Annotated in this window: 49 protein-coding genes; 41 read left to right on the top strand and 8 right to left on the bottom strand. The window is 44.1% G+C overall.

Going from position 1 to position 53,026, the window contains the following annotated elements:
* The 20 genes from BP97_RS0127480 to BP97_RS37610 form a co-directional block, all read left to right on the top strand.
* On the top strand, nucleotides 1-266 hold a 266-nt coding region (locus tag BP97_RS0127480; protein ID WP_028551991.1), incomplete at its 5' end, for an integrase core domain-containing protein.
* Nucleotides 267-522: 256 nt separating this feature from the next.
* Complete coding sequence (locus BP97_RS0127475) at nucleotides 523-1,140, top strand: hypothetical protein (RefSeq protein ID WP_028551990.1); 618 nt, start codon at nucleotides 523-525, stop codon at nucleotides 1,138-1,140.
* 89 nt (nucleotides 1,141-1,229) lie between these two features.
* Nucleotides 1,230-3,089, top strand: a complete 1,860-nt coding sequence (locus BP97_RS0127470) for a cyclic nucleotide-binding domain-containing protein (protein WP_028551989.1) — start codon at nucleotides 1,230-1,232, stop codon at nucleotides 3,087-3,089.
* A gap of 382 nt (nucleotides 3,090-3,471) precedes the next feature.
* A complete protein-coding gene (locus BP97_RS0127465; RefSeq protein ID WP_028551988.1) occupies nucleotides 3,472-3,921 on the top strand; it encodes an RrF2 family transcriptional regulator in 450 nt (149 codons plus the stop codon).
* A 323-nt stretch (nucleotides 3,922-4,244) separates the two neighbouring features.
* The gene (locus BP97_RS0127460; RefSeq protein WP_028551987.1) at nucleotides 4,245-4,904 is read left to right on the top strand and encodes a nitroreductase family protein; all 660 of its coding nucleotides are present in this window, start codon (nucleotides 4,245-4,247) and stop codon (nucleotides 4,902-4,904) included.
* A gap of 373 nt (nucleotides 4,905-5,277) precedes the next feature.
* Nucleotides 5,278-5,484: a hypothetical protein gene (locus tag BP97_RS0127455; RefSeq protein ID WP_036746630.1), complete on the top strand. Its 207-nt coding sequence runs from the start codon at nucleotides 5,278-5,280 to the stop codon at nucleotides 5,482-5,484.
* A gap of 266 nt (nucleotides 5,485-5,750) precedes the next feature.
* Entirely contained in the window at nucleotides 5,751-6,176 is a 426-nt protein-coding gene (locus BP97_RS0127450) for a GNAT family N-acetyltransferase (RefSeq protein ID WP_028551985.1), read from the top strand.
* 90 nt (nucleotides 6,177-6,266) lie between these two features.
* A complete protein-coding gene (locus BP97_RS0127445; RefSeq protein ID WP_028551984.1) occupies nucleotides 6,267-7,877 on the top strand; it encodes a hypothetical protein in 1,611 nt (536 codons plus the stop codon).
* Nucleotides 7,878-8,182: 305 nt separating this feature from the next.
* Nucleotides 8,183-8,836 (top strand): MBL fold metallo-hydrolase, encoded by a 654-nt coding sequence (locus BP97_RS0127440; RefSeq protein ID WP_028551983.1) that lies wholly within the window; start codon nucleotides 8,183-8,185, stop codon nucleotides 8,834-8,836.
* A 299-nt stretch (nucleotides 8,837-9,135) separates the two neighbouring features.
* Entirely contained in the window at nucleotides 9,136-10,338 is a 1,203-nt protein-coding gene (locus BP97_RS0127435; RefSeq protein ID WP_028551982.1) for a macrolide family glycosyltransferase, read from the top strand.
* A gap of 388 nt (nucleotides 10,339-10,726) precedes the next feature.
* The gene (locus BP97_RS0127425; protein WP_028551980.1) at nucleotides 10,727-12,301 is read left to right on the top strand and encodes a copper amine oxidase N-terminal domain-containing protein; all 1,575 of its coding nucleotides are present in this window, start codon (nucleotides 10,727-10,729) and stop codon (nucleotides 12,299-12,301) included.
* A gap of 265 nt (nucleotides 12,302-12,566) precedes the next feature.
* A complete protein-coding gene (locus tag BP97_RS0127420) occupies nucleotides 12,567-13,031 on the top strand; it encodes a hypothetical protein (RefSeq protein ID WP_028551979.1) in 465 nt (154 codons plus the stop codon).
* A 471-nt stretch (nucleotides 13,032-13,502) separates the two neighbouring features.
* Entirely contained in the window at nucleotides 13,503-14,102 is a 600-nt protein-coding gene (locus tag BP97_RS0127415; RefSeq protein WP_028551978.1) for a TetR/AcrR family transcriptional regulator, read from the top strand.
* A gap of 482 nt (nucleotides 14,103-14,584) precedes the next feature.
* The gene (locus BP97_RS0127410) at nucleotides 14,585-15,040 is read left to right on the top strand and encodes a carboxymuconolactone decarboxylase family protein (RefSeq protein WP_036746637.1); all 456 of its coding nucleotides are present in this window, start codon (nucleotides 14,585-14,587) and stop codon (nucleotides 15,038-15,040) included.
* A 489-nt stretch (nucleotides 15,041-15,529) separates the two neighbouring features.
* A complete protein-coding gene (locus tag BP97_RS0127405) occupies nucleotides 15,530-16,570 on the top strand; it encodes an NADH:flavin oxidoreductase (protein WP_028551976.1) in 1,041 nt (346 codons plus the stop codon).
* Between the two features lie 490 nt (nucleotides 16,571-17,060).
* Nucleotides 17,061-17,300 (top strand): hypothetical protein, encoded by a 240-nt coding sequence (locus BP97_RS0127400; RefSeq protein ID WP_028551975.1) that lies wholly within the window; start codon nucleotides 17,061-17,063, stop codon nucleotides 17,298-17,300.
* A gap of 316 nt (nucleotides 17,301-17,616) precedes the next feature.
* Nucleotides 17,617-18,942: an ABC transporter substrate-binding protein gene (locus tag BP97_RS0127390; RefSeq protein ID WP_028551973.1), complete on the top strand. Its 1,326-nt coding sequence runs from the start codon at nucleotides 17,617-17,619 to the stop codon at nucleotides 18,940-18,942.
* A gap of 136 nt (nucleotides 18,943-19,078) precedes the next feature.
* Nucleotides 19,079-19,912, top strand: coding sequence for an AraC family transcriptional regulator (locus BP97_RS0127385; protein ID WP_028551972.1), 834 nt, complete (start codon nucleotides 19,079-19,081; stop codon nucleotides 19,910-19,912).
* Nucleotides 19,913-19,950: 38 nt separating this feature from the next.
* Entirely contained in the window at nucleotides 19,951-20,775 is an 825-nt protein-coding gene (locus BP97_RS0127380) for an FAD-dependent oxidoreductase (RefSeq protein WP_028551971.1), read from the top strand.
* Nucleotides 20,772-22,658 carry an FAD-dependent oxidoreductase gene (locus BP97_RS37610; RefSeq protein WP_051621008.1) on the top strand — a complete coding sequence of 629 codons (1,887 nt, stop codon included), beginning with the start codon at nucleotides 20,772-20,774 and terminating at the stop codon, nucleotides 22,656-22,658. Before BP97_RS0127380 ends, BP97_RS37610 begins: the two co-directional genes overlap by 4 nt.
* A 362-nt stretch (nucleotides 22,659-23,020) precedes the next feature.
* Here the strand turns inward: BP97_RS37610 and BP97_RS37605 are convergent, their stop codons facing one another.
* Nucleotides 23,021-23,884: a LysR family transcriptional regulator gene (locus tag BP97_RS37605; protein ID WP_036746628.1), complete on the bottom strand. Its 864-nt coding sequence runs from the start codon at nucleotides 23,882-23,884 to the stop codon at nucleotides 23,021-23,023.
* Between the two features lie 127 nt (nucleotides 23,885-24,011).
* Here BP97_RS37605 and BP97_RS0127360 point away from each other — a divergent pair, with 127 nt between their 5' ends.
* Nucleotides 24,012-24,434 (top strand): GNAT family N-acetyltransferase, encoded by a 423-nt coding sequence (locus BP97_RS0127360; RefSeq protein ID WP_028551970.1) that lies wholly within the window; start codon nucleotides 24,012-24,014, stop codon nucleotides 24,432-24,434.
* Nucleotides 24,435-25,124: 690 nt separating this feature from the next.
* Here the strand turns inward: BP97_RS0127360 and BP97_RS0127345 are convergent.
* Nucleotides 25,125-25,721, bottom strand: coding sequence for a TetR/AcrR family transcriptional regulator (locus BP97_RS0127345; RefSeq protein ID WP_028551968.1), 597 nt, complete (start codon nucleotides 25,719-25,721; stop codon nucleotides 25,125-25,127).
* A 149-nt stretch (nucleotides 25,722-25,870) separates the two neighbouring features.
* Here BP97_RS0127345 and BP97_RS0127340 point away from each other — a divergent pair, with 149 nt between their 5' ends.
* Nucleotides 25,871-27,097 carry an MFS transporter gene (locus BP97_RS0127340; protein ID WP_028551967.1) on the top strand — a complete coding sequence of 409 codons (1,227 nt, stop codon included), beginning with the start codon at nucleotides 25,871-25,873 and terminating at the stop codon, nucleotides 27,095-27,097.
* A 237-nt stretch (nucleotides 27,098-27,334) separates the two neighbouring features.
* Nucleotides 27,335-28,006 carry a CatB-related O-acetyltransferase gene (locus BP97_RS0127335; RefSeq protein WP_028551966.1) on the top strand — a complete coding sequence of 224 codons (672 nt, stop codon included), beginning with the start codon at nucleotides 27,335-27,337 and terminating at the stop codon, nucleotides 28,004-28,006.
* Between the two features lie 197 nt (nucleotides 28,007-28,203).
* Here the strand turns inward: BP97_RS0127335 and BP97_RS41190 are convergent, their stop codons facing one another.
* The gene (locus tag BP97_RS41190; RefSeq protein WP_231506448.1) at nucleotides 28,204-28,317 is read right to left on the bottom strand and encodes a YjcZ family sporulation protein; all 114 of its coding nucleotides are present in this window, start codon (nucleotides 28,315-28,317) and stop codon (nucleotides 28,204-28,206) included.
* Between the two features lie 325 nt (nucleotides 28,318-28,642).
* A complete protein-coding gene (locus BP97_RS0127330) occupies nucleotides 28,643-29,959 on the bottom strand; it encodes an ABC transporter substrate-binding protein (RefSeq protein WP_028551965.1) in 1,317 nt (438 codons plus the stop codon).
* A gap of 182 nt (nucleotides 29,960-30,141) precedes the next feature.
* Here BP97_RS0127330 and BP97_RS0127325 point away from each other — a divergent pair, with 182 nt between their 5' ends.
* The 3 genes from BP97_RS0127325 (at nucleotide 30,142) to BP97_RS0127310 (ending at nucleotide 33,015) form a co-directional block, all read left to right on the top strand.
* Nucleotides 30,142-31,005: a helix-turn-helix domain-containing protein gene (locus BP97_RS0127325; RefSeq protein ID WP_036746627.1), complete on the top strand. Its 864-nt coding sequence runs from the start codon at nucleotides 30,142-30,144 to the stop codon at nucleotides 31,003-31,005.
* A 636-nt stretch (nucleotides 31,006-31,641) separates the two neighbouring features.
* Nucleotides 31,642-32,064 (top strand): DoxX family protein, encoded by a 423-nt coding sequence (locus BP97_RS0127315; RefSeq protein WP_028551963.1) that lies wholly within the window; start codon nucleotides 31,642-31,644, stop codon nucleotides 32,062-32,064.
* 369 nt (nucleotides 32,065-32,433) lie between these two features.
* On the top strand, nucleotides 32,434-33,015 hold the full coding sequence (locus BP97_RS0127310; protein ID WP_081824381.1) for a hypothetical protein: 582 nt from the start codon (nucleotides 32,434-32,436) through the stop codon (nucleotides 33,013-33,015).
* 165 nt (nucleotides 33,016-33,180) lie between these two features.
* Here BP97_RS0127310 and BP97_RS0127305 read toward each other — a convergent pair whose 3' ends face one another.
* A complete protein-coding gene (locus BP97_RS0127305; protein ID WP_028551961.1) occupies nucleotides 33,181-33,486 on the bottom strand; it encodes a hypothetical protein in 306 nt (101 codons plus the stop codon).
* Between the two features lie 223 nt (nucleotides 33,487-33,709).
* Between BP97_RS0127305 and BP97_RS0127300 the strand changes: the two genes are divergently transcribed.
* Both BP97_RS0127300 and BP97_RS0127295 read left to right on the top strand, forming a co-directional pair.
* Entirely contained in the window at nucleotides 33,710-34,417 is a 708-nt protein-coding gene (locus BP97_RS0127300) for a DNA alkylation repair protein (protein WP_028551960.1), read from the top strand.
* A 242-nt stretch (nucleotides 34,418-34,659) separates the two neighbouring features.
* Nucleotides 34,660-35,547 (top strand): alpha/beta fold hydrolase, encoded by an 888-nt coding sequence (locus BP97_RS0127295; RefSeq protein WP_028551959.1) that lies wholly within the window; start codon nucleotides 34,660-34,662, stop codon nucleotides 35,545-35,547.
* A 346-nt stretch (nucleotides 35,548-35,893) separates the two neighbouring features.
* Here the strand turns inward: BP97_RS0127295 and BP97_RS0127290 are convergent, their stop codons facing one another.
* Nucleotides 35,894-36,349, bottom strand: a complete 456-nt coding sequence (locus BP97_RS0127290; RefSeq protein ID WP_028551958.1) for an AraC family transcriptional regulator — start codon at nucleotides 36,347-36,349, stop codon at nucleotides 35,894-35,896.
* Nucleotides 36,350-36,560: 211 nt separating this feature from the next.
* On the opposite strand from BP97_RS0127290, the gene BP97_RS0127285 reads away from it, so the two are divergent.
* Nucleotides 36,561-37,172, top strand: a complete 612-nt coding sequence (locus BP97_RS0127285; protein ID WP_028551957.1) for a DUF4304 domain-containing protein — start codon at nucleotides 36,561-36,563, stop codon at nucleotides 37,170-37,172.
* 139 nt (nucleotides 37,173-37,311) lie between these two features.
* On the opposite strand, the gene BP97_RS0127275 is transcribed toward BP97_RS0127285, so the two are convergent.
* Nucleotides 37,312-37,611, bottom strand: a complete 300-nt coding sequence (locus BP97_RS0127275; RefSeq protein WP_028551956.1) for a hypothetical protein — start codon at nucleotides 37,609-37,611, stop codon at nucleotides 37,312-37,314.
* Between the two features lie 244 nt (nucleotides 37,612-37,855).
* Between BP97_RS0127275 and BP97_RS0127270 the strand changes: the two genes are divergently transcribed.
* From BP97_RS0127270 to BP97_RS0127255, 4 genes are all read left to right on the top strand, one after another.
* Nucleotides 37,856-38,548 (top strand): PspA/IM30 family protein, encoded by a 693-nt coding sequence (locus tag BP97_RS0127270; protein WP_028551955.1) that lies wholly within the window; start codon nucleotides 37,856-37,858, stop codon nucleotides 38,546-38,548.
* Between the two features lie 170 nt (nucleotides 38,549-38,718).
* Nucleotides 38,719-39,750, top strand: a complete 1,032-nt coding sequence (locus BP97_RS0127265; protein ID WP_028551954.1) for a TFIIB-type zinc ribbon-containing protein — start codon at nucleotides 38,719-38,721, stop codon at nucleotides 39,748-39,750.
* Nucleotides 39,747-40,535 carry a TPM domain-containing protein gene (locus BP97_RS0127260; RefSeq protein ID WP_028551953.1) on the top strand — a complete coding sequence of 263 codons (789 nt, stop codon included), beginning with the start codon at nucleotides 39,747-39,749 and terminating at the stop codon, nucleotides 40,533-40,535. Before BP97_RS0127265 ends, BP97_RS0127260 begins: the two co-directional genes overlap by 4 nt.
* Nucleotides 40,536-40,574: 39 nt before the next feature.
* The gene (locus BP97_RS0127255; RefSeq protein WP_028551952.1) at nucleotides 40,575-41,540 is read left to right on the top strand and encodes an SPFH domain-containing protein; all 966 of its coding nucleotides are present in this window, start codon (nucleotides 40,575-40,577) and stop codon (nucleotides 41,538-41,540) included.
* Between the two features lie 79 nt (nucleotides 41,541-41,619).
* On the opposite strand, the gene BP97_RS0127250 is transcribed toward BP97_RS0127255, so the two are convergent.
* Nucleotides 41,620-42,177: a hypothetical protein gene (locus BP97_RS0127250; RefSeq protein WP_028551951.1), complete on the bottom strand. Its 558-nt coding sequence runs from the start codon at nucleotides 42,175-42,177 to the stop codon at nucleotides 41,620-41,622.
* Nucleotides 42,178-42,396: 219 nt separating this feature from the next.
* Here BP97_RS0127250 and BP97_RS0127245 point away from each other — a divergent pair, with 219 nt between their 5' ends.
* From BP97_RS0127245 to BP97_RS0127210, 8 genes are all read left to right on the top strand, one after another.
* Nucleotides 42,397-44,568 (top strand): sensor histidine kinase, encoded by a 2,172-nt coding sequence (locus BP97_RS0127245; protein ID WP_028551950.1) that lies wholly within the window; start codon nucleotides 42,397-42,399, stop codon nucleotides 44,566-44,568.
* Nucleotides 44,569-44,587: 19 nt separating this feature from the next.
* Nucleotides 44,588-45,226 carry a response regulator gene (locus BP97_RS0127240; protein ID WP_231506446.1) on the top strand — a complete coding sequence of 213 codons (639 nt, stop codon included), beginning with the start codon at nucleotides 44,588-44,590 and terminating at the stop codon, nucleotides 45,224-45,226.
* A 239-nt stretch (nucleotides 45,227-45,465) separates the two neighbouring features.
* A complete protein-coding gene (locus BP97_RS40780; RefSeq protein ID WP_197035549.1) occupies nucleotides 45,466-45,627 on the top strand; it encodes a hypothetical protein in 162 nt (53 codons plus the stop codon).
* 35 nt (nucleotides 45,628-45,662) lie between these two features.
* The gene (locus BP97_RS39865) at nucleotides 45,663-47,447 is read left to right on the top strand and encodes a stalk domain-containing protein (protein WP_156043355.1); all 1,785 of its coding nucleotides are present in this window, start codon (nucleotides 45,663-45,665) and stop codon (nucleotides 47,445-47,447) included.
* Between the two features lie 660 nt (nucleotides 47,448-48,107).
* Nucleotides 48,108-49,637, top strand: coding sequence for a dockerin (locus BP97_RS0127225; RefSeq protein ID WP_028551948.1), 1,530 nt, complete (start codon nucleotides 48,108-48,110; stop codon nucleotides 49,635-49,637).
* A gap of 648 nt (nucleotides 49,638-50,285) precedes the next feature.
* Complete coding sequence (locus BP97_RS0127220; RefSeq protein WP_028551947.1) at nucleotides 50,286-51,137, top strand: nucleotidyltransferase domain-containing protein; 852 nt, start codon at nucleotides 50,286-50,288, stop codon at nucleotides 51,135-51,137.
* A gap of 175 nt (nucleotides 51,138-51,312) precedes the next feature.
* The gene (locus BP97_RS0127215) at nucleotides 51,313-52,347 is read left to right on the top strand and encodes a hypothetical protein (protein WP_028551946.1); all 1,035 of its coding nucleotides are present in this window, start codon (nucleotides 51,313-51,315) and stop codon (nucleotides 52,345-52,347) included.
* A gap of 142 nt (nucleotides 52,348-52,489) precedes the next feature.
* Nucleotides 52,490-52,978, top strand: a complete 489-nt coding sequence (locus BP97_RS0127210; RefSeq protein ID WP_028551945.1) for a DinB family protein — start codon at nucleotides 52,490-52,492, stop codon at nucleotides 52,976-52,978.
* Nucleotides 52,979-53,026: the final 48 nt, after the last annotated feature.

Genomic DNA, 53,026 nt, shown 5'->3' with positions numbered 1-53,026 from the left:
ACACGTCCTACGATTACCACGACATGCTGCCAAAGGTTGGCGCCCAAATCAGCATGTCTCGCCGAGGCAATTGTTATGACAACGCCTCCATGGAGAGCTTCTTTTCGCATTTAAAGACGGAAGCACTCTATCCATATCATATCCGATCCATTGAGGAAGCACAAAGCAGAATTGAAAATTATATCTATTTTTATAACCATCACAGACCACAAAGAAAATTAAACAAGCTGACTCCGGTAGAGTACCGGTGCCAGCTTGCAAAATAGGGTTTTTCTTAACTGTCCACTAAATTGGGTCTTGACCAATTGGACGGGGGGCTTCTTTCATTATGCAGGTGCTTGGCTTAATGCCACCATCAAGCGACCGAGCAACCGCTAGTCAAGCCTAAGCCGAGCTATCCCGCTTATTGCCCTGGGTCCGCACAGCCCTCGCCTAATTATCAGATATGTGGTGAACTTAACAGACTTAAGGGAAGCTTCAGTGATATAATCAAGCCATAGAAGCGAGTAGGGGGAAGCAAGAATGAATAAGAAAATGGCATTATCTATCGTAGGAACCTTAGTGATCGGGATAATGGGCGGCGTAGGGTTAATGATGAACGACTCGGCATACAGCTCGGTAAAGGTAGCGCTCGGTGGTCAAGCGACTCAAAATGCTGTCGGGTCCATTAATGCTCAAGGAATGATTACGACTCAATTTTCCAACGTGGATTTGGAAACCGCATTAATGTCGATTCAGTCCCAACGTACTGAGCTATTGGATAGCCAGCTCAAAACGCAAATGGAAACCATTCAAAATAGAAATAACGAGATTGCCAAATTGAATGAAATTTTAAGTAAACTCAAATCGAATCGACCGCAAAAATCGGGAGACAGCGTTACATTGGATGCGGATTTGCAGAAAAAATTAACCGAGAACGGCGTCCAGGTCCCTTCAGCAAATAAATGGACCCAAGCTGATATAGACCGCGCGTCGGAAACCCTTCGCGGTAAAATCGACAGTTTAAATAGCAGTCAGCAAATGGATATGCTTCGCATGCAAAGTTTGACGAACAAGAGAAACGAAGCTTTCGATACTATGACTAATTTTATTAAAAAAATGGCTGATCAACGCAGCAGCATTATCGGAAATATGAGATAATGAATCAGTACGGGAACCTGTCCTCGACAGGTTCCTTTTTTTATAGAAATCGAAAAAGAGCTACATAGTGAGAAAGGCTGGAAATCCGAATGTCCTTCGATATCGTGGGATTCTTAAGAAACCATACACTGCTGCACGGCGTTCCGGAGACGGAGCTTGAGAATGCGGCATCTACCATGGAAACCGTCTGCTTCCCGGAAGGGGAGTGGCTGATGCATGAAGGCGCGGAAGGGCATGACTGTTACTTTGTTCTGGATGGCAAAGTGCAGGTTCATACCCGCAGCCTGATTGGAAAACAGGTCGTGCTGGCCGAGCTCGGATATGGCGCCTTGATCGGAGAGATCGCATTAATCCGTAATGAGAAGCGGACGGCCGGCATTAGGGCTTTGGGCGAAGTTATGGCCCTCCGACTGGACCGTACGGCATTTGAGAAGCTGGCTGATGCGAGTCCCTACTTCCATGAGAGCTTGACGTATGCGGCAGAGCTTCGCATGAAGCACGGTTTGCTGCGTAAAGCGTCAATCTGGTCGGCCATCCCCGATTCCGAGCTGCGCGGATTAGCCGAAATTACGGTGCGAAGGAATGTGTTGCAAGGGGAAACCATTTTGCTGGAAGGTACTCCTAAGGAAAGCTTTTATATGATAAGCGGCGGGCGGTTCGAGAAAATCTCGACTGGCCAACGTCGTGCGGTCATGGAGACCGGGGACTTTTTTGGCGAAATTGCGCTACTGTCGGAGCAAGCTCAAACGGCGACTATCACCGCCATGGAAGAAGGTGAGTTATTGGTTATGGGCAGCGACGAATTTCAGGCGATCTGGCAGCATTATCCTCCAGTGAGAAGGCAATTTGCGGAGATTATGCGAATCCGGCGTCCAGACCTGGCAATTGCCCCCTCATTCACTGCACCAGATGGAGACGATATTGCGCCGGACGAAGAACACGACCTGTTGCCTGTGGAGAAAGCGTTGCCTACAACTAACCGATCGACTAGGTGGATCGATCTCCTGTTCCTGCTTGGCGGCCTCTTCGCAGGCTGCACTGTCATGGCCGTTTGGCTGCAAAACCAGCTATGGCAAATGGCGGCATTGCTGTCCGGCGGGCTGGTCGGCCCTGTAACTTTCGTAGCCTATATGCGGGGCTCACAGCAGCTTGGATTTTCACATATGCGCCTGGCGTGGGTATTCGTCTTATCGGCGGCTGTCGCGGTTCCGCTTGCCTGGGTGGTGGAACGGCAATGGCTCTTCGGTGTCGCCAGGAGCTCTGCCGGCTTTACGGAGCTAAGCGTGCCTCTTTCGGTAGCCTTGATTGAAGAAGGCGCGAAGCTGATCGTATGCGCGATACTTCTCAGAGGTGGACGGATGAGGTTTCTGATGGACGCCGTCGTGATTGGAGCAGCGGCCGGGATGGGCTTTGCTGCCGTAGAAAGCATCGTTTACGGCTGGTCGTATCTGAAACAGGGTTCGACAGGAGAGATGCTTGCGGTATTGTGGGTTAGAGCGCTACTCTCGCCGCTTGGTCACGGCACTTGGACGGCCATCGCCGCAACCGGGATCTGGTACGGACTGAACAAGCGCCATGCCGCACAGGGGACGCGGTTCGTGTTCCGGCGGCACGGACTGGCTGCAGCGCTCATGTTGGCGGCCGTGGCGCTTCATGCGCTATGGGACTTCCATTTAGCAGAAGGATTATGGAGAATGCTGTCGATGGTTACCGTCGGAGCGGGCGGCCTGCTTCTGCTGTATGGCCTCCTTCGCAAAGGAACGAAGGAGGAGAACCATGCTATTTCAGCCCTGAATCCGCTTCGGCAGGATGAAGCGCTGAATGAAGCTGCTGCAGCAGCAAATGCTCCCAAAGCAAGGCCCCTGACATGCGGGGCATGTAAGTCGCAGTCACCTCCGGATGCTCGCTATTGCGCCCGCTGCGGCCAAGCATTAAGGAGAAAACCATAATCGAACGAAAGCGTCATAGTTTGTAGTCTGGTAATTATAAACTCATCTAACTAACGAGATAGATAGCTGTATAACAACACGTAAAGGCTGCCGCGTGAATTACCGGCAGCCTTTCACTTCGCCGAATATCTAAGTTATGGTGTTTCAATTTTCAGGAGATGATTTTTTAGACAAAGGAATTTGCAAAAGTAGCTTCGAGAAGCAAATAGAAAGGTACAACATGAAGATCACGTGCAACGGCAACCTGCTCATTTATTGAACTTTTTTTTAGGTATTTGCCTAGATGGAGCAGTTATAATAGATTGACAATTGCAGGATGCGCGGGAATTCGGTACAATTACTCATAGCTGCAAATAGTATGTGATATAAGGGGGAACCTAAGGTGGAGCAGGAATATTGTACGTCGACGCAGCACCCGAAATGGTTCGGCCTTGCTGTTCAAGCACTTATTATTATGTCGCAGGAGAACGTAAACACAGCTTGTCCGAGCATTGAGCTCGCAAGATACCTTCAGTCAGAACCTTCTTTGCTCCGCCGTATACTTGCCGTTCTCGCCAAAGAAGGGTTTATCGGAACCAGAGAAGGCCGTGCCGGCGGCTATCACTTAAAGAAACCAGCTGAGTCCATTCGTTTGGTCGACGTATACGATGCATTTCGTGCAGGCAGCAAGCTATGTTTCGGTATTACCGAAACAGCGGGTACGCATCCTTTTGGTAACTGTATGAAAACCGTGCTCGGGGAAATAACTAAAGAAATGGACGACAGCATGCGTGGAGTATTAAGCAAATATACGATAGCAGATATCGCCAATCAATTGGAAACAAACATTTAAAATGAATCCAGGCAATAAGGCAGTTGACAACGGTTTGCTCAGAGTCTATACTGTGCAATATAATCAACAGTTTAATACTATCCACGAGCAGCATATTTTTTTGGAATATACTGTGTGATAATTAACACAGTTTCAGTTACTCCGGAAGCATTTATCATGATGAGACTAAGCACTCATTTCTAAAGGTTGTTTCAGCTCATTTAGAATTAATCCGATTTAACTGATCCATATTTTTATAAAAGTTGCCTGTGGCAAAAAAGTGCAATTTTTCGATTTTAACTGTGCTAGATCATAAACAGTATTTATCCAAAGGAGGATTTTAAATGTCAACTTCAACTCAAACTGGGGCAACTTCCCAACTATTTGCGGATGTTATACGCGAGCGCCGCTCTGTACGTCAGTATGACAAATCCGTTCGGCTCTCCCACGAGCAAATTAAGGAGCTGCTGAAGGAAGCGGCGATTGCACCTTCCTCCTCCAACGTTCAGCCTTGGCGTTTCCTCGTTATCGAGACGGAAGAGCTGAAAGCGAAGCTACTGCCGATCGCCTATAATCAGTCTCAGGTTACGGAAGCAGCAGCGGTGATTGTTGTGTTGGGCGATACAGAAGGCTATAAAAAAGCCGACGAAATATATGGTGAAGCAGCGAAACGCGGCTTCATGCCTGAAGATACGGCTAAATCGTTCGCAGAAAGAACGATTAGTATGTACGGTTCGCTTCCTAAAGAAGTTTTACACAAAATCATTCACATCGACGGCGGTCTTGTTTCGCAGCAGCTTATGCTAGTTGCACGCGCCCATGGCTACGACACGGTTCCGATGGGTGGCTATGATGCAGCCAAGCTTAAGGAAGCTTTCAACATTAGCGACCAATACATTCCGATCATGCTAATTGCACTTGGCAAAGCGGCAAAACCGGGCCATCCGACAACTCGGTTGCCAATAGACGACATTACATTCTTTAACGAAATGCCCGCTAACTAATGAGAAAAAGACCTTCGAACCGATACGATTGTGTACCGGTCTCGAAGGTCTTTTTTCGTTGTGTAAGATTTTCACAATGGAAAAATGAGAGGGGAAAATTGTAAAACTCCGCCAATGGAGATGTGCTTACTAAAGACCATAATCATGTAGCTGGTGGCGATCATACCCTGTAACCAGAATTAGCTAAGGAACGTTGGGTAAGCCACTCAAATGCTCAGCTTCGTGGAGAGCGCAGGCGAGAACTATATCGCCGGTTCATTTAGTGCGTTACTGCCTTAAATAGAAACTATGATTGGACAATGAAAAACTATAAAGTAATATAATAAACTAAAGGGACAGGTTCAAAACTATAATTTCTAGGGGACAAACTCAGATGGAAAAAACTTTAATTACCGACATAGAGTTATTTGCAGCCTCGCTTGCCCAAGTCAGAGTATCCGTAATTCAGCGAACTGCTGATGATATTCCAGTTTTTGTAGACTGCGGACTAATTGAAAAATATTCAACATATTCAGTGAAAATTAATGGCGTGTTCTATGTGCGAGATGAGTCGGAGTATAGAGTAGATCTTAATACATAAGAACTCCATTGAGCTGATGAGTCAATAATTAAACGAAACAAGGAGTAGTTTGCCGCGGCATCTGCTCCTTGTTTTCATTGAAGTAACGGGCAATTAGTAGTATGGTGGTAGCTTGCTGAAGCTTTGGCTAAAGTTGAGAAACGGGATAGTAATGATTAGGTATTAGTGTTATTTCCTACCCATAGATTGGAACAATATGTTACATTGGTTCTGTTATTGAACTCAATTAAAGTCAAATGATTGCAATTGGGATTGGAGTGGAAAGTATGCAGCTAAACATTACTAATGAATTAAATAGTGGTGACAAGTCTTTTGTGAGAGATAGGATGATTGAGTTTAATTTAAAGCATTTCCCTGATGACTTAAAAGGCAGATATCAAGAGGTGAATCTGTTTTTGAAAAATGCCGCTGGTCAAATCTTTGGTGGTATTACAGGGGAAATATGTTGGAACTGGTGCGAGATACATTACCTATTTGTCAATGAAGAACTTCGTAAACAAGGATATGGAAAAAAGCTTTTAGCTGAAGCCGAAAAAATTGCCAAAGAGAAAAAATGCGAATTCATAAAACTTGATACGTTGAGCTTTCAAGCAAAAGATTTTTACATAAAGCAGGGTTATGAGGTATTTGGAACTATTCAAAATGCGGGTAGACATAAGCACTATTACTTAAAAAAGGGCATTATCCATTGAGCTAAAGTGGACGATCAAGTTAGATTGCTAGTCGAACACACTAAATTTGACTCGACGGCAGAATATTAATTCGAAGGGAGCACGTATCGAATGAGGAGAATCCGATTGACAACCGCTGTTTTAGGGATTGCTGCGTTCCTAGCCTTAGGCGGCACCGGCACACCGTTCGTCTGGGCAACAGAGATTGGAGATGTGACCGGGCAGGTCCTATCAACTGATATTCGTGCGTATGTTAACGGTGCCGAGATTTCTTCGCTAAATGTGGATGGCTACACAGCGGTAGCGGCAGAGGATCTTCGGGAATATGGTTTTGATGTGGCTTGGGTGCCTCAGGAAAGGAAGATGGTAATTCGTTACAGCGGGAAGAAAGAGGTACATCCTCTGCCCATCCAGAAAACAACCCAGCCGTCAGGCACAAAGTTAGCCGACGTTCTGTATACGGATATAACAGCTTATTACAGTGATCATAAGATTCCTTCCATTAATATCGGCGGAAGAACAGTCATCAAGCTGAACGATTTGTCCGCTTTCGGGAGTGTCGTGTGGTCTGAGAAGGAACGGAAAATCAGTTTCACTCCCAACGCTGACGATGCCGGATGGTTCACCAACAATCCGCTAGTAGTGCGGGAAAATGGCACTGTTAAGGTAGATGATATTATGATCGGAGACCCGCAGATCACTTGGAACGGGGAGGAAGTCGGCCGGACGATCGATGACTTGCCTATGCTAAATGTAACATGGATTGCTAGCATGCTGGGATATACGGCAAAAGAAACGGAAGACGGCAGTCTGCTGGTTGAAAACGGGACTAACGGATTTATCCTAAGGGATGGCGACAACCATGTGGACTTGATTTGGTTTGGGACCACGGCAGTGAAGGTGGAGCTTTGGAAGCAACCGGTCAAGCAGGACGGTAAATGGCTGCTTCGAGAGCCGGAGCTTAAGGACTTGTTCGGGTATGAGTCAGTGTGGAGCCCGGAGACGCATTTGGAGAACATCACGTACCGGAAGATGATAGTCGAGGATCATGGACTCAAGCAACGTGTTGATAATTACAATTACATTGTCCGTGTGGATGAGTTTTTGCAGGGAACATCCGAACTACCCTTCCTTGGACTTGAAAAAGAAACTAACGGGGATATTGCTCACGCACCGGTTGTAGCAGGCGGTATGGCTGAAGCTATTGACGGCGGGCCTAAGTATAGGATGGATACGTCAATCAAACTTGATCTCGGAACAAACCGGATGCAGCTTCGATTGTCCCAAGGAAAGCGTATTTTATTCGACTCGGAGTATTCTGTGGAGCTTCCCCTGCGGGAGCTAACGGCAATTCTGGACCAAAACACGTCTTTCAGCTCCGGAGATTCCACCCGCCTTTTGAAGCTGACCCCGGAAAAGGCGTATCAGGAAATCTCCAGCTCGGACATGACCTTCTCGGGAACGGTGGACAGGATCAGTGGCACTGGATTGACCTTTAGAATGGATCGCCAGGAGGGAGACGAATACGTGCAGGAAGGCGACCCGGTATCGGTGCCGTTTGAGGGTGATCGCTTTACCTTAAAGGTGAAGTTGTCGGAGGAGTCGGGTATGTACCGGGTGACGGCATACAGCCGGGTCACCAATCCGAAAGGTTCCTTTCAGATGCCGGTAGCTTATTGGTATATTCAGAAAACGGATCCGGCAAAGTCTCGTCATTTATGACATCAAGACGGCTGCAAGTCTCGTTCGATAAGAAGATTACATTAAAAGCCGCTTAAAGTGCGGCTTTTTTTTGTAAAACCAAGTGAGATAAAGAGAGTGCGAACATACGTAAGGCTCATCTTGATGACATACCACAATAAATCAGCATGCGTCGGCAAAGTGGATGTTGATTTTCTTACTATTGATTTGGCCAGTTGTTTATTGACAAACCAATAAAAAACGTAATAAAATATTTTTACGTACAATAAAATATTTGTGTTGTATAAACCGTGGTGTATAAAGCTAAGTATAAAGGAGCTGAAAACGTGGAAATTTCATATGGAGTTCACATGCTTGAGCTGGACTTTCGCGGGAATACAATCAACCCAACCCTTTTGTGGGATCAAGAAATGGCCGTGTTAATAGACACCGGGTTCCCAGGACAAATAGAAGATTTAAGAATGTCTATGAGGAAGGCAGGAGTGTCACTCGACCAGGTGAAAATTGTGATTTTGACACATCAAGATATAGATCATATAGGAAGTCTCCCTGAGATTTTGCAGGAGTGTGGCAGTAAAGTTCAGGTATACGCACACGCACTGGATAAACCTTATATTCAAGGGGAACTACCTCTACTAAAAGATGGACAAATAAAAAATCCCCCCAAGGGTAGAGTGGACAATACATTATTCGATGGTCAGGAACTTGCGTTTTGTGGCGGAATTCGAGTCATCCATACTCCTGGGCACACTCCCGGTCATATCAGCCTTTATTTGAAAAGAAGTAAAACTCTCGTTGCTGGGGATTCGATGTATAGTGTAAACGGAATACTTGGAGGAATTCATGAGCCAACAACACTCGATATAGAGGAAGCTCGACTCTCGTTGAAAAGATATCAGGATCTTAACATTGAATCCGTAATATGCTATCACGGAGGACTAAGCAAGGGAAACATTAATGATCAGATTCGATTATTATAGATTAAACACATCAATTGTACCGACCGCATACTATCCTAAACACACACATGGGATCTGCCTCCCAGGAACACAAACGTCCTGCCCGGCTACCACACTAAAATGAGGTCGACCAGTAAGTACTGGTGACTTTATAATACGAAAAAGCAGAATCGCTAAAAAATATGGTGATTAAAGTTTTGAAATTTTCAAGTATTGTACTATGATAAACTTGATTACATTATTGGATTCGAACGATGATATGGGACAGCACCCTTACTCTTACATAATTTAGAGAACAGTATACCTAAGGAGTGGTAGATATGGCGCGTGTTTTATTTATTAATGGTGGATCAGAGGGTCATATCAATCCAACTATTGGAGTTGTGCAAGAGCTAATTTCACGTGGAGAAGAGGTAGTGTACTTTTCTATAGAAGCTTTTAGGGAGCGTATTGAGAAGACGGGAGCTACAGTACGAACATTTGACGATCAAAAATTTATTAAAGCCTTTATCTCAGGTGGAAGAGATTATTTACTCGAAAGAATCAACGGTCTTTTACTTACGGCAGATATAGTCATACCAAGCGTTCTTGAACAGATCAAAGGAGAGCATTTTGATTATATCATCCATGATTCCATGTTTGGTTGTGGACGTTTACTTGCTCAAATTCTTAAGCTTCCTGCAATCAACTCTTGTACTTCTTTTGCACAGACAAAAGGTTCATTCGATGAAATGTTGGAACAATTTTATAGACAAGTTCCTTCAGAAATAGTTAAACCTATAAACGATAGATTTCAAAGCCTGACGGCAATGCTGAAGGAAAAATATGATGTGGAGATCCATTCTCCTTACGAAGTGTTTTGTAATCCTGCACCACTTACAATTGTTTATACAACAAGGGAGTTTCAACCTTATGGAGAAGCCTTCGACCAAACTTATAAATTTGTAGGTCCATCCATCACTTCACGATCAACCCAAGAAAACTTCGACTTTACTGCAATCAAGGAGAAAAACCCCATTTACGTTTCACTGGGTACAGTCTTTAACCATGCGATTGATTTCTATAAGCTTTGTTTTGAGGTATTTGGGAACACTGATCATACTATCGTCATGTCTATTGGGAATAAAGTCCAATTTTCTGATTTAGGGGAAATTCCTAAAAACTTCATCGTAAAAAATTATGTTCCTCAAACGGATTTACTGCAACACACTAAATTATTTATTACACATGGTGGAATGAACAGTACCAATGAAGGTCTCTATTACGGGGTTCCGTTAATTGTAATCCCGCAAAGCGCGGATCAGCCGATAATTGCCGGGCAAGTCGCCAATATCGGAGCAGGCATTAAATTACAAATGCAAAGCTTGACTGCAAATCAACTACGTGAAGCCGTAGATCACGTGTTAAGCCTATCATCTTTCAAGAAAGCTGTTGCACATATTAGGGAATCCTTTCGAAAATCAGGTGGGTATCACAAAGCTGTTGATGAGATTTTCGAATTTAAAAATCAATATCCTATCTAGATAAAAGTATGTTTAGCTACTAAAATGTTGACTTTTCCCAGAGGTGGTAACTGCAATCAAGAGCTCAACAAGATTACTGTGCTAAATGGAAGGCAACAAGTCAGTATTTTTCCCTGTTGAGAGGATCCTGCTGATTGTCAGGATCGGCAGGATTTTGGCCATTACGCCGGATGAAACGAACGTTTGGATCGCTCTCTTCGGACAGCAGCGATGCTGGAAAATTGTAAAATACGAAAAGCTTCCCTGCTCGTCAAGTGGGGAGGCTTTTCGTATTTTAGATGGACCTAAATGGATCGGGAAACTCTATGAATCTCATAAATTACTTGCTAGAAGTAATATTTTCCATTTATAGTAAGAGAGATCATAGATGAAGAGGGGGATAACATTGATGTATGGTTGGAACAAGAGGGGAATCATAGCGCTGCTGGTCACGCTGCTCGTGCTGGCGGGCTGTCAGCCGGTCGACGGATTTGACCCGGTGAAGCTGTTTGAGCAGGAAGCGGAGCTTGCTTCCTATGAAGGGTCTGCATCTCTGAAGTTTGAATTTGATATCGACACCGATAAGTTTAGCAAAACAGATGAGCTCGGGATTGGCTATCAGAGGTCCTATTTGGAGGCCTACGAGCTACTGAACGGTCTGGAGCTTCGCATTAACGAGCTGAAGGCTAATAAGAAGTCTGGAACTGTTTCCGGTAAAGGCTTGCTGACCAAGGCTAAGCTTCAAATCCCGTTCGAATATTCGGTGGAAGGGGATAAGGCAATAGTTCAAGTGGAGGGCGCACGGCATCCGATTACACTGAAGCTTGGAGAACTGTCCGATGAGCTTCCTTATCGGTGGAATAAATGGCTGAAGTTGGGGACGGCTTCGACACCACTTTCTGATGCGGGCAGCGAGCGGGAACGCGATTTGACCAAGAAGGGGCTCCAACTGCTGGTCCGCAACCTGCCTAATACAGATAGCTTGTCTATACAACGGAACCAGGTAGTTGATGTTCATGGCAGTCAAGCGACAGGGACCACCGTGGCTTTCGATGTGACGGCTACTCAGATGCCGGAGCTGCTGAAGAAATACTTACGCTCGCTAACATTGGATGACAAAGGGCTACGGGACATGGCGGACAGCTTGTTCGAATACCTCAAGGATGAGGAAGCGGTCGGAGGTCGGTACAATGAATGGTTTACCGATAAAGAAATGTCGGTGGAGGGAATTTACGGGGCCGAGAAATTTATTCTCGCAACACTGGCTTCGATCGTAACAACGAAGCAGCAAGAGATTCATATTTCTCCGGATACTCGGGTACATCTCGATATGTTTGTCGACCCGCAGCAGTTTGTAAGAAAAGCCGACTTGAACGTCCAGTTCAAAGAAGAGATCGGCGGACTTAAGGGCGGTAAGGTGCGGTTCCAGATGGAGCGTTGGAATATGAATGGCTCGGTTCAGCCTGCGGCTCTAGCCTCGCGGGATGCGGTAGACGTTTCCCAGCTCGATACCCCGGAGGCAGTCATGGAGCAGGTGGATGAAAACTCCGCATTGTATACGTTTTTAAAGCACGATTTGAAAGTGACCCGCAAGCAGTTCAGCCTGTGGCTTATGAATAAGACCGAATTCGATACTATGGCAGAAAGTATGAGCGATTCCGACGACTACTTGTCGAATTACGGCTTTACCTCTGACGATGTAGCCTATGGACAGGTACGTAAAATAACCGAGCAGCTAGGCTATAAGGCGGAATGGGACAGCACGAACAATAGCGTCGTGGTCAATACAGGTAAAAAGGAAATCCGCTTTACGCAGGATAGTGCTACGGCTATTGTCGACGGCCAACAGGTTGATATGGATCATAAGGTATTATTCATTCATGGAGTCTACTATGTACCGGTTCGCTTCCTTGTAGAGCAGCTAGGCGGAGAAATTCACTGGAACCCGGATGAGTCTTTCATGCTGACAGTTACCAAAAATTAACTGGATGCCTAGCGCCCTCAAAAATAATGACGTAGAAAAAAAGCGGGATCATGTCCATTTCAGATGTGGAAAATGATCCCCCGGCTCCAAAACTAACGCCGGAACCTGAAACGACTCCCGTACCATCTGTATGGGAAGTTGAACAACGAGCTTTATCATATCCAAAACGTGAACGTTTATATTGAATCATTTTTGGTATAATATTTGGTAGATAAGAAGATTAAATTTCTGGTTTTAGGAATAATGAGAGAAACGAGGGATGGAAATGTCGTATATCGTTGATTTTAAAAATGTGTCTACGGTAGGTTTAGAGTCTTCACCTGTAGCGGAAGCGCTTGCTGGTTTACGTGCTAATGAAGCCCGTTACTTTATGAACAAATACAAACATGAATTTATGGTTGTACCAGCTAGCGAAAGTCAGGAGAATCTCGATTATGTGAACCGCATTTTGAAAGAAGAACGTGATATTGCGTTTGCAGCCAAACCTTTAGAAACGTCACGTTTTCAAGTGGAAAATATCCAATTTACCTACGTCTTTTATGAGAATGGTCTTGGGATCAATGTCATGTATACAGTTGATGACCCTAAGAAGCGGGCCGTTGGTTTTAAGCTTTCTGAGGGGATGGAGGTACCAAAGGAGTTAGAAGGGAAGTTTAAGTTTGCTAGGCAAAAGTCTAAACTAGCTGGAACAATTCGGGGCTCGTTTTTTGTTATTAAAGGACAATATTAAAGTAAGTCAAAGCGTACGATAGCTCCATATACTACTAAGACGCGGCTGCCGACATCGATCGACAGCCGCGATATAGGACTTAATTATCTCGTCAGAAAAAATGATTCATTTCGATGTTGCATTGGGTAATAACAAATACGTGGGAAGTGGTAACTAACAAATCAACTAGCATATAACGGAAGAACATGATTCCATTGGATTCGATGCGATCCGGAAAGGTTGTTGATTTACATGTACACTGGAGAAAGTACCAATCGCCCTAGAGATGAAAATCAATCTTTAACCGTTCGGTAACAAACTCTGATCCCTGTAATATTTACAATCATTAATCGCTTCCCACATAATAAGACCTTTCGCAAAAGCGTAGGGTCTTTTTCATTTTTGTTAAAACGTATCGGATCCAAGCCATCCGAGGAGCTCGTTGGATCTAATTAGAATGAACGTTCGATTTATTGTGAGAAGGAGTAGCCGATGTTTGAGACATACAACAAGGTGCAACGATCCGTCCTCGAAACGACACTAAATATCATAATTAGGAAGGAAATTCAGGCTACCTCGATGGCGCTAATCGCAAAGGAATCTGGCGTTTCGACGGGAAGCATTTATCACTATTTTCAAAGTAAAGAAGATATAGTTAACGAATTGTACAAAGCGATTGTCACGTTTAACGGAGAGTATGTTCGTGAAGGATTATTGCAGGGCAGAACTATTCGTGAAAAGTTCGAATTGGGGTGGAGCCGAGTTATCGACTTGGGTAAAAAATATCCACAGGGCTTTCAATTTATTGAGCAATACTCCTTTTCGCCTTACATTTACGACGAGGTGAAGCAGGCAGTCTATACAGGCGTTTGGTGCGAGCCTATGAACAGATTGTACGAAGAAGCCATTCAGCAGAAGTTCTTTATCCCTTTGAATCCGAAAATGATGGTTCAGATGCATTATGGGCAATTTGTTTACATGTTGAAAGCCGAGCTCCACGGTATCTACGAATTAACCAGCGATAGCGTCCAAGAAGCTATCCGTTCCTGTTGGAATGCTGTGCAACTCATGGATGTTACAGTGATTGAATGATAGGTTTATGGCCTAGGACGAACCGAGTTTATTTACAAACGATGAAGGACCTGCTAGCTGCGGCTCTTGTGTCGGTAGACACAAACATTGTCCCATCGCTTGAACCTATTTTGAGAACGCTTTGTAATTGGGTTGGAAATTGTGCTGAGAAATCATACGCTCAGGGAGAGGTCCTAATTGTGTATTTGGTTTAAATATTTAATAAAAGGATGTAAGGATCTCCTCAAGACACGTCATTCGATGATGACATTCTTGGGGACATTCTTATTTTTATTGAGAAAATGCTTAAAAATCCCAAGTTTAATCCGGTGAACAATGGTTAATGATTTATTTTGAGAATTTCCGAATCATGCAATGCGCAGCAGGGGATACTCTATTAGAAAAAGGGATTAACTTGCAACTCTTGCCGGTGTGCGTAAGAAAGTAAAAAAAAGTAATAAATTACGTTATTCATAAAATAAGGGGTGTAATGAAAAGTGGAAATGAGACTGAATTATACGAAAGTGCGACCCGAATCTTTACAAACACTTTTAAAATTGGAAGGGTATGTGAAGAAGAGTGGCCTTGATCACAACCTGCTGGAACTGATTAAAATTCGTGCCTCGCAAATTAATGGCTGCGCCTACTGCCTTGATATGCATACGAAAGATGCGCGTGCGATGGGGGAGACGGATCAGAGATTGTATATGCTTAACGCATGGCGGGAAGCTCCGTTCTATACCGAAGCCGAGCGTGCCGCAATTGCGTTAACGGAAGCTGTGACTAAAATTTCAGATGCTGGCGTTCCGCAGGAATTGTATGATCAAGTCCGCAAACATTTCGACGAGAGCCAATTTGTAAATTTAATTATGGCAATTAATGCGATTAACTGTTGGAATCGCATGGCGATTTCTACGGGTATGGTACCTGGAGAATATCAGCCGGCCGCACATAAATAACAGATTTTTGCATGTGAAATCCACGTGCATCTATTTTCGAGATCCCACACGTAAGCAAAGGAAAATAAAGAAAGAGAAAGAAAAACAACCAAACTCTTGTTGCTCGTTTTTTCGATAAATTCAACTATTGATTTGACCGGGGATGAACGCAATTGAGTTTAGGAAATTGATCATGAAAGTGAAGATATATCAAGAAAGTTAACATAATATATTATATGTAATCTATTATTGTTATTTAGCTAAATATGGATAAAAAGGCAAACAAGTGGGCAGGCTCGTTGTGTTAATGGATAGGGCCATAAAAGGCCTCACCGTTCGTAAATACACAGAAGGATTGAATAATCTTTAACAATTTCTTGTTGACAGAAGGGCTAATTTATTTTTATACTGTAATTAATTTCGCAACAGTTATAAATTTTGTAACAGTTAAATAGCATAGGATATCATTACTACACAGAAGGTTTTAAATAAATGAATATGGAGGTTCTTATGAATAACACTCAATCTGTTCAGGCCCTGTTCAAATCATTCTCATTCAAGAATATGAATCTATCTAATCGTATCGTGATGGCACCGATGACCAGAGGGTTTTCCCCGAATGGCGTACCTGGTCGGGACGTTGCTGCTTATTACCGTCGCAGGGCTGAGAACGGTGTTGGACTCATCGTCACTGAGGGTACAGTCGTCAACCACCCGGATTCGTCGAATCAAGTCAACGTACCACACATCTATGGAGAGGCTGCTTTAGAGGGTTGGGCAAACGTAGTGACTGAGGTACACGAGGCAGGCGGACGGATAATACCCCAGATCTGGCATATGGGAGCACGAGGACATGTTGGCGATTATTCGGAATCGGAAATCGCTACAATCGTCCAAGCCTTTGCGCAAGCGGCATTAGAAGCTAAACGGATTGGTTTTGACGGAATCGAGATCCATGGTGCGCACGGATACTTGATCGACCAGTTCTTCTGGGAGAAAACAAACCCGCGTACTGACCGCTATGGCGGTGACATGGTTGCGCGCACCCGCTTTGCAGTGGAGGTCATCGAAGCTTGCCGCCGGGCCGTTGGGCCGGAATTTCCGATCGTACTGCGTTTCTCACAATGGAAGTCAACGGACTATACAGCAAAATTGGCTGCAACTCCGGTACTGCTGGAACAATTTTTGGCACCATTAGTCGATGCGGGCGTTGATATGTTCCACTGCTCAACTCGCCGATTCTGGGACCCTGAGTTCCCAGGCTCTGATCTGAATCTTGCCGGATGGACAAAAAAGCTGACTGGTAAACCGACGATTACGGTTGGATCGGTTGGTCTCGATGGTGATTTTATGAGTCTCTTCGCCGAAGGAAAGGGAGCCAATAATACCAAGATCGACGGGCTGATTGAAAGGCTCGAACGAGAAGAGTTTGATCTGGTAGCCGTAGGCCGGGCATTGTTGGTTGATCCTGCTTGGGTGACCAAAATCCGCGACGACCGAACAGCCGAATTGATCCCGTTTACGTCTGAAGCAGTTAAAACACTTCAATAAGTTTACGCTTGATTAGAAAAACGGATGTTGACCTACAACCAGTTAATATTTTGACTTCATAAAGAACTTTACAGAAAATAGATTGCACCCCTTATTATAAACATTGGTAAAACCTCCTGGTTTCCGATGAAATTTAAGGGGTTTATTTTTATGCGAACAAGGGGCAGGACATTTAAGTACTATCCTCATAATTTGGGCTTCTTGACCAGTGTTAGACATACCTAGTGAATAAAGTTAAAATGACATTATGACAAATAATAGAATGAATCCTAAGGTTAATGTATATATAAGTAAAGCTAAAAAATGGAAGGAAGAATATGAGAAGTTAAGAAATATGGTTCTTGACTGTGAGCTGACCGAAGAATTTAAGTGGATGAATCCTTGTTACACGTTTGATAAAAAAACATCATGAACAGGAACTGGCTGCGGTAACCATCAGTAGTCTCATTATGTTAAAGCAGTTTGCAAGTAAAAAAAGGAGGAAGAAAGTATGAACTTGACTCCGCTGCAACAATCATTAATATTGGCATTAACCACTGAATGGCAGACACCAGCACAAATTACGGGTCAGCTTCCGAAAGCGATGAGGAATCCATCCGATGTAAATCAGTCACTCAAAGACCTGTTGCAAAAAGGATTGGTGCAGGTTAATCCAGTTGTTTTCGCTCTATATCGATTAACCGCACTCGGCACAACCACCAAGAAGACAGAATTGCATGAGAACCAGTGAATCAGGCATATGAATTCTCAGGATTTTACCTTTGGTTAGGTTTGTGAGAAGGGATTAGACGGTGGACCGATGCCATGTTTCGATTTCAATAGGATTATGGACAGCCGCGCTTAAGCGCGGTTTATTTGTATTTCAAGCTCTGTTGATTTTGTATCATGATTCGGTTTTGGCACTGCTTCATTTTTATTGGCTTTTTATCCATATTGTTAGAGGTATTTTCCATTCTCAGACCGGAGGAGTTAAATATAATTAGATATGAAAGTGCTTACATATCGGATTTCATCGTTCTATAGTCCATCAATTAGGAGGGGTTCGTTTGAGGATAAGAAGAGAAAAAATCGTCCTGGGGCTGATGGTTATCACGTTAGCTATATTGCCTGCATGCTCTGAGAAGCAAGCCCTACAAGTGGAGAAACCAGTGACCGTCAACGAGGCAAAGCTCGAACCGGCTGAACTGACCATCCTGTCTAAAGTTGCCTCCATCACGCAAGATGAATTTGAAAGAACGATCGCGGCACCCATCCGAACGAAGTACCCGGACTATAAGCTTACCTACATTATCGAAGGGAAAGGAAGCAATCTGGAAAGTATGATGATGGCCGGTCAGACGCCGGATATTACTATCACTTCCATTAGCGGTATGAATTCACTGCTGAATCTGGGGTTGGAGTATGATTTAACGGAACTTTTCAAGAAATACAATTATGACTTGTCGCGAATAGAACCATCGACCCTGGAATCGTTGAAAAATGCGACTTCCAAAGGGGGAATATATGGTTTGCCGAAGTATTTGAACTCAGTTGTGTTGTTCTATAACAAGGATATTTTTAAAAAGTTCGGAGTACCGCTTCCCAAAGACGGCATGACTTGGGATGAGGTTGTCCGTGTCGCAGCCAGCTTAACCCGAATGGAGGATGGTGTGCAGTACCGTGGATTGTCCATGTTTTTCAGTAATATGATTACGGAAAATCAACTGTCTTTACCTTTCATTGATCCGAAGGAAGACAAGAGCTCAATCAGCTTGCCGGGCTTCCAAAAGATGCTTCTTACTTATAAATCGGTATACGACATTCCCGGGAATAAACCGCTTGATGATGTGAACCCGGACAAAGAGCTGACCGCGTTTCATAAAACGAGAAATGTGGCTATGGCACTTGCCCCTATGTCAGGCTACGGACGGTTCGAGAGCGATCCAGATTTGGACTGGGATGTGGTAGCTGCGCCTACTTATGCCGATGCACCAAAGATCGGTTTTCAACCGAATACGATTTACTATTTTGTCAGCAATGCCAATAAAAAAGCGGAGCAGGCGTTTCAGGTGGTTACCGAATTGTTGTCGGATGAGGTACAGACACAAGCCAATAAAGAGGCCAGACCAACGATTTTAAAGGATGAAAAGATCCGTGCCACATTAGGAAGCGATCACAAGCTGTTTAAGGATAAAAACTTTAAAGCGGTGTTTTACAACGAGTTTGCGCCTTCACCTCCAATGAACGGCAAAATGGCTCCGCTGGTCAATGCTTCCTCCATATTGCAGGGAGAATTTGCGAATATGATTAAAAATGGTGGCGACGTCAATACGGCGCTGCGGCAGGCGGACGAGAAAATCAATCAGGCAATAACTACGGCCAAAAGCAAGTAGCCGATTATCCATATGATTCGTCTGATATTGAATTTACATCAGCTGTGACGGCAAGTTATATTCATGGTATCGGACGTACGATTATTCATATTCTGAAATGTGGTTATTCCCGACTCAAAAATACGAAGGAGGCGCCATGTCCGCAGCGAAGGAGTTTCTGCACCAATTTTATCCGAAAATATTGGATGTGCCCCACAGGTCGACTTCCTACTGGGAGACGGTCGGGTTCCGAGTCATTCGTCCGACGACGAATTTGTTTAATTTGGCGTTTATTTATGCAGGGGAAGGCACCATTGAATTAAACCATGAAGGGTATGACCTGAAACCCGGATGTATGTTTCATGTATCCCCTCGAATCCGAATGGATATAGCTAGCTCGCAGGAAAATCCGCTGCAATATTACGGCGTACACTTTCATCAATTGCGTATTCAGTGGGAAGGAACGGACTGCCAAACCTCGTTCTCCGATACGCCATTGCCGTTTCGCAGAGTCATCTCGCTCCCCGGATATGCTTTACACGATCAGGCGGCGTCGTTGTATCGACTTTGGCAGTCCAAGGAGACGGGCTACGATTGGAGTGCAAAGCTGGCTTTGTTCCGAATTATGGACGGTCTTTGCGATGTCGTCATCTCTGAGCAGCGGGGGCAGGAGAGAACTTATCGTCAAATGGAAAGCAGTGTCTTGTTCATCCGCGAGCATTATGCCGAGCCGTTAAGTCGTGAAGTGCTAGCCGAGCAGGCGTACATGTCCGTAAGTCATTATTCTGCTTTGTTCAAATCGATGCTGGGAATCAGCCCACTCCAGTTTGTCGAAAAGGTAAGGATCGATCACGCGAAAACGCTGCTCACCGGAACGTCGAAGCCGATCGGAGAAATTGCCAAATTGATTGGCTATAACGACCCGCTCTATTTCACCAGGGTGTTTACGAAGGTTACGGGGATGTCCCCCCGGGAATACCGCGGAGCTTAGGCTGATTCCATTTAGCAATAGGGAGGGGAGAAGTCTGTATGTCTAAAACGGAACAATACACCGTTCTCATTGCCGGAGCGACGTTTACAGGGCTTTCGCTGGCATGCAATTACGGAAAGAAAGCAATGGTCGTCGAGCGGACAGGAGCCGTTGGCCCGGAATTTACGTCGACATTTTGTAAAGCGAAAATAGACAGAGCACAGAGAGTATCTGAAAGATCGTCGGCATTGCGGGAAGAGGCGGAAATGAGGAACATGATTGGAGAAGACGGCGCCATACATTGGCCCGCGTTCGTTCCTGTGCTTCATCAGCTCATTTCCAGAGAGCAGCTTGAGGTTCGTTTCCTCACCCGTATTATCGAGGTGAAATCACAGCCAAGCGGCGGGTTTGAAGTAACGCTGATGAATGCAGCAGGACTATCCAAGGTTATCGCTGACCGAATCGTCGATACGACGAGCTTTTGCGATACGTCTTGGAGTTCTTCGCAGGAGCGGCTTCACGGCAAACGGCTTTGCGCGATGATTTATCGGCCGGACGCACCGGATGAGCCGCCACCGCACATCGAAGAGTATGCCATTCACAGGGGGCGCTTCTGCTCCGAATGGGTGACCTGCTTAACGGTCAGAGTTGAGGACAGCTGGGCTGAAGCACGTGCGCAACTGCTGTCCATTTGGTCCAATCGCCCTGAGCCGCTCTTTCCATGGCAGCTTGTCACGATAGCGGATGCTTTCGATGTGGAGGTCGACCCAGGGACGCATCCAATCGCTCATGGTTGGATATGGCACCCGTCCGCCGCCTATTCGGACCCGATACAGGCATTTGATGTAGGAAGCCGAATGAAGCTGGAGGTGACGGAGCCATGATTCTTTCCGAGCTATGGAATGGAGAGCTAACCCAGCAAGAAACGGACCCAGATTTTCACGAAACGTTCGATGTCATTGTAGTCGGACTGGGAACGGCAGGTGCCGTTGCAGCTATTCGAGCAGCGCAGCTCGGGTTGAAAGTGTTCGGTATCGAGCGAATGCACGCAATGGGCGGAACCGGGACACTAGGCGGCGTGGTCGGATATTATTTCGGTACTCGTGGAGGAATTTATGAAGAGATGGATTCCAGAACCGCCTCCCTGGGGGAATCGCACTTTCTCCAAGTCAGAGGCGTGAATGCTAATGCAAAGAGCATAATTCTGGAGCAAGTGGCTGCTGCGGCCGGGCTACGCTTCCAATTCGAGGCCATTGCTCTCGGTGTGTTTTTGGAAGGTTCACAGATCAAAGGTATTCGTTGGGCAGGAACGGAAGGGATTCGGAATACAGCCTGCCGGATCCTTATCGACGCCACAGGCGAAGCAGAGGTGTGCGCCCTTGCAGGCTGTGCGGTACGGCGTGGACGTGAGGCGGACGGCCAAGTGCAGCCGTTCTCCAATGTCGTGCAGCGATTGCATCAGCATAAGGTGGAGCATTATTATACCGATTCGGGGTACGTTAATGCGGCTGATCCCATAGCACTGTCCAAAGCGATTACCGAATCGTCGCTTTTAGAAACGCATTTGAAGGCCGTTTATAAGGACGAATCGCGGCTCTTGAAAATTGTTCCCCAATTAGGGCTGAGGGAAGGCAGACTAATCGTCGGCGAAGAGACGGTCTCGTTCGCAGCTTTTATTGACGGTCAGCATTCCGACGAGCCTCTGTTTTACGCCTATTCCAATTTAGATAATCATAGTAAGGATATAGCATTTGAGAGCGAAGTGCAGCAGGATTGGTCCGTTGTTTCTAGTCTTTGGGGCCTCAATTTTACGGTTCCCATTCCCATGGGCACCCATATTCCATTAGGCTTCGAAGGGCTGATTGCTGCCGGTCGTACCATCTCGCTGGATCACGACTTGGCTGGTTGTATTCGGATGAAAAGGGATATGCAAAAAAGTGGAGAAGCTGCGGCCGATATGGCTTACTTAAGCATCTCGAAAGGGTATCCTTTGAAACAGATTCCGTACGAGCAACTGCGCCAGCTATTGGAAGAAACGGGATGTAAGGAACATGACCGAAGTGTTGAATTTAAGGACAGCTCTGTCCCTATTAGTGGCGGAGGGCATCTTGCACGAAAGTGGCTAACGGACTCCGCAGAAATTCGCGATGGCTTGTCCGGTACGAAGCCTGGCATTGCCATTTGGTCAGCGAAGCGCCTTGGCGCAGCCTTCGTGCCACAGCTTCGGCTCTGGCTGTTCATCGACGAAGAGGTGCATCTTATGAAGCATAGTGCAATGGCGCTCGGCTTAATCGGCGATCACTCCGCCATTCCCGTACTCAGACGCATCGTGGAGGAACGTGACATGTTCGTTCCTAATACAAGCCGTAAATACAATCAGGTACGGGGGTACGCAGCCATATACTTGCTAGGGAAGCTTAGCGATCGCGGGATTGTGCCGGAGCTGCTTCGGATTCTGCACGATCCGAATGAGCTCCCGGATATGCAGCCGGAGGAACGCAACTGGGAATTTATCTCCGACCCGCAGGAGCTGTATTATCAATACTTCTCCTACTCTTTGACGGCTTTACTACGCATAGCGGAGCATCATCCGGATTTAAGAAAAACGGTTGCATCGAGTATAAATCAGAGAATGGATGATCCGAATCTCGAGCTAAACATATCCTTTAAAGGCTCACGCGTCATTAAATATTCCATGATCGATCGGATACGATCTATTGTGAACAATAGGCTTCAGAAATGGGTGATTAATAGCGTTGAGCAATGAGGAGAAGCTACAATGCCGAGGAGCTTCAATAAACCAGACTGCGTAATTGCTGTTGCTGGAGGGAAGCCGCCGAATTTGAAGCTGCTTCTTCCAGAAAACAAGTAAAGCCGCTTCAAGTCTGCAGTCCAGTGCTGCGGAAGACGAGCAATCAAGCCCACATTACTAAATTATCGATATTCTTTATCAACGCGTAAGAAAGGGAAAAAATATTGGCCGAAAGTCCGACTGAGCCTACTCAGAGGGCTTTTCTTTTTGTGTGAAATCAAAAAAAATCTGAAGCAAGAAAACGAAAGTTGAAAATTAGGATTAGATTTGTTCCCAGTTGTAACAATAAGGCTTTAGTCTTATTAATTTCAACAAGCTTATGAAATCAGTTGTTCAGATAAAAAGTTTAAAAACGACTTAGAAGCAGGGGTTAATGTTTCAATCGACCTTATAACAGTTCCTATCGTACGAGTAAAAGTCGGATATAATGGTTTGCTGCAAATTTTTGCATTATGCTTGGGAAGAGCCAACTCAGGAAGTAGTGAAACTCCTAATCCTGCTTCTACGGCTGATATTATTGAGTAAGTATTATGAAAACTATATTTAACATCTAGTTTTATTTCCGTGTTTCTTAGTATCTCATTTAGGAGTTTTTCATATCCTTTTACGTTAATATAGGGTTCAGTAGCTATATCTTCTATAGTTACAACAGGAGAATCTCTTAAATGATGTGATTCAGACATCACAACAAGCATTGAATCATGAATTAATGGCTCGAATGTTAATTCGCTTGAATTGATAGAAATACCGAAATCAACGCTGCCCTCTTTAACCCATTCAATAATGTCATTATAATCCCCCTCTAATACATGGAATTCGATCTTAGGAAACATTTCATTATATTTTTTAATAAGTCCAGGAAGCAGGTTTGCTATGAAACTCGGAAAGCAACCGATTTTAATTAGACCAAATTCAAGGTCAACAAGTCCTCTTGCTTTCTGCTTAATAATTTCTTCCTGATTAAAAATTTCTCTTACATGTGGGAGTATAGATATACCAGCCTGAGTTATTTTTACAGTTCTATTCACCCGTTCAAATAATTTAATACCTAAATTCTTTTCTAATGCAGCAATGGAGTGGCTTACTGCAGATTGAGTCATATTTAATTTTTCAGCGGCTTTTGTGAAGCTCCCGGTTTCATATACTTTTAAGAAAACTTCAAACTGTAAATGATGTATCATATCTCTTCCTCAGCTTATACATGAATTATATTAATGCAAACGATTAAAACTATTCATTTGATTAATTTATTTTCTATAATATACTTAAAATATATTTGATACAAGCATCTAATGGAGGGACTTAGGAATGTATAAGATAAGAGAAATGACAATTGAAGATTATGAACAAATTTATTGTCTATGGAACGAAATTGAAGGGCTGGCATTAAGCGATGCAGATTCTAGACCAAACATTGAACTGTATTTAAATAGAAATAAGGGACTTAGCTTTGTTTGCGAGGAAAACAATAAAATAATTGGAACCATTTTAACCGGTCACGATGGAAGAAGAGGGTTTATATATCACTTAGCAGTGAATCCTAATTTCCGAAAACAAAAGATTGGAAATAAACTTGTGGAAATGAGTTTGAAAAAATTAGAAGAGCAGGGGATAGGTAAGTGTCACATATTTGTTATTGAAAACAACATCGGAGGCAATTATTTTTGGTCCGCTATAGGTTGGGAAAAAAGAAGCGGCTTTTTTGTATATTCTAAAGATACTAACAAGTAAGCAATGCGGCACGGATCAAGATATTATCCCCTTTATGTAGACGGTACGAAGCAAGCGTACTACAAGTTTACTTGGAGGGGATTTTTTCATGGGGGAAATGAGAAAGACATATGACGTGGAGTTTAAATATAGAGGGTACGTTTCCACTGTAATGAATAATTTTACCATCACAGTGGGAAATTAGGTGTACATAGCGAAAAAACAAAAGGGATGATCTTCACTATGCAAGCATTGTTTGAAGAGTATGAGCTTCATTGCTGGAAGCTGGTGTTGTGTGAGCCTTCAAGTACTCGACTGCATTGAATAATTCTTCAGCTGCTTCACGTGTAATTTCATCATTTGGATTAAACTTACTTTCAGTACCCAGCTTTAGAAGCAGCAAAGCTTTGAGTAACAAGGGTAAAAGATAATAAGGCAGTCGCAGAAACAATGATATTTTCAAATCTTTTTTTTCATAATTGTTAACCTCGTTTAGTATTCTTGTGAATCGCTAACCTAGACCTAAGTAAAACTAGATAATGTTGCAGTTCGATTATTAATATTTGTAAATTACATTTTGTTAGTAAAGAATTGGGTTATTGAAGGGAATTGAAGGAGAAGACATTTTCTTTTGATAGTCTGTCGCAAAACTTTGACTATACCACTTATAGAAAAAACAAATGCTGCCCAACTTGGGCAGCGTTTATTTTTTTAACCGTGAATCAGTGGGGAAGTGAGTAGCGACAGCGCTGAATCAATACAATTGTCGATCCATTCCTGGTTTGGATTTGATTTTTTCAATACGGTTATCCCTACAAAGGTTACCACGAGGGTTTGAGCTATCGCATGGCAGTCAACAGTTTCATCAATCTCGCCGGATGTTACCCCCCGATTGAGTGTATTTTCAAAAACCGCAGCCAAATACTGCTGATGCTCTCGTGTTAAAATTTCAAACTTGGCATCGTGCGGAGCGAGTTCCACCATCGTATTGACACAAAAACAGCCACTTCGCCCATGATCACCGTCTGGGAACACCCCTTCCTGAAACAGACTTCGGAAAGCAGCTTTGACGCTTGTTATTTTATTTAGCTTAGATCGGACGTATTTAGCATGTTGTTGATTATAATTGCGAAGTGCGGCTTCAAACAAGGACGATTTATCGCCGTAGGTAGAGTACAAACTTGGCTTCTGAATCCCCATACGAGTGGTTAAATCGTTTAATGTCGTGGCTTCGTACCCTTTTTCCCAAAAAAGGTACATGGCTTCTGTCAATGCCTTTTGTTCATCAAACTCTCGAATTCTGGCCATAATGCCCCCTATAAAAATTACCATATGGTATGTAATTATGATAATAAACCAGAATAATTTTGTCAACAATGGGTTGACTTTAAGTGATTTTATTGAATATAATGATACTCAAATTAAATACCGTTCGGTACAATAAAGGAGGTTTTTCAATGTCCAGTTCCCCAGAAGCACGTCCGAATTACACGGAGTCGCAAGCTCAATTCTCGAGAAAGGCAGCTTTACTGTATGCAGTCGTCTGCGGTTCCGCAGTAGCTTCGATTTATTTTTCCCAGCCTTTGCTGGATGTGATCGCCATAGATTTTGGTATCAGTAAGGCTATCGTTGGCACAATCGTAACAGCAACGCAGATATGCTATGCGATAGGATTATTTCTTCTGGTCCCGCTAGGGGATTTGCTCAATCCGCGCCGGTTAGTAACCGGGATGATGGTATTGTCAGCGATTGCCTTAAGTATTGTTTCTGTAGCTTCGAATACTGTAGTCCTATTTATAGGTATGGGGATGGTTGGTTTCCTGGCAGTCGTTGCTCAAGTCCTCGTAGCGCTTGCCGCAGCTCAATCCTCGCAGCATTATCGTGGCCAGACAATTGGACTCGTTACGAGTGGAATCGTAATTGGGATTCTATTAGCGCGTACTTTTTCCGGCACGTTGTCAGATTTAGCAGGATGGCGGTCTGTCTATATAGTCTCGGCTGCAATCACGGTTTGCATGGTTGGTGCATTCCTGATCGTTACACCTGCTTCTCGACGCCCATCACCTCAATTCTCATATTCGGAGTTGCTCCGCTCCGTGAAAGATTTATTCGTGCAGATTCCTCTTTTAAGAATTCGTGCACTACTTGCATTCTTCATTTTTTCGGACTTTAGTATTTTATGGTCCTCGATGGTATTGCCAATGAGTTCTTCACCACTTTCGTTAAGCCACAGCGCAATTGGGTTGTTTGGACTTGCTGGCGTAGCAGGAGCGGTTGCTGCCAGTAGGGCGGGGCGGCTAGCAGACCGGGGATTAGGACAACGGACAACTGGCGCCGCATTGTTACTTCTAACGGCTTCCTGGTTGCCAATAGGGTTCCTACAACATTCCTTGTGGCTTTTTGTCGTGGGAGTTATCATGTTGGATTTCGCGGTGCAGGCGGTTCACGTTACCAATCAAAGTATGATTTTAAGTGTTCGTCCAGAAGCGAGAAGTCGGCTAACCGCGGGGTACATGATCTTTTATTCTATTGGGAGCGCAACAGGAGCGGTAGCCTCAACTTGGATTTATTCGTGGGCGGGATGGTTCGGGGTATGCATTCTAGGGACTTCAATAAGCGTAATCGCATTCCTTTTTTGGGGTTATACCCTTAAAAATGACAGCAACGAAAAACGGTTCAGTTAACAAGGAACGATAGCTTAATAAACAACGAATTCACGACTGCTGGCATGGATCGGCAACCGTAGTTCGGACAGTGATGCATGATTTGACGAATAAATGATCGTTTGTTACAATGTCCCCATCATATTAGATAAGGATGAGGGCGATGGTCCGTCGTTTGAAACGGCTTAAGAATGTTGCTATTGCATTAAGCTTCTAAGTAAAAAAATGATTTATATTACTTAGAAGCGAGGGAAAAGAATGAAACAACATCGATCTAACCACTGGTCTGAAATTATGTATCTTAAGGATATTGTCACCAACCCAATGATTGAGGTAGGGGATTACTCCTACTACTCTGGTTATTACGATAATCATGATTTTGAAGATGGATGCGTTAGATACCTTTGGGGAGATGAAAAATCAAGAAAGCTATTTAATCCCATCAAAGACCATGGTTGGATTTTAGATAAATTGATAATAGGTAATTACGTATGCATTGCAAGTGGTGTAATTATATTAATGGGTGGAAACCACAATCATCATCCTGAATGGATTACTGTGTATCCGTTTGTAGAGCAGATTGAAGCCTCTTACGAATCAAAAGGGGATACAGTCATCGAAAGTGATGCCTGGATTGGTATGAATGCAATGATTATGCCCGGTGCGAAAATAGGTGAAGGTGCCATTGTTGCGGCAGGATCGGTTGTTGTCAAAGATGTCCCACCTTATACGATAGTAGGCGGCAACCCTGCTAAAGAGATAAAGAAACGCTTTTCAGACTTAGAAATCGCAAAGTTAAAGGAAATGCGTTGGTTCGATTGGGAACGTGAGACAATTGAACGAGCCAGTCACATCTTATCCAGTTCTTCGATTAATCAATTATATGACTTTTATCAAAGGGAAATAAAACCATTTGATCACCTCACTTAATAAAAAGGAGTCGTATGAACGGATGACACGGAACAAGAGCTTGGATCAAGTGAAGTAATAAAGAATGGTGCATGGTGCTGTACAGGTTGGCGTCCAATAAGTGAATTTAGCTTATGAGTATGCTTCATAATTGGATGTTTTTTATTAAAGTGGAGAAAGCCCATGTTCCAAGTATTTAGGAACATGGGCTAAAACAGTTAAATAAAACAACTACGAAGGATAATAACCAAAAGAATGAAAAGAACCAAAATAACCCCAGTACTTGTAAATACTCCGCCTACTCCACAACCTACTCCACCTAATCCACCCATTGTTGAATTCTCCTTCCAATTTGAAATGAGGTTTTTACCTCGAAATCAAGTTATGCGAAAATTGCACATAGTGAGTGGACGCGTGACCCGAGGTTACATGTATCATTAAAGAATATTTATCATGAATCAAATTATAGACATTTGATTACCTTTTTTTTGGGTAATGCTTGATATTAATGTACGTTCTAGATAGTTAGCGAAACCTGCAGAGACAGAGACACGACGCTTCAAAGAATTGTGGTATCAGGCTCAAACCCATTTCTCATTAAAAAAAATCCCCGGGAAGATTATCCCGAGGATATGAAGCGTGGATAGTCGCGCCCTATTAGTTTCCGGTTTGCGATCGAACGTAATTATTAATTTCCTCCTCGGCATCACGAAGTGCCGTATTTGTATCTTTTGCGCCGTCAACATACTTCCTGAAGTGACTTTCCAGAATGCTGGAAGCTTTAGAATAGAAGATTGATAATCTCGGTGCAGACGCAGGCTTGCTCTTGAAGATACCTTCCAGATGCTTTCCTTTCAAAATAGGCATATCCGCACCGTAAGCCTGCTGGAATTTCGGATCGTTCAGCAGCGAAATGCGTCCGGTTTTTTTCGTAGCGATCATTTGCACTTCGTCCGAAAACAGAACTTCGAGTACTTTCATCGCTTCTTCCTTGTGTTGGCTTGTTTTGCTGATGGACATGATGTGTAAGTCGTACATCCCGGCAACATTAGGTTTATCCTTGTAGCTCGGATACTGGACAACATCCCAATTGTATTCAGGAGCTTGCGCAATGTAAGGGAACATATTGACGGTTGCCGTCATGGCGACTGTTTTGTCTTTGATAAAAGAGTCGTATGTACTGGTCCCCCATTTAGGTGGTTTGTTCTCAGGTAAAGCGTATACATCTTTGCCCAATTCAAACAATTTTTTATAAGTTTCATAGTTGGCGCTGATGGTTGTTTTATGGGTAGAGGCGTCAACTATATTTAAGGACAAAGGAAAACTCAATCTTTGGATGCTTTCCGGATCCAGTCCACGATAAGCAACGCCGTTTTCAGTCCTTGTTAACTTTTTGGACAGCTGGATCACATCTTCCCAGGTCATGCCGTCCTTCGGATACTCGACTCCGAATTTATCAAAAATATCCTTATTGTAGTAAAGCGCGTTAAACTGTCTGTTGTAAGGCAGGCCATACAGCTTCCCATCGTTGGAAATGTTTTTGATGGTCTCGAGCGCTTGTTGGTCGAACCTGCTTAAGTCAAAACCATTTGCTTTCGCCAGCGGTGCAAGATCCTCGAATACTTTCAGGTCCATTGCCGCAGACATGCTGCCGTTCCAGGTTGTGATCAGATCCAATTGACTTCCTGAAGCTACATGATTTTGCAAATCATTTTTGGTCCGGTCTATCACCTCAACGGTAATATAGGGATATTTTCGGTGGAGCGGTTCATTAATCATAAGTTCCAAGTCTTCCGGTGTGATCAATTGGCCCGGGTGCAGCATTAACGTCACAGGTTCGTGATGTTCTTCGGTTTTCCCAGCACCGGCGGCTGGAGAAGCACCCGAATCCGAGCTTCCTGAACTGCAACCCGCCAACAGATTAATTAAAAGAACAACCGATAATGCATGTCTCATTTTCAACTTCGCTTTCATTTGTTTCAAATCCCTTCATTCAAGTTTTACAAAACCTTAATAAAGTGGAGAAAATTGCAATGAAGCTTGAAATATTTCCATTATGTATTGCCTTGTACAAATTGAATATTATAATAGATTTAACTGGACCTCAATGGTAATGAATTATCATGAATAGGTAAAAAATTGCAAGGAGATACGATATGAGTGTTTACGGTTTTCAATTCAAAGACGGTCCGTCTACGCCATTTGCTGAAATCGTTTACATTGGCTGGGAAAAGCGGAATAGCAATTACGAATGGGATGGGCTGCAGAGGGCTACAAATAATCAATGCATTTTCCAATATACACTTGCCGGAAGGGGGGAAATTCGCATCGGGACCCAAACATACCCGCTCGAGCAAAATTCTGCCTTTCTAGTCGTAACCGGAACCGACCACCGATATTACCTTCCAAAAGAAAGCGAATTTTGGGAATTTATATTTATTACCTTGATTGGGCCGGAATCATTAGAGTGCTGGTCCACTGTCCAAAATCATTCAGGTCCCGTGGTTCGTTTCGCTCCTGACACGCCGGTGATTCGTACATTAGAACACATTTATCTGGAAGCGAGCAAAAAGTTCATCACCAACGGCTACAAAGCATCGGGATTGGCTGCCCAGTTTGTAATGGAGGTTTATCAGTCCCTTAAATATAATCAGACTTCGCCGGATACTTGGCCCGAAGTTATTGTAAAAGCGTTAAAGCTGATTCATGAGAATTACGCGGTCATCAACAGTATTGAGGAACTTAGCCGGTCGCTTGGCATCTCCAAGTACAAATTTTCGAGATTGTTTCACGCAACATGTGGCATGACCGCTATGCAGTATTTAACCAAAACCCGCATGGATAAAGCGATGGAGCTGCTTCGCCAAACCAAACTCAATATGGGGGATATTGCTCGGCTTACAGGGTATTCGGACGAGAACTACTTTAATAAAGTGTTCCGCAAGTTGACGGGTGTATCTCCAGGCAAATTTCGCTCAAGCAAACAAACGATCCGAGTCGATCATATTTCGTTCAATTAAAGAGCCGTAGTCTGTACATGCTGTGAATCATGCCTAAGGTGATCGATATGGGACGGAAAGCATCAGAGTTTGGAAACAGCCTGGGAATAACAATGATGATTGCTTTGAAGCAGCTTATTCTAACGTTAAAGGGTCTCATAGACAGGTAACTATAAAAGAGAAGCAGGGTTCATATGTAGATAGTTAATGACATTAATTTTCGCTGTATCCCGTTTCTGCGAAGTAGAAACTCACAAATATTAATGACGGATTGGAATCGGGAGGTTAGTAAATGCAGCGGAGTCGCTAATCGGGTAACAAGAACATTATCTCATTAATTGCCGCGTAAATCGTGGCTTTTTTGAGTTATGGGATAAATCTCATGTCATCAGGATTTGACAGGAACTTTATCTCATTCCCGATGGACTGCCGTGAATTGAAGAGAGGGATTAAAGCCGCAAAAGACATGATCATAAAACTTCGACTTTATCGCACTGAGGCTTTTAAACATTTTGAGATTAAAAAGCTTGTTGACACGACACTAAATGGTGTCCTATAATCAAAGTGTCACCAAATGGTGTCCAATAGGAAGCGAATCATTTGGAAATTAGGAACCTGAAAGAGTTTCACTTGAAACAATAATGAGGAGGAAACAAAATGAGTACATTTATCAGTGCGGAAACAACCGCGAAACTAGAAACCCAGCCCCGAGGAAAAATGATTGCTTACTGGACAGTCACATTACTACTCGCAGCAGCTGTTATGTTAAGTGGTATCGGGCAACTGATGCAATATGGGGGAAACGTCGAGTTAGTGACGAATCTTGATTACCCATTATACATTTTGACCATTCTCGGGATTTGGAAAGTGCTTGGAGCCATCGCTCTCGTCGTTCCAGGTTTTCCTCGGCTTAAAGAATGGGCTCACGCTGGTATCTTCTTTTTAATGACTGGTGCGGCTTCATCTCATGCGTTTGCTAACGATTATGGTGATTACGGGTTTCATATTATCCTTCCGCTTTTATATGCTGCACTAAATATCGCCTCGTGGGCGCTACGTCAGAAGAGCCGTATCCTTTAAGGAGGGAGTGTAATTTTGAGATCGCTAGTTTAAACTACAGCGCAGCTGCTGACATAATCGGCAACCGCATTATTGTCGGGTGACAAGAACACTAACTCATTAAGTGCCGCGTATATCGCGGCTTTTTCATTTTTATGGGATAAGGTTCTTGTCAAAACCTAATGACAAAAACTTGATCTCATTCCCAAAGAATCTATTTAAAGTGAAATAGGAGGTATACGAAAAGTCCCTACTGGATTAAGCTAGCGGGCAGGAAAATACCAAAGATATTATTTTAAAAACTGACACATAGTTGTCAGTAATCGACCTGTAAGATGAAACTTGCAAACCGTTGTAAGTTAAAATTTTATGGGTGAGGGGTCAATTCTTATGATTGCTTTTTTGTGGACATTATTATTGGTTTTACTGATTGCGGGGTCAATAATCTCGGTGGGTAAATTAAGGGGTACCAGATTAGATGCAAAACGGAAAAAATGGTGGGTAATCTTCCATGTTCTCTTTGTAATTATGTATTATACAGGAGTGTTAGGTAATTTCGTCTTAACACTTTTTACACTCTATATTAAAGATCGCGAACTTATTTATGCAGCTCATTATTTCATCAAATATTTTGACTTGTACTTAATCGTTCCAGGGGCTTTAGGGAGTTTGGCAACTGGTCTATGGCTTGCTGTTGGGGCGTGGGGGATCACCACATATTATTGGGTTATCATGAAGTGGGTCGGCAATTTGATGACGATTTTCTTTGGTAGTATTTTTATTGGTACGTGGATTGAAAAGGCATTAGATGCGCTTTCTCTAAAAGAGCTTGAACCCATGCAAAACCCTGAATACCTTCATAGTCAAAAAATGATATTGACTGGAAGCGTAATCGTTTTAGCAATATTAATCTTTTTAACTGCGATCTCGTATCTAAAACCGTGGGGGAAGAGATTGGTAAGTCATCGATGATACTTCTTATGAGAGTTTGATGAATGATATGTTGCTGTGAATAATGCTCACTAGCCAGAGCACGAAGGCTTCTCCGCGCTGTTGGTGATCATATTTTTAAAATTCAGGGCACCTTACATGGAATTTTCAAACCAAAGGACACCATTTTGGTGCCCTAGTTATCAATCATGGCCCTGGGTTCAATTGAAAAGTAAAGGAAAGGGTTACACTTGTTTGTAATATGACGTCTATTGCATCATAAGAGATTACTACCCTTGGCGTTTCTCCCAAATCATTAAATATTCGTACCCGATTTGGTGATCTGAAACCAGCCGATTTTAACAACGCTCTCATTTGTAGGACTCTTTTATTTGTGCCTGTTTGTGTGTCGCCAATAATATCTTCAAATTTCTTTCTGAATTGTACGCTGTTTGCTAATTTTGTTGATAATCTAGCAATTTGAAATAATACTTGTTTAACTGTGGCGGCCATAAGATTCCTCCTTTTGAAAAATATAGGATATCTTATGAACCAAGGAATGATAGTGCCTGTACTAATGACATATGTGATTAGATAAGGCTTGGTGAACCGTGGTAGCATATAGAAAAAAATCAAGCGGTCTTGGTCCGGATTTCATTGGATTAAGGCCTCTTTATGATATATTCAAGTAAAGCTGTAATCCTAAAGACAAAATATTAAAAAGGATGTGCAAACCATGAATCTAGAAACGGTCATGCAAGAGCTGGAAGCTCTCGGAAAGGAACGTACCAAAAAGATATACCAATCCAATGGCGCGCACGAACCGCTGTTTGGCGTAGCTACAGGCCAGATGAAGCCCCTCTTCAGGAAAATAAAACGCAATCAACCATTGGCTGAGCAGCTCTATGCGACAGGGAATTACGATGCCATGTACTTTGCCGGGGTGATCGCGGACCCAAAAGTAATGACCGAGGCAGATTTTGAGCGGTGGATAGACGGAGCTTATTTTTATATGATATCGGATTTCGTTGTGGCAGTCACTTTGGCAGAAACAGATATTGCGCAAGAAGTTGCGGATGAATGGATAGCAAGCGATATTGATCTGAAAATGTCGGCGGGCTGGAGCTGTTACTGCTGGCTGCTCGGCAATCGTCCGGACAGTGAATTTTCAGAAGGCAAAATCGTTGATATGCTGGAACATGTGAAAAACACGATTCATGATGCTCCAGAACGCACGAAATACTCGATGAATACTTTTATATACACTGTGGGGGTATCCTACCTGCCGCTCTATGATAAGGCGGTCGAGATCGCGAGGACAGTAGGTCCGGTAGAAGTCAATCGTGGGACGACAAAAAGCAAGTTTCTGAACGCTTCCGTTAATATTCAGAAGGCGGCAGATAAAGGGCAGCTCGGGTTCAAACGCAAATATGTAAGGTGTTAGAAATATCCCTCATTTTTAACAAAGCTGTTAGAGTGATATGGTAAGCCGTACCATATTGGTGGTTGTGGTCGGGGTTAAAACAATTGCCTTTTCTACAAAATAGTTACTTTCACAGATTGGAATCAGTACGGTTATTTCAGTTCCACCACCGTTCTCTCTTTTTTTCGGTGGATCGAGTGTGGGAACCTCTCAAACGCAGTGGGCATAAGCTGATTATATATCGATTTGAGAGGATGTCTTATATGTATCCTTATCTCCAAGAAGTTCATCCATTCCCTTATCCCGATTATAGGTTTATGCCCCGCGGTTATTATAACTCCCCATATTCTGAAGGATGGTGGCTCTGGAGCCATGATGCCCTCGAATCGGATGAAAGATACCGTTTACCTTCGCAGCAACGGCTTACCTTCGTGCTTGTGCATGGATCTTGGGCTGACGCCCACTTCTGGGACGGCGTAGCAGCGGTGCTGCGCAGTCAAGGGCATACTGTCTATACACCCGAATACGCAGGTCACGGTAAAGATCCGAACAAAGATGTCACGCATGCGATGATAACGAAGTCCGTCGTTGATTTTATAATGAAACTGAACCTAAGAAACTTCGTTCTCGTGGGGCACAGCTTCGGCGGAACTGTTATCCAAAAGGTTGCGGAACAGGTAGCAGATCGAATCAAGCGCCTCGTCTTCTGGGACGCGTTCGTACTGAGAGATGGCGAATCTGTTGCCGACGAGCTACCGCCTCAAACGAGAGAAGGTTTCGAGCAACTCAGAGCTGGCTCGAAGGACGATACGATCATGCTTCCGTTTCCACTGTTTCGGGATTTGTTCGTCAATACGGCCAACTTGGAGGAAGCCAGACGAATGTATGAAGGTGTCACTCCGGAACCTGCTAGACCGCTTTTCGAGAAGCTGGATCTTAAAGAGTTCTATGCGTTGTCTATACCCAAAAGCTATGTATATTTTTTCCAAGACAATGCATTGCCACAAGGAGAGGGCTTCGGCTGGAATCCACATATGTCCACACGGCTCGGCCAATTCCGCCTTATCGTCGGCGACGGGGACCACTTTACGGATACTCGCACAAGGCCGGACATGGTAGCGCAGAAGTTTTACGAGGCGGGCCGGGACTGACGTGCTGTAAGAGCATTTTATTGTGAGGCCAGAGCAAGCTCGACCCGTAATCCGCCAAGATATTCGTGATTGATCGAGAGGAAACAAGAGGTGTTTAAAAATCAACAACGACGCGGCTGCCAGGAGCTGCCCGGCCTACTGTTGATAAGATGGTTATAGATAGTTGTCGTAAGAACAAGTACAAACAATTGCTGAATCGTTTGTCTCTCTTAATGAACTGAAACAGTAACAATTTATTAAACTAACAGTTACGATAGCACAATAAGCAACCAAGACACGGCTGCCGGTATAGATTGGCAGCCGCGTTAAGCTAACAGGCAGTTTTCTTATTAGTTGTCAAAGCAAATTATAATGGTTTTACAGGTACACATATTTCGCAATAATCGTTGTAAATCATATCATTAGTGTATCTTTCATAAATCGGTTTGTTATCAATTTGATATCCGCTGTTTTGTAAAGCTGGGAAAATTTCAACCCATGCTTTTTGAATATCTTCCGATGTATGTTTGACTTTGCAAATAACATAGTTTCCACCAGAAAGTGTACTATCGCAAATTGAATTATCAATTTGATAATCGTTTGAAATGACAATACAAGCATCATATCGACAGCTTTCAGGTGCCGTCTTTTCTGGATTATCCTGCGGAATACCGAGAATTACTGCAGATTCGGTAAGTAGATTTTTCTCCTTGGCCCATTTTTTTAACTTATCCATAGCTTGAATGTTTCCAGAGCCATACGGGCCAACTTGTCGCACATATGCGATGCGATAATTCGGAAGTGTTTCGATTTTAATATTCATACCTTTTTATTCCTTTCTGTATTAGATTTGGTACATTTCGAATGCTAACATGATATAAAAAAATAATCATTTGTTTTTTTTGAACTTCAAAAGTTGTCTCTTGTAGCTGAAATAGGAGGACAAAATCGTGGGTAGCCGGTCATCATGATCGGCTGCCTTTTCATTAAAGTAACAGATAGGATAAAATGTTATTAATATGGAATGGGGGATCGTGTTGCAGCAGCTCTTTAACGATATGATTAAGCAGGACGTAAAGCCGTTCCTTTCCAAGCGTGGCTTCACTAAGAAGGGTTTGAATTTCAATAAGATAACAGACAACCTCATTTACATGTTCAACTTCCAAAAATCCTCTGGTAATTCAGCGGACAATGTAATGTTTTATGTGAATTGCGGTATTTATGCAGCGGAGTTGGCACAGATACAATCGAGAGAAATTGTGACAGCACCCAAAGAAGTGGATTGTCACTTCAGAGCAAGAATTGGGGAAATTGCCAAGTCTGTTCCAGATCGATTTTCAATCACTCTTGATACGAATATGGATGATTTAAGAAAAACGCTCCTAAGTGGATTAGAAGAGGTTATTCAATTCTATGATACTATGACTAGTACCAGATCTCTTGTTGATTATTACACTTCAGGTCCATTTTTACATCTGGGCGAAGAGAGCTTCCATTTGCTATTACAATCGAATGATGTAGGAGCAGCTAAACACTATTTGAAGGCTTTACAGGAAAAGTATGGAACAGAACAGAGATGGACCATATTCGAAAATAAATATGACGCAATCTTCAATAAATATGGAGTGGAATTTGATAAGCTCTAGGATTATTTTAGGGGGTTCTGAACTAATGCGTGTGTTGTCTAAGCAGGGCAAATATCCAATTCAGCAGCTTGTTCATGCAGGGGATTATTACAACTTTGTAGCCATTTGCTGAATCTCCCCTGCAGGAGGACAACAGCAATTAAATGGGATTGTTGCCCTTGATGAATGTTTTGGCCAAGCTTTCAGCATGCCTATCCCTTGTATGAGAATCCTCGTAATCTTCCAGAACATCGATAAGATACTCTTCTCCGGGTTTGAACGCTTTGAAAATGAACTGGTTTTGATTTTCGATGCGTACATCATGACCGCAGTCTTTAAGGCACTGCTCATAGTCCTGTAATGTGGGTTCCTGATTTTCCTCCAAATAAATAAGTCCTCTTAGCACCCGTGTTCCCGACTTGCTAATAATTTTAAAATGGACGATACACTCTCGTTTCATTCCTCTTTTCCTCCATTACTCTGTCGAAATAGTTATCCTTATTCTATTGTATAATAATCAGTGATTTGAAATCAGTGATATTTGTTACAATCAGCGATCAGGTTGATCTCAAATTCTTCTATCCTACAACAAGGTTCTTAGCATAATAGATTTAGAGAGGGTCGTTTTTGTAATTCATCGAAACCTTTTTGCTGATACTGCTGTATTATTAGAATAAGGATTATCGTGAAGGGAGTGGCATGTTATGGGAATTTTATCAAGATTAAGGGATATTATGAAGGTCAATATCAATTCTTTAATGGAGCATAACAATGATCCGGAGAAGACGATCGATGAATATATGCGGACCTTGAACAGCGATCTAGGGAAGGTAAAATCTGAAACGGCTGCTGTGCTTGCGGATGAGCGAAGAGCAAAAACGCACCTCGATGAGTGCAGTGCCGAGATCAAGAAGCTGCAGAGATATGCGGAGAAATCTGTTGAAGCGGGCAATGAGGATGACGCCTTGAAATTTCTGGAAAATAAAGCGAAGTTAGGTGAGAGGTTAACCGAGCTGCAGGCGGCTTATGATCTCGCTTCCACCAATGCTGCAAACATGAAACAAATGCAGGATAAGCTTATATCGGATCTGGGACAGCTGGAGGCTCGACAGATAGAGCTTAAAGGGAAGCTGGACGCTGCGAAGCTGCAGCAGGGGGTGAATTCAGGTCGCTCCTCTTCAGAAGATGTTCAAGCTTCCTTTCGAGCTATGGAGGAACAGGCCGATCTAGCTTTGAATGAGGCTGAGGCACTGGCTGAACTTAGGGCTGGAACGAAGGCGGATGACCTGGACACACTGTTTGCACAGATGGAGAAGAATTCAGATACACCTGCCAATACGGTAAGTCAGCTCAAGCCCGAAGATGAGTTGGCTGCAATCCGAGCAAAACTGAGATAAACCTCTATCGAGGTCCTTCAAAGATGAGCGACAGCGTTTAGGTGTAGGTTTATTCGCCAATCCGAATGCTGTTCATCTGCGCTTTAGCGCTATAAAGAACTTAAACATTCTGGTGTGGTAAAAAAAGGAATAAAGCCCTTAGCTATTTCTTACGTCATAGAGGTGAACAGATGAACGTTATTGAATATAAATGTCCTAACTGTGGCAGCGGCATGGTCTTTGACTCCGAGACGGGGACGTTATCGTGTCATAGCTGTGGGAGAAAGGATAATATCGAGCAGATCTCTGATCCACTTGGCCAGCAAGATATTTCTCCAGATGAGATCCATGAATATCACTGTACTAGCTGTGGAGCCGTCATTATCACCGAAGCGGAAACGGCGGCAACCACGTGCAGCTTTTGCGGCTCGGCTGTAGTTCTCGGCGATCGCTTGAGCGGGAAGCTTGCTCCAGGCTTGGTCATCCCTTTCACAATCAGTAAGGAGAAGGCGATAGAGGCTTTCCGGAAATGGTGCAGGAACGGTCTTCTTACTCCGAGCGGCTTTATGACCGCAGATCGTATTAAAGGGATGACCGGAATGTATATTCCTTTCTGGCTATATGAATTGCATAGCAAAGTGGATGTAACGGGGCATGCCACGAGAGTTAGGACTTATGCAGACGCGGATTACCGATACACGGAGACGCAGCATTTTGACATTTACCGCAAGCTTCAGTTGAATTATGTGAGAGTGCCAATTGATTCGTCTGAGAAGATGAATGATATGCTAATGGATAAGCTGGAGCCGTATCAATATGATCAACTGAAGAGCTTTAAAACTCCCTATCTGGCAGGTTATGTTGCGGAGAAATACAGTTATACAGATGCGGAGATGTTACCGCGGGCAAAGAATAAAATTAGAGAGTATATAGAATCGTCCATTTCGTCAGCAGTGTCGGAATATTCTAGTGTTCATTTTACAAATAAGGAAATTGATACAAGAGTAAAGAACGTAGAATATTGTTTGCTTCCGGTATGGGTGGTTCACTATGATTATAATAGACTGGAGTATACGTTCGCCATGAACGGTCAGACCGGCAAGGTCGTTGGCAAGCCTCCGATAAGCAAGCTGAAGGTAGCAGCATGGTTTGCGGGTATTTCTAGCATCTCTTTCCTGTCATTAAAAATAATCTCATGGATGATGGGGGGAGGGTTCCTGTGAGAAGGCTAGTAGCTTTTCTGGCAGTTCTGTTCTTCTTTATGGTGTATCTGGCCGTTCCCGCTCAAATCATAATGGCAGCAATGGAAGAGAAAACATTGATCTATGATGATGCGAAGCTGCTTACTCCTGAAGAATATCAAGCGCTAAATACGATGGCTAATCAATACGGGGTCAAAAGAGAAACGGATATTATCATCATTACTTCTAATAACGACAAAAATGTAGATGTCAAAAAGATGACGGAGAATTTTTATGACGAGCATGGACCCGGGTACGACAAATCTCATGGTAACGCAGTCATCTTGACGCTGGATATGAGAAATCGTGATGTGTATTTGGCTGGGTTTTATAAGGCTGAGCAGCTTCTGGGTGATGGCAGGTTGGATAAAATACGAGGTAAGATTACATCTGATCTGTCAAGCAGCAATTATAAGCAGGCATTTGAAACCTATATCAAAACATCCTATAAATACATGGGCTTCAAGCCAGGAGTAAATCCGGATAATGTGCTGTTTAATGTGTGGTTTCAATTAGGAGGGGCTTTGGCTATTGGAGGTATTGCTGTTGGAATAATGGCCTATCGCTCCGGCGGACGAGTCACCGTAAACCGGCAAACTTATGAGGATGCAAGCAGTTCAGGGGTTCTGGATCGGCAGGATCAGTACATTCGAACAACCGTAACGAAGCATAAAATAGAAAAAAGCTCTGGCAGGAGCTCTGGAGGCGGCGGAGGAGGTATCACCGGAGGTGGCCATTCGCATAGCGGCAGCAGAGGCAAGTTCTAATTAAGTGATGAGTTGATAACCAATGGAAGGGGTATTTGTATGGGATTTTTCAAAAATCAATTTTCGAACGTTGTGGAATGGGAAGAGTTTAGAGATGATATGATCTTTTGGAAGTGGAATAATCGGGAGATTAAGAAAGGCAGTAAACTGATTATCCGCCCGGGTCAAGATGCCATTTTCGTGAATAATGGTAAGATCGAGGGGATATTCCAAGATGATGGGGAGTACCAGATCGATTCGGATATCATTCCATTCTTATCCACTTTAAAAGGATTCAAATTCGGCTTCAACAGCGGTATGAGAGTGGAAGTTTTATTTGTGAACACGAAGGAGTTTACCGTCAAATGGGGGACGCAGAATCCTGTTCTAATCCCGACTCCGCAGCTTCCAGGCGGCATGCCGATACGCGCGAACGGTACGTTCAATTTTAAAGTCAATGATTATGTTGGGCTAATCGATAAAATTGCCGGGATGAAAGACAGCTATCTTGTTGAGGATATTAAAATTCGTATCACTTCGGTGCTGGATCAGCTGCTAATGAAGTGGATCAGCAGAGAAGGGAAGGACATGTTCAATCTCCAGGCGAATGCATCCGATATTGCTAGAGGTATTCGTGAGGATCTGGATATGGAAGTGTTGGATCATGGAATGACGATTACGGGCTTTCAAGTGATGAGCTTTAACTATCCTCAGGAAATACAGGATATGATTACGAAGACGGCTTCTCACGAAATGATCGGCAACTTGCAGAAATACCAACAGGTAAGCATGACGAATGCGATGGCTTCCGGTAAATCAAATGGCGGTGGAACAGCATCGGACGTGGCAGGCATGATGATGGGAATGAACATGGCGAATGAAATGATGAAAAATATGAATCAGAATCAAAATCAAAATCAGACGCCTTCTTCTCAAGGAGGAAGCAAGCCTAACTTCTGTCCTAACTGTGGTACGAAAAACGAAGGAGCCAACTTTTGTCCGAATTGTGGTCAAAAGCTGAGCTAATTAGCATTTGTGCTTCGGGTTGGAAAAAAGAGGCTATCCCAAAAGTCATGAAAATGTCTTTTGGGATAGCCATTATGTCTTACTTGTAAGTTTTCTCCGATGAATTTAATTTGTCACTCCATATGGCGTAGCCCATACCCACGTAAGCTAATCCCCAGAAGAATGCAAAATATTTGTTGTCTTCGATCGGCAGTACCATGGATAACAACATCAGTACCAGCAATGTGATGATCCAGCGTGGAAATACATGTGCTCGGTAGGTTAGAAACGTAAATAATAATGTCCCCCCCGTAAATCCAATAACAACAAGCATGTGCAAGGTTTGGTAAGCAACACCATCCGGCTTCAATGATGTATCGACAGATGGAAAGGAAGACCACAGCATGCAGGTTGTTGCGATATTGCCGATAATGACTGCAAGAACTGTAATAAATCCAATCATACCGGTTTCTCTTGATTGGACTATAAATGTAGCTATAGTACCTACTGACATGAGAATGCTTGCAACGAACCCGAAGATCAGCTCCGGAGAACTGTCTGTTCCCCAAATGATCGAAGTTGGAGTCATCCCCATTCGGGAGATGCCTGCCAATAGACAAATCATACCTAACCATTGAACAACTCGTTTTTCACTCATTTGTTTATAACCTCCTGTAGGTGCGTTATTGAGCTTGATTATAGAGGTTTGAACATCATGGAAAACAGGGTAGCGTGCACACAAAGTTAGTGGAAAAGAGACTGGGACATTTTTGGGAAATCCGGGAGCCGGCCGGGAAATTACGTTTTTTCCATATTCAAGCTGCATTCGGCTCGATATAATAAAAATAGATTGGAGTATATAAGCTAAGGGGGACTTATGCCGCAACCTCAACCCCGGATCGATGAACGAACAGCAGAACCCGCACCACGACTGCACAAGAGAGGGCAACTGCTTTACCTCCAGCTTCTGTCGGTCCTATTTTCCCTAATGACGGTAGTGTTATATTCGGCTGGTATACCTAAATACTACCAACAGCTCGTTTCAACGTGTATTGTTAACGGCTGCAGCAACTGGGTACCGGCAATGCCTCTTGAACATGCCGGAGTAATTCATCCGACTCTGGAGACCTATGCATTCATTTTCGTATGCATCGATGTTATTTTTACGTTTGTTTATTATGCCGCAGCACTGCTTATCTTTTGGAAAGGATTTCGCGAACCGATGGCTATACTGGCCGCCTTGGCAATGGTTGCGTTCGGTACTTCCTTCCCTTCGTTGACCTGGGTCGCTTCACAAGGGATTGCATGGCAGGAATCGTGGTTCTCATTTGTCTCGTCTCTCGGCTGGATTGGTTTATCTCTGTTATTTTTGCTATTTCCCAATGGTTCGTTTGTACCAAGATGGACTTTCGTGGTCTTCCTATTCATATCGATCGTGGATATTAGCAGCTTTTTTAACCAAGGAAGCATATGGAATAAATTCGGGATTTCTGCTTACCTTCAGTTGTTGTGGTATACATCCTCGACGCTGATTCTAATTTATTCGCAAATATACCGGTTTCTGAAGGTATCCTCGCCGGCACAGCGCCAACAAACCAAATGGGTGGTATATGGGTTAGCCGTGGGCATGATCGGTTTTGTCGGGATGAGTATTTTGTTCGACCCGAGCATGAATGACGGAAGTGCGATGACCTATGTTTATCTCAATGCGCTTCTTAATTTAAGCTTACTCGCGATTCCGTTCACGCTTACAATGGCAATTCTGAGGCATCGCTTGTGGGACATTGATCCGCTGGTCAATCGAACGTTGGTCTATGGTGCATTATCCCTTTGCGTGGCGGCGATCTACATCTTATCGGTCTATTACTTAAGCCAGTTATTCGAGACAAAGGATAATTTGTTCATCTCCTTAGCGTCGACGGCAGTGGTGGCGGCTGCGTTCGCTCCGCTTAAAGAGAGGCTTCAGCGGCTCGTGAACCGCATGATGAAAGGACGCCACGACGATCCTTATGCGGTTTTGCTGGAGCTCGGTAGCCAGCTCGTTCAACCTTTGGCGCCGGAGGCCATGCTGGAGGTTCTCGCATCTACAGTAAAGGAATCCCTGCGCTTGCCTTATGCAGGCATTGCGCTTGGAGTAGGAGGGCAGGATGCTCTTGTCGCATCGGCTGGAGTGCCGATCCATGAGGTGCGGCCATTTCCGATCATTCACCGTGGGGAACAATTGGGGATGCTTTACTTGTCCTGCCGGTCGCCCGGGGAAGCCTTTTCATCTGAAGACAATAAATTTCTGGATGTACTGCTGCACCAAGCAGGTCCCATCGTTGAGAATGTGAACATGACACTTGGCATGAAGCTGCTGGCGAAGGATTTGCAGGAATCCCGGGAAAAGCTGGTGCTCGCCAGGGAAGAGGAACGCCGGCAAATTCGCAAAAATCTGCATGATGATCTGGCTCCCCGGCTGGCTGCTTTAGCGCTAAATGTGGCTACGGCTGAGAAATATGTCGTCAAAAAGCCTGATATTGCCATAGAGATGCTGGGAGACCTTAGGCGAGTTATTCGTGCGACGGTGGATGAGATTCGTACACTCGTTCATGATTTGCGGCCGCCCTCCCTGGATGAACTTGGTTTGATCAGTGCGATCCAAGAGAGAGTCAGCGAGCTGAATAAGCCTGCCAGACTGCTCGCGGATGAACTAGGGACGATTCCCATTCACATCCACCTGCTCGAGCCTCCGCCACTTCCGGATTTACCTGCTGCGGTGGAGGTGGCCGCATACCGTATCGTTACAGAATCGTTAGTCAATGTAATTAAGCACAGCCAAGCAACCGATTGTACTATTAGACTTCATATATCAGAGAATAAACAATTGGTGATTGAAGTGACGGATAACGGCACAGGCCTTCCTCCTTCTTATGCTCAGCAACTTCCGGGTAAAGGGGGGATTGGCCTTCATTCCTTACGGGAACGGGCGGCGGAATTAGGTGGACAATGTTCGATAGAACGACTGCAGCAGGGCGGCACACGCGTGCTGGCCATTTTACCGATTTAATAGAAGGAGGAGAACGTTGTTGAGGATTGTTATCGCAGAGGATCATCCATTATTTCGCAGCGGTGTACGAAATTTATTGCGGACGACAGACGATCTTGAAGTTGTTGGGGAGGCAGCATCAGGGGAAGAAGCGCTAGAACTTGTAGATCGTCTGCAGCCCGATCTTGTGCTAATGGATATCCGGATGCCGGGTATTAACGGTATCGAAGCAACGCGACAGATTAAAGAGAAGCATCTGGCGATCGAGGTTCTGATCCTGACGATGTTCAGGGATGACCAGTCGGTTTTTACCGCGATGCGTGTCGGTGCCAAAGGATATGTCCTGAAGGATTCGGATGAGGAGGAATTGCTGCAATCCATTCGAATGGTAGGCAGCGGTGGTGCTGTGTTCAGTTCGGATATTGCCGGACGGATGATGCATTATTTCTCTCAACCTCATACCGTTCCAGCGGATGATCCCGCCTTTTCGGAGCTCACCAAGCGCGAGATGGAAATATTGGAGCGAATCACGGAGGGAGACAGTAACGCGGAGATCGCTGCCAGGCTGCATATTAGCAATAAGACGGTGGCCAATTATGTTTCTAATATATTAAATAAGCTTCAGGTTACAGACCGCAATGCGGCCAAACGATTAGTTCAAAAATCACGTGAGGATTAGGCTGATTAAGCGCGTATTGCCGATTTATCTTCTTTAATGAGATAGATTTCATCTGCAGGAAAAATTCCCGTTCCCCTTTAAGGTGGACGGGTTTTTTTGTTGGCATACATTCCCAAACCCATTCCCAGGATGATCCTATTTTATTCCCATTTCATTTCCCGGCCATGACTCATGAAACCCAGTCGTACCCACTGTAAGATGAATGTAGTAAGAGAAACCAAAGGATGGAGGTTTTTACGATGAGTAAAGGATTCAAGCTAGTGTTAGGGGCTGTTTTACTGGCAGCCATCACTTTTCCTGCAGCGGTGAGTGCGAAACCCGAAGCAAAGCCGGAAGCTTCGATAATGAAAACGAAGGCAATGTTTGCTGCCAAACCCGAGGCAAAACCTGAAGTAACTTAACCAAGCAACAAATTAAGTAAAAGGAGAATGAAAGAATGATATTGAAATTTAACAAACAGAAACAAGCTTCGGTGCTATCCCTTCTGCTGGCAGGTTGTCTAGCGTTTAATGGATATGCGGGCGCTTTTGGAGAAACGCCTCCCGCAAGCGTACAGATTAAGGAGTTCCATCTGCTTGATACGGCATCTGATGTTGTAGGATCAGCAGATTTTACGCCTGAAGGTAACAAGGACGGTCACTTCAAGCTGCAGCTGAACCTTGCCCAAAAGACGACAATCAACGCTGTTGTATTGCGTTCGACCGATGAATATGGCAAAGACAATTATCAGGGTGTATGGAGAACAAACCGCGTGACCACCGGCTGGTTGCTCGGCATGGTACAGGACAAAACGGTTACAACAGCTAACGGCACTACTCATGAAAATATTATTGTTAACCCGGGCTTTCGTAAGGATATGAAAGAACCCGTCGGTGATTTTGAAGGCGAGCTCATCTTCGACCTGTATGCAAGTGACAACGGTACGATTAAAGAGACACAGTATTATGTTTTGGAAATCGAAACTCCACAAGGCACGGTTAGCTCCAAACCGATTAAATATAAAAAACCGATAACATCGGGTGGAACCCCGACATCGCAGAGCCCGAGTCCATCGCCAGCACCTTCGACACCGCCAGCACCTTCGACACCGCCAGCACCAACGCCAGCACCTACTCCGGCAGATGGCCCAGCAATCAAAGTGTTCTTCAAGGGACAGGAGCTTCAGTTCGACAGTGTTAGGCCAATCCTGAAGGATGGTTCGACTCTGGTCCCATTCCGCAAGCTATTCGAAACGCTAGGCTTTACAGTGAAGTGGGAGGACACAGGAACTGTGAAACAGGCGATCGGTGCGAAGGATGGTCTAACCATCGAGCTAACTATAAACAGCACTACCGCCAAGGTCAATGGAAATCCTGTAAGCATGGATATTCCCTCTCAGATTATTAACGGTAACACCTTAGTTCCATTGCGATTTGTGGCGGAGAACAGCGGTTACGAAGTCGCCTTCTCCAGTAGTGGCAATGCTGCGACGATTCAAATCGAAGAGGGGGACGTGGTTTCCACTCCTAACCCGGCGCCCGCTCCGAAACCTGCACCGGAACCAGCTCCAGCACCTGCCAATGAGGAGGTTGAACCTTATATTGTAAAAGGATATGTTCGCGACGCGAAAGGTCATCCGCTGCCGGGTGTTACGGTCTTTGCGGATAACACCCTGCTGTATGACAGCAATATCCTTGCAGTTACCGATGATTCCGGACATTATGTGATTGAACTGCCCCAAATGGCCACATCCTGGCGGATGGGAGCTGACTTTACGAAATCGTTCAATGGAAAAGAATTCACCTTTCATCTCAACGTGGACGTGGATCAGCCTCTCACGGGGAGTAAAGGAGCCATTCGGAACTTTACCTGGAATAAATTTAACGGGCAAATCTATATATATCCTAACTTTTCCACTTTTGACGCATCCCTTCCTGAGTTCAATATGAGCGACTTGGAAATGACACTTACGCCTGTTGGCCCTCTTATTGACGGCAATACCGGCCAAACGATCATTAAACGCGGAGGTCCCGTGCAAGGTGGGGGTGGAGTTGATGGTATTCCGATTGGACGGTACAAAGCATCTGCAAGATGGGTACCTGAAGGTCATGCGCCTATACCTTTGCAAGTTAGGGTCAGCTATACAGGAAAATATGCCGATTCGGTAGAATTCGAATTTGCCCCTCCAAGAGGAGTATCCACCAGCAATTATCTTAGTGAGCTTGAAGTGCAAATTCCTTAAAGCAAAATACAAACGGCTCTCTTCGCTCCATTGCGAAAAGAGCCGTTTGTATTTTTCTGACTTGGTTTCCCAATGAAAATCCTTAATCCTCGTCATCCCCAAACGGGCGATTCAATTGAAAATAAAGTAACTGCCCTATAACTAAGATATACGTCCCCCATAATTAATTTGAACATATTGGTATAATTAAGTGGCTGTAAAGCACAAGTTACCGGGACAAATTCCGGTCATGGGAGATCGTGCCTTGGAAGGAGGGAGTATGAGTGAAAACAGCCAATGCAAAGGGGTAGCTTCGCATGTAAAATTCATTGATCGACCGCTTCCCCTCTAGGTATACCATCCTTCTGTATCTTCCAAAAAGTAATATGAAAGCGGTTACGTGTTAGATGAGGTGGAGACGTCTTTACCAATCGACCGGTGATAAACAAAGGCGGTTTATTAAAGACGAGGGCTGCGGGCTAAGAAGAAGGATTTTGAGGCGTGATCGACGGCTTCTCGTCGCATGACTACTGGCTTGTGGTATTGAGTTTTGTGTCAACAGAAGGAAGAAGTCAACCATTTGGAATCAACGTGCGCGATAGTAATAGGGTTAGCTCCGTTCATCAAGGGACGTCGTCTCGAAATAGAATTATTTTTATGATAGTAAAGGAGGATAAGCAAATGCTTAAACTGAATATGTCAAAAATGAAACGGCTATGTGGAATTTCAATTTTCCTATCGGCTACATTATCGTTATGCTTGACGTCTGGTAGCAATGTCAATGCTGTAGCAGCTGCTGCAAACAATATAGTTGCCTTTCCTGGTGCAGAAGGCGGGGGGAAGTTCGCAACAGGAGGACGTGGGGGTGATGTAGTTTATGTTACTAATCTTAATGATAGTGGGCCAGGTTCGTTTAGAGATGCAGTAGGCACATCCAATAGAATTGTTGTTTTTAAAGTAGGAGGAACAATTGAATTAAAAAGCGATGTAGTTGTCAAATCAAACGTGACGGTAGCAGGGCAAACAGCACCCGGCGGCGCAGGAATCACATTGAAAAACTATAAAATCGGTCTTGGTGGCGATAATATTATCCTCCGTTTTATCAGTTCACGGCCTGGTGAAAGAGGAGTTATGGGCGATTATGATGCGTTTGGAGGTTCAAACGGGGGCAACTCTATTGTAGACCATGTTTCAATAGGTTGGGCAAATGACGAACAATGGGGACTATATTCAAAAAATGATAATTACACCGTGCAGTATTCCATCATCGGTCCATCTAATTCATTTTCATACCATTCTAAAGGGATTCACGGGTTTGGGGTTATGCTCGGTCGTGCTAATGCTACATGGCATCATAATCTAATTGTTCACAATGTATCTCGGAATTTTAGAGGAAAAGTGGTAGGAACAAATCCAATTGATTTTACCAATAACGTAATCTACAATTGGGGATATCAAACGGCTTATGGAACTCTTGGGCATGTAAACTACGTGAATAATACTTTAAAAATGGGTGCTTCAACCCAAGGCGGCTTTAACTATTTAAGTGTTGGTGACAGTGGAACAAGTCCTGAAAACTATTCTATTTATCTAAAGGGAAATCGTTTTCTTAATAAGGACAATACCGATTACAGCACGTTCACGGCAGATAACTGGACAGGTATTAAATATGGCTCCGGAAAGACGGAAGAAAATACCCGTTCCGATGTGCCTTTTGAAATTCCTGTAAATGGGGTAAATGTTTCTACAGCTGTCTATGCGGAAAGCTCGGAGGATTCCTACAATCATGTACTGCATTATGTTGGTGCAGCGGTAAGTGCGAATCAAAGGACTGATATTGACAATCAGGTGGTTCATGAAACAAGGACGGGTAAAGGATCGCTTACAGGTGCAAGACCTTACTCAGAAGCTTCAGATGAAGAAAAAGCAGACCTTGATAAATATAGTATAGCTACTGGTGTTGAGTATAAATATCCTGATGCAGTGTTGACTGGTGCACCAACGGATACAGATGGAGATGGTATGCCTGATGATTGGGAGAAGGCAAGAGGGCTTAATCCAAACAGTGCTTATGCACCTGATGGTACCTTGGAATCCAGAGGAGACTACTGGGGTAAGGGCTATACAAATATAGAATATTATATCAATGATCTAACAGTTCATGCGTTCCCATCTAATACAGTGATGCTTTCTCCCAAAAAAGGAAAGTAAGCAACAAGAATAACAGAAACGACCTGTGACTCGCAAGATGGGCTCTTTGAAAAAAAGTGAAATGGGTAGCACGGAGGGATTGGCTAGCTGGTGCGTAACGTCAACTCCGTGGGTATGCTGCCTAAGACTGGGTGCCTTTTAAAGGCACCTTTTTTATATTTAGAATAGGTCGTTGTATTCGCGTTTAAAACATTTCAATTGACTCTTTTCATGAAAAATTACAGGAAGCAGGAGCAAGAATCGTAAAATTTGTTCACCTGAAAGAAAACCCCATAGGGCATTGAAGGGTTTTGAAGTTTTATGAACCTTGGGGTAATATGCTAGGTTTCATTCAAGACCCGCCGGATGTTCCATGGTATGGCACGAGGTAGCATTAAATCTTTGTAGCCAACTAAAGGAACTTAGTTAAGAAAAACTGGTTGAATTTGATTTAAGAGAATGGTAAATGGGAAACGTTAGTTGAATACAGTTTTCTATACAAAAAGCGATGTTGGAGCTGCCTCAGCAGCTTTTTTTAACATATTCACATAATACAAATGGACTGTAGTCGTAGAAAGAGCAGAATTGTTTAATAAATCCTTTCCCTTGAAGCTTGGAACAGTAATTCATTATTATTAAATAATCGAACTTAGGATTGGAGCGAGAACAATGAACGTACAATACACAATATCGAATATGGTTGATAATTTAAAACAAATCAGCGGAATAAGCGCTCTGGTTCTCGGCGGTTCAAGAGCTAGGGGGTCTGAGAGTCCTAACTCCGATATTGATATTGGTATCTATTACGCTTCGGAAAAAGGACTGGACATAACCCAGCTTCGTCGGGTTGCGGCTGCAATGGATGATGACCATAGAGAAAACTTAGTGACGGAAATAGGTGGCTGGGGACCATGGATTAATGGCGGCGGCTGGTTGAAAGTTAATCAAATTCCAGTTGATTTATTATTTCGTGATCAAAATAAAGTGTCGCATGTAATTGAAAAATGTATCATGGGGGATATCACAATTGATTATCAACCAGGACATCCCCATGGATTTGCTAATTCGATTTACTTGGCTGAGATTGCATTGTGTAAAGTGTTATGGGACCCTTCAGACATTATCGGAAAACTGAAGAGCAGAACAATCCCATACCCAACCGCTTTTCAAGAAGCAACCATCCACAAATTTTTTTGGGAGGCAACCTTCGCTCTTGATAATGCATATAAAGGTATTTACAAAAAAGATTTATCCTATATCGCTGGATGCTGCTTCAGTTCAGTATCCTGCTTGAATCAGGTTTTGTTTGCTATTAACGAAACCTACCTGATGAATGAAAAGGGGGCTACTGCCATTGCAGATTCATTTAGCGTAGTACCTAGAAAATACTTCCAGAGAATAAGTGAGATTTTTACTTTGATCACGAAAGATCAAGAGAGTTTAAAGAAAGCTATTAACATGATGGAAGAGCTTATTCAGGAAACAGAAAATCTAATGAAAGCCAAATCGTTTTTGAATTAACCGGTACTATAACTAAATTACGTTTGCTTATCGGCAAGGTTTTTGTATCTCGTTAACGTCAGCAAAGCTAAGTAAATACATAAAATGGAATTCGAGAGCGATGGAAAAACAGACTGTTTTATCCATTAAACTTATGGTAAGCTCTTGTCCGAATATAGGATCGGAGGGATAATCCATGAAAATAGGAATGGCTCGAGCGGCAGCAACGGAGTGGGTAATGCAGTATACTAGTCAGGAAGCATGGTTCATGGGAGCGTATTTCAGCGGCTCGACGGTTGGCCAGCCTGATGACGTAATGATGTCAGTGGGCTCCGACATTGATGTTGTCGTTGTTACCTCTGAAGCAAAACCACCTCTGAAACTGGGGAAGTTCATCTACCGCGATGCGCTGATCGAAATAACCTTCTTATCGTGGAACCAGATCGCCTCAGTCGAGGAGATTCTGACATCGTATCATCTAGCCGGCAGCTTCCGCGTGGATACCATCATTGCAGATCCTACCGGACAGCTACTCGGCGTACAGCATAAGGTGTCGCGCCTTTTTGCCGAGCGGGAATGGGTGCGGCGCCGCTGCGAAAACGTTAGGCAGAAGATAGAGCATGGGTTACGGAACATGGATCTGACTGCACCCTGGCATGACCAGTTTATGACATGGTTGTTCATGACCGGAGTAACCACCCACGTCCTTCTCGTCGCAGCTCTCCGTAACCCTACCGTGCGACTTCGCTACCTGGCTGCGTACAACGTACTCCAGGAGTTCGGGCGAACCGAGATTTATCCGGAATTGTTGAGGCTGCTGGGCTGCGATCATTGGAACCCGCAGCGCACCAGCCATCATCTGAGCGCGCTTGCCCGTACCTTCGACGTCGCCGCGGCGCATGCTAAGACCCCATTCTTCTTCAGCAGTGACATCACCGTCGCTTCACGACCGATTGCGATTGACGGTAGCCGTAATCTTATCCGAAAGGGATATCACCGCGAAGCGGTGTTCTGGATCGGGGCGACCTTCGCCCGGTGTCACAAAATACTCTCCAACGATGCCCCCAAACTACAAGTTGAGCTAGCTCCATCGTTTGAGGAATTCGTCATCGACCTCGGCATCTCATCGTACAACAGCCTTGGGCGTCGTGCTGAGGATGTGTTGCAGTTTCTACCGCGGCTCTGGGACGAGGCCGAATCGATTATGCAGGCCAATGGGGAGATTTTGTAGCACAGGATTACTAGCAGAGTAGGAAGATGGCAGTGGCTGCCGGCTCGACTTCTCGATTTCCGCAATCCATAAGAAACGTTCGCGCGCATGGCGTGATAGGATTAAGGTGATGAACGGCCTTGGCCAGAGGAGGAGGATCACCATGAACATCATTGAGGATTGGATCAGCGAATTGAAAAGGGAAGCCGAATCAACACGCTCGCTTCTCGAAAGGCTTCCGGAAGACAAATTTTCATGGAGACCGCACCCGAAATCGATGTCTTTAGGACAGCTTGCCCTACACGCTGCGGGAGTGCCCGGAGGGCTGGCTTTATTGCTGAACGAAGCAGTCAGCGAAGTTCCAGTCGTTCCGCTGCCAGAGCCGACCACCCGTCAAGAACTGCTCGAAGCGCTGGATTGGAGCGTGAATCTCGCCGAGAGCAAGCTTCGGGAATGGGGAGATGACGGGCTGAGGGATACTTGGAAGCTCGTCAGCAAGGGGGAGACCGTCTTGGAAGCGCCCCGGATCGACATGGCGCGTACGCTCATGTTTAATCACGTTTATCATCATCGGGGACAGTTGACGGTCTATCTCCGACTGCTCGGAATACCGGTTCCAGGGATGTACGGTCCCAGCGCGGATGAACAATAACGGTGTTCAGTGAATGATTCAAAATTAAATCAAAAAATCTAAACCTCC

It is taken from the genome of Paenibacillus sp. UNC451MF (assembly GCF_000686845.1).
GTDB lineage: Bacteria > Bacillota > Bacilli > Paenibacillales > NBRC-103111 > Paenibacillus_S.
Note: the sequence above shows the minus strand (reverse complement) of the source record. Positions and strands in the feature narration are given on the sequence as shown.

Bases quoted from the DNA above. Each gene is read 5' to 3' on its own strand.
- BP97_RS0127475 (WP_028551990.1), top strand. From the start codon at position 523: ATGAATAAGAAAATGGCATTATCTATCGTAGGAACCTTAGTGATCGGG.
- BP97_RS0127470 (WP_028551989.1), top strand. From the start codon at position 1,230: ATGTCCTTCGATATCGTGGGATTCTTAAGAAACCATACACTGCTGCAC.
- BP97_RS0127460 (WP_028551987.1), top strand. From the start codon at position 4,245: ATGTCAACTTCAACTCAAACTGGGGCAACTTCCCAACTATTTGCGGAT.
- BP97_RS0127455 (WP_036746630.1), top strand. From the start codon at position 5,278: ATGGAAAAAACTTTAATTACCGACATAGAGTTATTTGCAGCCTCGCTT.
- BP97_RS0127450 (WP_028551985.1), top strand. From the start codon at position 5,751: ATGCAGCTAAACATTACTAATGAATTAAATAGTGGTGACAAGTCTTTT.
- BP97_RS0127445 (WP_028551984.1), top strand. From the start codon at position 6,267: ATGAGGAGAATCCGATTGACAACCGCTGTTTTAGGGATTGCTGCGTTC.
- BP97_RS0127435 (WP_028551982.1), top strand. From the start codon at position 9,136: ATGGCGCGTGTTTTATTTATTAATGGTGGATCAGAGGGTCATATCAAT.
- BP97_RS0127425 (WP_028551980.1), top strand. From the start codon at position 10,727: ATGTATGGTTGGAACAAGAGGGGAATCATAGCGCTGCTGGTCACGCTG.
- BP97_RS0127420 (WP_028551979.1), top strand. From the start codon at position 12,567: ATGTCGTATATCGTTGATTTTAAAAATGTGTCTACGGTAGGTTTAGAG.
- BP97_RS0127415 (WP_028551978.1), top strand. From the start codon at position 13,503: ATGTTTGAGACATACAACAAGGTGCAACGATCCGTCCTCGAAACGACA.
- BP97_RS0127410 (WP_036746637.1), top strand. From the start codon at position 14,585: ATGAGACTGAATTATACGAAAGTGCGACCCGAATCTTTACAAACACTT.
- BP97_RS0127405 (WP_028551976.1), top strand. From the start codon at position 15,530: ATGAATAACACTCAATCTGTTCAGGCCCTGTTCAAATCATTCTCATTC.
- BP97_RS0127400 (WP_028551975.1), top strand. From the start codon at position 17,061: ATGAACTTGACTCCGCTGCAACAATCATTAATATTGGCATTAACCACT.
- BP97_RS0127385 (WP_028551972.1), top strand. From the start codon at position 19,079: ATGTCCGCAGCGAAGGAGTTTCTGCACCAATTTTATCCGAAAATATTG.
- BP97_RS0127380 (WP_028551971.1), top strand. From the start codon at position 19,951: ATGTCTAAAACGGAACAATACACCGTTCTCATTGCCGGAGCGACGTTT.
- BP97_RS37610 (WP_051621008.1), top strand. From the start codon at position 20,772: ATGATTCTTTCCGAGCTATGGAATGGAGAGCTAACCCAGCAAGAAACG.
- BP97_RS37605 (WP_036746628.1), bottom strand. From the start codon at position 23,884: ATGATACATCATTTACAGTTTGAAGTTTTCTTAAAAGTATATGAAACC.
- BP97_RS0127360 (WP_028551970.1), top strand. From the start codon at position 24,012: ATGTATAAGATAAGAGAAATGACAATTGAAGATTATGAACAAATTTAT.
- BP97_RS0127345 (WP_028551968.1), bottom strand. From the start codon at position 25,721: ATGGCCAGAATTCGAGAGTTTGATGAACAAAAGGCATTGACAGAAGCC.
- BP97_RS0127340 (WP_028551967.1), top strand. From the start codon at position 25,871: ATGTCCAGTTCCCCAGAAGCACGTCCGAATTACACGGAGTCGCAAGCT.
- BP97_RS0127335 (WP_028551966.1), top strand. From the start codon at position 27,335: ATGAAACAACATCGATCTAACCACTGGTCTGAAATTATGTATCTTAAG.
- BP97_RS41190 (WP_231506448.1), bottom strand. From the start codon at position 28,317: ATGGGTGGATTAGGTGGAGTAGGTTGTGGAGTAGGCGGAGTATTTACA.
- BP97_RS0127330 (WP_028551965.1), bottom strand. From the start codon at position 29,959: ATGAAAGCGAAGTTGAAAATGAGACATGCATTATCGGTTGTTCTTTTA.
- BP97_RS0127325 (WP_036746627.1), top strand. From the start codon at position 30,142: ATGAGTGTTTACGGTTTTCAATTCAAAGACGGTCCGTCTACGCCATTT.
- BP97_RS0127315 (WP_028551963.1), top strand. From the start codon at position 31,642: ATGAGTACATTTATCAGTGCGGAAACAACCGCGAAACTAGAAACCCAG.
- BP97_RS0127310 (WP_081824381.1), top strand. From the start codon at position 32,434: ATGATTGCTTTTTTGTGGACATTATTATTGGTTTTACTGATTGCGGGG.
- BP97_RS0127305 (WP_028551961.1), bottom strand. From the start codon at position 33,486: ATGGCCGCCACAGTTAAACAAGTATTATTTCAAATTGCTAGATTATCA.
- BP97_RS0127300 (WP_028551960.1), top strand. From the start codon at position 33,710: ATGAATCTAGAAACGGTCATGCAAGAGCTGGAAGCTCTCGGAAAGGAA.
- BP97_RS0127295 (WP_028551959.1), top strand. From the start codon at position 34,660: ATGTATCCTTATCTCCAAGAAGTTCATCCATTCCCTTATCCCGATTAT.
- BP97_RS0127290 (WP_028551958.1), bottom strand. From the start codon at position 36,349: ATGAATATTAAAATCGAAACACTTCCGAATTATCGCATCGCATATGTG.
- BP97_RS0127275 (WP_028551956.1), bottom strand. From the start codon at position 37,611: ATGAAACGAGAGTGTATCGTCCATTTTAAAATTATTAGCAAGTCGGGA.
- BP97_RS0127270 (WP_028551955.1), top strand. From the start codon at position 37,856: ATGGGAATTTTATCAAGATTAAGGGATATTATGAAGGTCAATATCAAT.
- BP97_RS0127265 (WP_028551954.1), top strand. From the start codon at position 38,719: ATGAACGTTATTGAATATAAATGTCCTAACTGTGGCAGCGGCATGGTC.
- BP97_RS0127255 (WP_028551952.1), top strand. From the start codon at position 40,575: ATGGGATTTTTCAAAAATCAATTTTCGAACGTTGTGGAATGGGAAGAG.
- BP97_RS0127250 (WP_028551951.1), bottom strand. From the start codon at position 42,177: ATGAGTGAAAAACGAGTTGTTCAATGGTTAGGTATGATTTGTCTATTG.
- BP97_RS0127245 (WP_028551950.1), top strand. From the start codon at position 42,397: ATGCCGCAACCTCAACCCCGGATCGATGAACGAACAGCAGAACCCGCA.
- BP97_RS40780 (WP_197035549.1), top strand. From the start codon at position 45,466: ATGAGTAAAGGATTCAAGCTAGTGTTAGGGGCTGTTTTACTGGCAGCC.
- BP97_RS39865 (WP_156043355.1), top strand. From the start codon at position 45,663: ATGATATTGAAATTTAACAAACAGAAACAAGCTTCGGTGCTATCCCTT.
- BP97_RS0127225 (WP_028551948.1), top strand. From the start codon at position 48,108: ATGCTTAAACTGAATATGTCAAAAATGAAACGGCTATGTGGAATTTCA.
- BP97_RS0127220 (WP_028551947.1), top strand. From the start codon at position 50,286: ATGAACGTACAATACACAATATCGAATATGGTTGATAATTTAAAACAA.
- BP97_RS0127215 (WP_028551946.1), top strand. From the start codon at position 51,313: ATGAAAATAGGAATGGCTCGAGCGGCAGCAACGGAGTGGGTAATGCAG.
- BP97_RS0127210 (WP_028551945.1), top strand. From the start codon at position 52,490: ATGAACATCATTGAGGATTGGATCAGCGAATTGAAAAGGGAAGCCGAA.